This is a genomic window from Sulfuriflexus sp. (assembly GCF_032250955.1).
Classification (GTDB): domain Bacteria; phylum Pseudomonadota; class Gammaproteobacteria; order AKS1; family AKS1; genus Sulfuriflexus.
This window is the reverse complement of the sequence record NZ_JAVVES010000015.1, coordinates 1-49,406: the sequence shown is the minus strand read 5'-3', so window position 1 is coordinate 49,406 and position 49,406 is coordinate 1. Positions and strand designations below refer to the sequence as shown.

Here is a 49,406-nt window from a genome sequence, read left to right as displayed (position 1 = left end):
TTCTTTAACGGTTACCGTCCGCAGTTCTATTTCCGTACTACCGACGTGACAGGGGCTTGTGACCTGCCGGAAGGTATCGAGATGGTGATGCCGGGTGATAACGTCAAGATGACCGTAACCCTGATCGCCCCGATTGCGATGGAAGAAGGTCTTCGTTTTGCAATTCGCGAAGGTGGCCGCACCGTTGGTGCCGGCGTCGTCGCCAAGATTATCGAGTAAAGTTAAATGGCTAAGGCAGCTGTAGAAAACCAACGTATACGTATTCGCCTGAAGGCTTTTGATCATCGTCTGATCGATCAGTCTGCGCGTGAAATCGTAGAAACTGCACGTCGCACAGGCGCACAGGTTCGTGGTCCTATCCCACTGCCTACGCGGAAAGAACGTTTTACTGTGTTGATTTCACCGCATGTCAATAAGGACGCACGTGACCAGTATGAAATTCGTACCCACAAGCGCCTGATGGACATCGTCGATCCGACTGACAAGACTGTAGATGCCTTGATGAAACTGGATCTGGCTGCCGGTGTTGATGTGCAAATCAAGCTGAATTGAGAGCTGTAGGCCCGAGAGAGAAAAAGTAATGACTATCGGTGTAATTGGTCGCAAGGTTGGAATGACACGCATCTTTACAGATGAGGGTGCTTCAATTCCTGTGACAGTAATTGAAGTGGACCCGAACCGCATCACGCAGATGAAGACAGGTGATCGCGATGGTTACCGCGCTGTACAGGTAACTACCGGCGCACGTCGTGCTTCACGCGTCACCAGGGCCCTGGCAGGTCATTTTGCCAAGGCAGGTGTTGAAGCCGGTCGCGGTCTCTGGGAATTCCGTCTGGCAGACGGTGAAGGTGAAGATTTTGCCGCCGGTGGCGAGATCAAGGTCGACATCTTTGCAGAAGGCCAGAAAGTGGATGTTACCGGTACCAGTATCGGTAAGGGTTTCCAGGGTGGTGTGAAGCGTCATAACTTCCACATGCAGGATGCCACGCACGGCAACTCACTGTCGCATCGCTCCAACGGTTCGATTGGTCAAAACCAGACACCTGGCCGTGTGTTCAAGGGCAAGAAGATGTCAGGGCACATGGGTAACGTACGGAAAACGCAACAGACTCTCGAAGTTGTTCGCGTTGATGCTGAAAACAACCTGTTGCTGATTAAGGGTGCCGTCCCAGGCGCCAAGAACGGCAATGTAATGGTTATACCTGCCGTTAAGGCACGTAGTTGAGGACATAGTTGTGGATCTGAAACTGACAACGGCAACCGGCAAGGCTTCATCAAAGAGCATAAGCGTCTCTGATGATGTGTTTGGCCGCGATTTTAACGAAGCACTCGTACACCAGGTCGTCACTGCCTATCAGGCAGGTGGCCGGGCCGGTACCCGTGCACACAAGAACCGCAGTGCAGTCAGCGGCGGCGGTGCCAAGCCTTTCGCGCAGAAAGGTACGGGCCGCGCCCGTGCGGGTACCACGCGTGGTCCGATTTGGCGTACTGGTGGCAAGACATTCGCCGCTGTGCCGAAGGACTGGTCGCAGAAGGTTAACCGCAAGATGTACCGCGGCGCGATCAAGTCAATCCTGTCTGAATTGCTTCGCCAGGAACGCCTCGTGGTTGTCGACAAGTTTGACAGCGAAGCCGCAAAGACCAAGGAAATGGCAGACAAACTGAGCAAGCTGGGTATTGATAATGCCCTGATTGTCACCGAAGCCATGGACGAGAATCTATACCTGTCAGCACGCAATATCCCGAAGATCGATGTCATCGATGTTTCCGGTGTGAACCCGCTCGACCTGGTTCGCTTTGAGAAGGTGCTGGTGACCGTGGATGCACTGAAGAAAATTGAGGAGAATCTGGCATGAATCAGGAACGTCTTCTGAATATAATCTTTGCTCCGCATATTTCTGAAAAGAGCACGCTGGCCGCTGACAAGTCCGGTCAGTTTATTTTCAAGGTAGCGGTTGATGCCACCAAGCGTGAGATCAAGCGTGCAGTTGAACAGCTGTTTGAAGTTGAAGTTGCTGATGTGAAAACGATGAATGTGCGCGGCAAGATGAAGTACACGCGCACCCCTGGTAAGCGTCCGAACTGGAAGAAGGCTATTGTTTGCCTGAAACCGGGTCAAGACATCGATTTCGTATCAGCCTGAGATAAATAAGGGTTACGGCAATGGCAGTAGTAAAGGCAAAACCAACCTCAGCGGGTCGCCGCTTCGTCGTCCAGATTAAGACGCCGGATCTGCACAAGGGTGCTCCTCATGCACCTCTGCTTGAGAAGAAGTCAAAGAATGCGGGCCGCAATAACAATGGCCGTATCACTGTGCGCCACCGTGGTGGTGGTCATAAACAGCACTATCGCATTATCGATTTCCGTCGCAACAAGGATGGTATCGATGCCAAGGTAGAGCGTATTGAATATGACCCGAACCGGACTGCCCACATTGCCCTGTTACTGTATGCGGACGGTGAACGTCGTTACATTATCGCGCCCAAGGGTATAAAAGCAGGTGCGGTACTCGTATCCGGTGCCGATGCGCCAATCAAGGCGGGTAATTGCCTGCCGCTGCGTAACATCCCGGTTGGTAGTACGGTTCACTGCCTTGAGATGAAGCCAGGTAAGGGTGCCCAGATGGCACGTAGTGCCGGCACCTCCGCACAGCTGGTCGCCAGGGAAGGTATCTACGCCACCCTGCGTTTGCGTTCTGGCGAAATGCGCAAGATTCACATTGACTGCCGCGCCACGATAGGTGAAGTCGGTATGTCAGAACATAACCTGCGTAAGCTGGGTAAGGCCGGTGCAACACGCTGGCGTGGTGTTCGTCCAACCGTTCGCGGTGTGGTGATGAACCCGGTAGACCATCCGCATGGTGGTGGTGAAGGCCGTACTTCCGGTGGCCGTCACCCTGTGACACCCTGGGGTGTACCCACCAAGGGTTACAAGACGCGTAGCAACAAGCGCACTGACAAAATGATCGTGCGTCGTCGTAGCGCGAAGTAAAAATAGAGGAATAGAAGCGTGCCACGTTCCATTACTAAAGGGCCATTTGTAGACCTTCATCTCACGAAGAAGGTAAACGAGGCTGTCGAGACCAACAACAAGCGACCAATCAAGACCTGGTCGCGTCGTTCCATGATCGTGCCTGAAATGCTTGGCCTGACAATTGCCGTGCATAACGGTCGTCAACATGTACCGGTGCTTGTCACTGAAAACATGGTTGGTCACAAGCTGGGTGAATTTGCCGCCACACGTACCTTCAAGGGTCACGTGGCTGACAAGAAGTCCAGGTAAGGAGATTACGAGCATGCAGGTCAATGCAAAATTAAGTGGTGCACGTATTTCGGCGCAGAAGTGCCGACTCGTTGCAGACCAGATCCGCGGCAAGTCCGTAGAAGGCGCGATTGATATTCTGGCTTTTAGCCCGAAGAAGGCCGCGCAGATCGTCAAAAAAGTACTGATGTCAGCGATTTCCAATGCTGAACACAATGAAGGTGCTGATATTGACGAGCTGAAGGTGTCAACAATTTTTGTTGATGAAGGTAAGACAATGAAGCGCTGGCGTGCTCGCGCACGTGGTCGTGCGAACCAGATTCTGAAACGTAGCTGTCACATTACTGTGACGGTTTCAGACGAGAAGTGAGGTTGTAATGGGTCAGAAAGTACATCCAATTGGTATCCGCCTCGGCATCGTCAAAGACTGGACGTCGAAGTGGTATGCGGATAGTAAAGATTATGCAAAGTACTTGTACATCGATTTGAAGGTGCGCGAGTTTTTGAAAAAGAAGCTGTCAGCTGCCTCTGTGAGTAATGTCCAGATTGAGCGTCCCGCGAATAACGCGCGCATTACGATCCATACTGCTCGTCCCGGTATTGTTATCGGCAAGAAGGGTGAGGACATCGACGTTCTGCGCAAGACAGTTTCCAGGATGATGGGTGTGCCCGTGCACATCAGCATTGAAGAAATTCGCAAGCCTGAGCTGGATGCGTACCTGGTAGCGGAAAATATTGCCCAGCAGCTTGAGCGCCGTATTATGTTTCGTCGCGCCATGAAGCGCGCGGTAACAAACACCATGCGTCTCGGCGCACAGGGTATTCGTATCAATGTTGCCGGCCGTCTGAACGGTGCTGAAATTGCGCGTACCGAATGGTACCGCGAAGGTCGTGTGCCGTTGCACACCCTGCGCGCAGATATTGACTATGGCTTTGCCGAAGCGAATACGACTTACGGCATCATTGGTGTAAAAGTCTGGATCTTCAAGGGTGAAGTGATTGGTGGTCGTGAAGACACCGTCGTCGCAGCGCCTGAGAAGGCCGCGGCAAGCTAATAGGGGTATTGATAGATGCTGCAGCCAAAACGAACAAAATTCCGTAAGCAGATGAAAGGCCGCAACCGTGGCCTGGCGCAGAGCGGTAACAAGGTCAGCTTTGGTGACTTTGGTCTGCGTGCCGATGATCGCGGTCGCATTACTGCGCGCCAGATTGAGGCGGCTCGTCGTGCTATGACCCGTTACATCAAGCGTGGTGGCAAGATCTGGATCCGCGTTTTCCCGGACAAGCCGATTTCAAAGAAACCGCTTGAAGTACGTATGGGTAAAGGTAAGGGTAATGTTGAGTACTGGGTTGCCCAGATTCAGCCAGGTCGGATGCTTTATGAAATGGAAGGTGTTGCCGAAGATGTGGCGCGTGAAGCGTTCCGCCTTGCTGCCGCCAAGCTTCCACTTAAGACAAGCTTTGTGACGCGGACGGTGATGTGATGAAGGCAAGTGAATTGAAAAACAAGAGCGTAGAAGATCTGAACAAGGATCTGCTTGAACTGGCACGTGAACAGTTCAATCTGCGCATGCAGAAAGGCACTGGTCAGCTGGCCAAACCGCATCTGCTGAAAGACGTGCGTCGCAATATTGCGCGCGTCAAGACTGTGTTGAACCAGAAGGCAGGTACCGCGTAATGAGTGAACAGCAGGAAAACTTGCAACGCATGGTTACCGGCCGTGTGGTTAGCGACAAGATGGACAAAAGCATCACAGTGCTGGTAGAGCGCCGTGTGCCGCATCCGCTTTATAAAAAATATATTCGTCGTTCTACAAAGATGCATGCGCACGATGAGAACAACGAATGCCGTCAGGGTGATCTCGTAACAATCGCTCAATGCCGGCCAATGTCCAAAAGCAAGAACTGGACACTGGTCAAGGTCGTTGAACAAGCGAATCAGGCGTAAAGGCGAAAAGGTAGTAAGACCATGATTCAGATGCAAACAATGCTTGATGTGGCTGATAACAGTGGTGCACGTCGTCTCATGTGCATCAAGGTTCTCGGCGGCTCACATCGTCGTTACGCCCGTGTTGGTGACATTATCAAAGTCACTGTTAAGGAAGCGATTCCGCGCGGCAAGGTTAAGAAGGGTGACGTCTATAATGCCGTTGTCGTTCGTACAAGAAAGGGTGTTCGTCGTCCGGATGGTTCCTTGATCCGTTTTGATGGCAATGCAGCTGTGCTGCTGAATGCTGCTCACCAGCCAATTGGTACTCGTATCTTTGGCCCGGTAACTCGTGAACTGCGTAGTGAGAAATTTATGAAAATTATTTCTCTTGCGCCAGAAGTGCTTTAAGCCTGGGGATTCAGTTATGAATAGAATCAAGAAAGGTGATGAAGTCGTAGTTCTGACTGGTAAGGACAAGGGTCGTCGCGGTAACGTTATCCGCATTATGGACGATAACCGTGTTCTGGTTGAGAACATTAATATGGCCAAACGTCACACAAAAGCAAACCCGCAGATAGGGATTGCTGGTGGCATCATTGAGAAAGAAATGCCTCTGCATGCTTCTAATGTTGGCCTGTACAACCCTGCAACCGGTAAAGCTGATCGTATTGGCTTTAAGGTCCTCGATGACGGTCGCAAGGTACGTTATTTCAAATCCAACAACGAAGTTGTTGACGCGTAAATCAGGTGCAGAGCATGGCAAGACTGCGAGAACAGTATCGTGACACTATCGTTAAGCAGCTGATGGAACAATTCGGCTACAAGAGCGTGATGGAAGTGCCACATATCGAAAAAATTACACTCAATATGGGTGTCGGCGAAGCTATAGATGACAAGAAGGTCATGGAGCACGCTGTTAGTGACATGACCCAGATCTCTGGTCAGAAGCCTGTCGTAACAGTTGCACGCAAGTCTGTTGCCGGCTTCAAGATCCGTGAAGGTTATCCGATTGGCTGCAAGGTTACCTTGCGTAGCCAGCGTATGTACGAATTCCTGGATCGCCTGATTAGTGTTGCGATTCCACGTATTCGAGACTTCCGTGGTCTGAATGGCAAGTCTTTTGACGGCCGTGGTAACTACAGCATGGGTGTTAAGGAACAGATTATGTTCCCTGAAATCGATTACGATAAAATCGATACCATCCGCGGTATGGACATTACAATTACCACCACCGCCAAGAGTGACGAGGAAGGTCGTGCGCTGCTGAAAGCGTTCAACTTCCCGTTCAAGAACTGAGGATAAGACTGGCATGGCAAAGAAATCGATGATTAACCGTGAGCTCAAACGTGCAAAGCTTGCTGCCAGGTATGCAAACAAGCGTGCCGAGCTTAAGGCAAAACTCAAGGATCCGAGCCTGAGTGATGATGAATATGATCTGGCTTACAAGCAGTTTCACTCACTGCCGCGTGATTCCAGTACGGTTCGTAAGCGTAACCGCTGCAACCTGACCGGTCGCCCACACGGTTATTATCGAAAATTTGGTTTGTCACGTAACAAGCTTCGCGAAGCTGCCATGCGTGGTGATGTTCCAGGTCTGGTCAAGGCCAGCTGGTAATCAGGATTTAGGAATAAGCTCATGAGTATGAACGACCCAATCGCTGACATGCTGACCCGTATTCGTAACGGGCAGATGGCAAAAAAGGTTGATGTAAGCATGCCTTCCTCGAAGCAGAAGGTGTCTATTGCCAAAGTGCTGAAAGATGAAGGTTTCATTGCAGACTACGCTGTTGCTGATAATAGTAACAAGCCTGAACTGAGTATTACGCTTAAGTATTATGAAGGTAAGCCGGTCATCGATATGATCAAGCGCGTTAGCCGCCCTGGTCTGCGTTCTTACAAGGCTGCCGACGACCTGCCGAAGGTGGTTAACGGTATGGGTATTGCAATCGTCTCTACATCGAAAGGTGTGATGACAGATCGCGCTGCACGCAAGGAAGGTTGCGGCGGTGAGATTCTTTGTTACGTAGCATAAGTTAGGTCAGTTAAATGTCCAGAATAGCAAACCAACCTGTTGAACTGCCAAGTGGTGTGGAAATCACGCTTGCCGGGCAACAGATCAGTGTAAAAGGCAGTAAGGGTACATTGGCCCATAACATTCATCAGGCTGTAGAAGTTACACAGACTGACAATGTGCTGACCTTTGCTGCACGTAGTCATGACAAGCAGGCCAATGCGCTTGCGGGAACGACCCGTGCACTCGTTAATAACATGGTTACTGGTGTCAGCCAGGGCTTTGAGCGCAAGATGGAACTGGTTGGTGTGGGTTATCGTGCCCAGGCCAAGGGCCAGGTTCTGGACCTGACGCTCGGTCTGTCTCACCCGGTTAACTATGCGATTCCGGAAGGAGTCACAATTGAAACACCCAGCCAGACAGAAATTGTCGTAAAGGGTGTCGACAAGCAGCTCGTCGGCCAGGTATGCGCAGAAATTCGCGCATGGCGTCCGCCGGAGCCGTATAAAGGTAAAGGTATTCGCTTTGCAGGTGAGCATATCATCCGTAAAGAAGCGAAGAAGAAGTAAGGTAGCCGATCAATGGATAAAAAAGCCTCTCGTCTGCGACGTGCACTGCGTGCCCGTAGCAAGATCCGTGAATTGGGCGCACACCGCCTGAGCGTACACCGCACTCCGCGTCATATGTATGTACAGTTGATCGCGCCTAACGGTAGTCAAGTGTTGGCCAGTGCCTCAACACTTGACGCAGAAGTAAAGAAAACCGTAAAGGCAACTGGTAATACTGCTGCAGCTGCAGAGGTCGGTAAGATTATCGCCGAGCGCGCCATAAAGGCCGGTATTACAGAGGTAGCATTTGACCGTTCCGGTTTCAAGTTCCACGGTCGAATCAAAGCACTGGCTGATGCAGCCCGTGAAAATGGTCTGCAGTTTTAACAGGGTTAAGTCATGGCTAAGTTTGATACAGCACAGAAGCAGGACGATTACATTGAAAAACTGGTGCACGTTAACCGTGTCGCCAAGGTGGTCAAGGGTGGTCGTATCTTTAGCTTTACAGCACTGGCAGTGGTCGGTGACGGTAACGGCAAGGTCGGTTTTGGTTACGGCAAGGCACGCGAAGTGCCCGCTGCGATTGCCAAGGCTATGGAAGCCTCTCGTCGTAACATGATTCAGGTTGACCTGAAGGAAAACACACTGCAACACACCATTCTCGGCAAGCACGGCGCAGCAAAGGTACACATGCAGCCAGCTTCAGCCGGTACCGGTATTATTGCCGGTGGTGCCATGCGCGCTGTCTTCGAAGTGGTTGGCGTACACAATGTTCTCGCCAAGTGTATCGGTACAAATAACCCGATTAATGTTGTCCGCGCCACCATGAATGGTCTGAAGAGCATGGTTTCTCCAGATCAGATGGCTGCCAAGCGCGGCAAGACCGTAGAAGAGATCCTGGGGTAAGTCATGGCGAATAAAATGCTCAAGGTAACACTCGTGCGCAGCACCTGTAAGCGACTTCCCAGGCACAAGGCCTGTGTTGCTGGTCTGGGATTGCGTCGTATGCACCATACTGTAGAAGTAATGGACACACCCGAGAATCGCGGCATGATCAACAAAGTTGCATACATGCTGAAGGTAGAGGAAGCATGAACATGCGTCTGAACACATTAAAGCCTGCTGATGGCAGCAAAAAAGACCCCAAGCGCGTTGGCCGTGGTATCGGTTCTGGTCTTGGCAAGACGGGTGGCCGTGGTCACAAGGGACAGCACGCCCGTTCCGGTGGTTACCATAAGGTTGGTTTTGAAGGCGGCCAGATGCCTATCCAGCGCCGTTTGCCCAAGCGTGGCTTTACTTCCCGCGTAGGTATGACGACAGATGAAATTCGCCTGCATGAGCTGGCCTGTTGCGCTGATGGTGTCGTGGATCTGGATAACCTGAAAAAAGCCAACGTAATCGGTAATAACACGAAACGTGTGAAGATTATTGCTTCAGGTGAAATCACTACAGCGGTAACCGTTCGTGGTATCAAGTGCACCAAGGGTGCCCGCGAAGCCATCGAAGCAGCTGGCGGAAAGATCGAAGACTAAATGTCGACTTCGGGTTCAGCAATGGCGGCAGGTCTCGGTGGAGCCGGGAGGCTCACAGAAGTCAGACAACGTCTGTTTTTCGTGCTGGGTGCCCTGCTGATCTTCCGTATTGGCACATTTATTCCTGTTCCGGGTGTTAATCCGGAAGCCATGGCAGCACTGTTTGACCAACAACGCGACGGTATTCTGGGCATGTTCAACATGTTTTCAGGTGGCGCCCTGGAGCGGATGTCGTTGTTTGCACTGGGCATCATGCCGTATATTTCGGCATCGATCATTATGCAACTGCTGACAGTGGTGATGCCGAAGCTGGAACAGTTGAAAAAGGAAGGCGAGGCCGGGCGTCGCAAGATTACACAGTACACACGTCGCGGCACGGTGGTACTGGCTACATTTCAGGCAATCGGGATTGCGGTTGCCCTGCAAAATCAGAGCATCGGCGGTGGCGCGGTGGTTCCGACTCCGGGAACCGGCTTTATCTTTACTGCTGCTGTATCGCTGGTGACTGGAACGATGTTCCTGATGTGGCTGGGTGAACAGATAACTGAACGGGGTATTGGTAACGGTATCTCAATGATTATTTTCGCGGGCATCGTGGCAGGTTTGCCAGCCGCGATCGGCGGAACAATGGAATTGTCGCGCACCGGTCAGTTACCGGCAGCGTTGACCCTGTTCCTGTTTGTCCTGGCCCTGGCTGTGATTGCCTTCGTGGTCTTTGTTGAACGTGGTCAGCGTCGCATCACGGTTAACTATGCAAAGCGCCAGCAGGGTCGAAAAATGTATGGTGGCACGACCTCGCATCTGCCACTGAAGCTGAATATGGCGGGGGTGATTCCACCTATTTTTGCTTCAAGTATTATTTTGTTTCCGGCTACCCTGGGTAGCTGGTTCAGCCAGTCAGAGGGTATGGAATGGATGGCAGATATTGCCGCCAAGCTTGGCCCGGGCCAGCCCCTGTACGTGGCGTTCTATGCAGTAGCGATTATATTTTTCTGCTTCTTCTATACGGCCCTGGTGTTCAATTCCAAGGATACCGCGGATAATTTGAAGAAGTCAGGGGCATTCATTCCGGGGATACGCCCGGGTGAACAGACAGCCAGGTATATTGACGGGGTGCTGTCACGACTGACGATGGTAGGTGCGCTGTACATCACGGCTGTCTGTCTGTTGCCCGAATTTTTGATTTTGACCTGGCAGGTGCCATTTTATTTTGGCGGGACATCACTGCTGATCATTGTGATTGTCGTGATGGACTTCATGGCACAAGTGCAGTCACACCTCATGTCACATCAGTATGAGGGGTTACTGAAGAAAGCCAACCTGAAGGGCGGCGGGCTGCGTTAAACCTTGGTTATACGTGGTAAGTGTTTGAATTAACAGTAAATACTGGAGCAAGACGATGAAGGTGCGTGCCTCCGTTAAAAAGTTGTGCCGTAATTGCCGGGTTATTCGGCGTAAGGGTGTTGTGCGGGTTATCTGTAAAAACGCACGACACAAGCAGCGTCAGGGTTAATGCTGACGTGATTGGTATTTAGGAAGCAAAAACAGTATACTTGCGGGCTTTTCAGCCAGCCATTGTGGCCGGTTGCATCGCCCGTTTAAGCGATTGATTGTTGGAGAGTATTGAGAATGGCCCGAATAGCAGGAATCAACATTCCAGCGCAGAAACACACGGTCATAGCGCTGACTTCGATTTACGGCATTGGTAACACCAGTGCGCGTAACATCTGCAGCCATGCCGGTGTAGCACCTGAAATCAAGGTCAGAGACCTGACCGAAGACCAGGTGGAAGCGCTGCGTGCTGAAGTGAGCAAGACCGTCGTTGAAGGTGATTTGCGCCGCGAAGTATCAATGAATATCAAGCGTCTGATGGACCTTGGTTGCTACCGTGGATTGCGTCACCGCCGTGGTTTGCCGCTGCGTGGTCAGCGTACCAAGACCAACGCCCGCACACGTAAGGGTCCGCGTAAGCCGATCCGTCGATAAGATTATTAGGATAACAGGTTACAGTTATGGCAAAGCCAGCTTCCAAGGCCCCTCGCAAGAAAATCAAGAAGAATGTCGTTGATGGCATTGCGCACATCCACGCGTCCTTCAATAACACCATTATTACGGTCACTGACCGTCAGGGTAATGCCCTGGCATGGGCGACGGCCGGTGGTTCCGGTTTCCGTGGCTCACGTAAGAGCACCCCGTTCGCTGCACAGGTTGCCGCTGAGCGTGTTGGCAAGATGGTGCAGGACATGGGTATGAAAAACATGGAAGTCAATGTGAAGGGTCCCGGTCCTGGTCGCGAATCTGCTGTCCGCGCCTTTAATGGACAGGGCTTCAAGATTACCAACATTACTGATGTGACACCGATTCCACATAACGGTTGTCGCCCACCGAAAAAACGCCGCGTTTAAGGCAGGAGATAGTACCTTGGCTAGATATATTGGTCCTAAATGTCGCTTGTGCCGTCGTGAGGGCGAGAAATTGTTCCTCAAGGGCGAGAAGTGCTACACCAGCAAGTGTGCGATTGAAACTCGTCCCTTCCCTCCGGGGCAGCATGGACAGCGCCGTACACGTTTGTCTGACTATGCTACACAGCTGCGCGAAAAGCAGAAACTGCGTCGCATGTACGGCATCCTCGAAAAGCAGTTCCACATGTACTACAAGGAAGCTGACCGTCGCAAGGGTTCTACCGGTGACAATCTTTTACAGCTGCTGGAGTCACGTCTGGATAATGTTGTGTATCGCATGGGCTTTGGTATTTCACGTAACGAATCACGTCAGCTGATTCGTCATGGTGCTATCTCTGTGAATGAACAACGTGTGACGATTCCGTCATACCAGTTGAAGGCCAGTGATAAGGTTGCTGTTTCCGAGAAGACCAAGGAACAGCTACGTATCAAACACTCTGCCAAGTTTTCTGAACAACGTACCATTCCGGAATGGCTGGATGTTGATCTGAGCAAGCTCAGTGGTGTTTTCAAGACTGTACCTGAGCGCAGTGATCTGTCAGCAGAGATTAACGAACACCTGGTTGTCGAACTCTACTCGAAGTAATTCGGGTACTTTGGCTTAAATACTTAGCTATATTGGAGAGAGGACCTTTTCTATGCAAGGTTCAGTTTCGGAATTCCTGAAACCACGCGTTGTAGACGTACAGGTTAAAAATGAGCGTCATGCCAGGGTTGTCCTTGAGCCACTGGAACGTGGTTTTGGTCATACCCTTGGTAACGCATTGCGTCGTATTCTGTTGTCTTCGATGCCAGGTTGCGCTGTAACAGAAGTTGAAATTGATGGCGTGCTACACGAGTACACATCTATTGAAGGTGTGCAGGAAGATATTATTGATATCCTGCTTAACCTGAAAAATCTTGCCATCGTCATGACGGGCCGGGATGAAGTTACCCTGACCCTGAGCAAGAAAGGCCCGGGTGTTGTAACCGCCGCGGATATTGAGTTGTCCCATGATGTTGAGATATCCAACCCTGATCTGGTTATTGCTAACCTGACCAAGGCGGGTGATCTGAATATGACCATGAAAGTTGAGCGCGGTCGTGGCTACCAGCCAGCAGCCCAGCGAGCCGCTTTCGAAGAAGAAGAACGCCCGATTGGCCGCCTGCTTCTGGATGCCTCTTTCAGCCCTGTGCACCGTGTTAATTACACAGTCGACAGCGCCCGTGTTGAGCAGCGTACGGATCTGGACAAACTGATTATTGATCTCGAGACCAATGGCACCATTGACCCGGAAGAGTCAATTCGCCGTGCCGCGAGTATCTTGCAGGAACAGCTTTCTACCTTCGTCGATCTGAAAGGCAAGGAAGAAGCTGAGCCGGAGGCCAAGGAAGAAGAAATTGATCCTATTCTGCTGCGCCCGGTTGATGATCTCGAGCTGACGGTTCGTTCAGCCAACTGTCTGAAAGCAGAAAGTATTTACTATATTGGTGATCTGATTCAGCGCACCGAGGTTGAGTTGCTCAAGACTCCCAACCTTGGCAAGAAGTCGCTGACTGAGATCAAGGAAGTCCTGGCACAGCGTAGCCTGTCGCTCGGTATGCGTCTGGAGAACTGGCCACCAGCCAGCTTGCAGGACAAAGAAAAGCAGTCTGCTTAAATAGCAGGCACCAGTTTTGTTTTGAGGTAATAAACGTGCGTCATCGTAAATCAGGTCGACAACTAAATCGTAATAGCAGCCATCGCAAGGCCATGTTCCGTAACATGTCTGCATCGCTGTTTGAGCATGAACTGATCAAGACAACACTGCCGAAGGCCAAGGAATTGCGCCGTGTAGCAGAGCCATTGATCACACTCGCCAAAACTGACAGTGTTGCTAACCGTCGCCTGGCCTTTGACCGCCTGCGTAACCGTGAATTGGTGACCAAGCTGTTCAACGAACTGGGACCACGTTACACCGAACGTCCTGGTGGTTACCTGCGTATTCTCAAGTGTGGTCTGCGTACCGGTGACAAGGCGCAGATGGCCTACGTTGAGCTCGTCGATCGGCCAGAGTCGGATGAAGCTGAAGCGGCTGAGACCGCCGAAGCCTGAGCCGTCATGGGCAGTATCTAAAAGCCGGGCATTGCCCGGCTTTTTAGTGGTTCATATAGCGCCGGGCATTGCCCGGCTTTTTTAATGCCTGTAATTGCGAGTATGCTTGGGCCATGATTGTTCTCTGCACAGACTTTGGCCCCGGTCCCTATACCGGCCAGATGCAGGCGGTATTGGCCCGAGAGGCACCGGGAGTGGCGATTATCAACCTGTTTGATGATCTGCCATGCTGGGATATCCAGGCAGCGGCCTACCTGCTACCGGCATACGTGGGCGAATTTCCGGCCGAAAGCATCTTTGTCTGTGTCGTTGACCCAGGCGTGGGCAGTCACAACCGTGAACCGATCATCGCCCGCATCGATGATCGCTGGTATGTCGGCCCGGGTAACGGGCTTTTCCATATCCTCAGCCGCCGCGCCCGTGCCGCGCGCTTTTGGCGTATTGACTGGCAACCTGAACACCTGTCTGCCAGCTTTCACGGCCGTGACCTGTTTGCACCGGCGGCGGCGAGACTGGCCACCGGCATCTTCCCTGCGGGTACGCCATTCACTGAACCTCAGCCCGAGGGTGAGTGGCCGGACGACCTGGCCCGCATTGTTTATATCGACCACTATGGAAATGCCATTTCCGGGATGCGTGCGGGGCTGTTTGAGCCAACACAAAAGCTTAAGGTTGGTAGGCACTTACTTCCGCGCGCGCGGACATTTTCTGACGTCGCAGAGGGGGAGGCCTTCTGGTACGAGAATGCCAATGGCCTGGTTGAAATCGCCGTGAATCGTGGCCGGGCAGATGGCCTCGCCGGCTTACAGCTGGGCTCAGTTGTTCAGCCGCTGTGAACAGGTGGCAACCGGGATCACACGTGGTATCATCAATGCGGTTAGACGGTGACCGTTTTGTGTACGCAGGGCGGTTAAAGCAATCCTGACAGGTATTGAACCATGACGACAATCACGAATAATGAAAAGCAAAAGTTTGCCGCCCGTCTGAACGAGGCCCTCGATGATGCCGGTGTGCCGCTGAAGGGAATGGGGCGTCAGTCGAGCCTGGTGCGAATGCTCGGCGTCAGTCACCGCGTGGCAAAGAAATGGCTGGACGGTGAGGAATTCCCGCCGACCTCGAAAATGGTCAAACTGGCCACAGAACTGCACGTTCGTTCAAACTGGCTGTTTTCCGGCCAGGGCGACAAGGTTGCCGAATCGGCAGGCGACATGCTTGACGCCGAGGCGGAGGTGCACCGGCATGCCGATGCCCTGAGCCAGGAGGCCTTTGAGGTCGCTTCGGAATGGATGAAATTGCCGCAATCCCAGCGTGTGGCCTTGCGTAAGGTCATCCGGGAACTCGGCCTGACACGTTAGTGTGTAACCGCCTCGTCGCCGTCAATTTGCTCGAGGCGATAGCCGTGGTGATAGATCGCACTGATACGCCAGCCGTTTTCAGGGAGCAGGCCAAGCTTGTTACGAATGCGGCTGATATGCGTATCGGCGGTGCGGGTATTGATGTCCTGACTATGGCCCCAGACACTCTCCAGCATATGCCCGCGTGACACAATGCGGCCGAGATTGCGAAACAGGAACAAGACCAGTTCGAACTCTTTTTTGGTCAGCTTGATGGCATCGTCATTGCGGCTGACCGTATTGGTTTTCAGATGAATCGTGTAAGGACCGTATTTGAGTTCAGCACTCGCGCTTTTCTCGGTATCCAGCACATTGGCGCGACGGGCAAGGGCAGTGATCCGGGCCAGCATTTCCTTCTGTCGTATCGGCTTGGTGATGTAATCGTCGGCGCCGAGGCCAAGAATTTTGACAATGTCCTCCTCGTTATCACGCATGGTCAAAAAGACAATGGGAATGCGCCAGTTCAGGTTCTCACGTACCCATAGCAGCACTCCCTCACCATCGATTTCCGGCACCATCCAGTCAAGCAAGAGGAGGTCAAAAGACCCGGCTTTGAGCGCGTTCAGCATTTTTCGCCCGTCAGGGAAAATAGTGCAATGATGGCCTTCCTCTTCTATCCACAGCGAGATGAGGTTGGCGATGTGTTCATCGTCTTCAAGAAGGGCAATACGCAAGTCCACTCCCCCCGATTCTTAAACGCTTGATATCGTCTGGTACATCGGCGATGTGCATTAGTCGATATAAAAAACACACTCGTCTGGCTTAAAAGCCTAACAGAATCCCGGCCTATTTTAGCAAAGCCCCTAAAAACTGTCCGGTATAGGAGGGTTTATACCTTGCAATGTCCTCCGGCGTACCGCTGATCAGGATTTCCCCGCCGTTGTCGCCACCTTCCGGTCCCAGGTCAATGACCCAGTCGGCGGTCTTGATGACATCCAGATTGTGCTCGATGATAACCACCGTATTGCCATGGTCACGGAGACGGTGCAGGACCGCAAGCAACTGGCGGATATCATGGAAATGCAGGCCGGTGGTCGGCTCGTCGAGGATATACAGCGTGCGCCCGGTATCACGCTTGGAGAGTTCACGGGACAGCTTTATGCGCTGTGCCTCCCCTCCGGAGAGCGTGGTGGCATTCTGGCCGAGGCGGATGTATGTCAGGCCGACATCAAGCAGGGTTTGCAGCTTGCGGGCCACCACCGGCACGTTGCTGAAAAAGGCCAGCGCATCCTCGACCGTCATATCCAGCACCTCATGGATATTTTTGCCCTTGTAGCGGACATCCAGCGTCTCGCGGTTGTAGCGCTGGCCCTTGCAGACGTCGCAGGGCACGTAGATATCCGGCAGGAAGTGCATTTCCACCTTGATGACGCCATCGCCCTGACAGGCCTCGCAGCGGCCGCCCTTGACGTTGAAACTGAAGCGCCCGGGCGTATAGCCGCGGGAGCGCGCCTCGGGGGTCTGCGCAAACAGGTCACGGATCGGGGTAAACAGCCCGGTGTAGGTGGCCGGGTTGGAGCGCGGCGTGCGCCCGATCGGACTCTGATCGATATCGACGACCTTGTCGAACTGTTCCAGGCCCTCGATAGTCCCGTGCGCTGCCGGGTCATCACCACTGCGGTTGATCGCCAGGTGGGCGGCACGGTACAGGGTGTCGTTGATCAGGGTTGACTTGCCCGAGCCGGAGACCCCGGTGACACAGGTCATCAGACCGACCGGGATATCGACATCGACATCCTTGAGGTTATTGCCTGCCGCACCACGGATACCGATCACCCGCTGTTTGTCGATCGGGGTGCGCTGTGCAGGCACAGCGATCACCTCGGCCCCGGAGAGGAATTGCCCGGTCAGGGATTCCGGGCAGGCGAGGATGTCATCAACCTTGCCGGTGGCGACAACGTGCCCGCCATGGATACCGGCCCCCGGGCCGATATCGACCACGTAATCGGCACTGCGAATAGCATCCTCATCGTGCTCGACAACGATCACGGTATTGCCGAGATCGCGCAGGTAGGTCAGGGTATCGAGCAGGCGCTGGTTGTCGCGTTGATGCAGGCCAATCGAGGGTTCATCCAGGACGTACATCACCCCTACCAGGCCGGCGCCGATCTGGCTGGCCAGGCGGATACGCTGCATCTCGCCTCCGGAGAGGGTCTCGGCCTTGCGTTGCAGGCTCAGGTAATCCAGGCCGACATTGACGAGAAAGGTCAGGCGCTCGTTAATCTCTTTGAGGATCTTGCCGGCAATCTCGCCGCGGCGTCCCGGCAGATCCAGCGCGGTGAAGAAATCCCGCGCGCGGCCGACCGGCAGGGCCGTGATCTCGGGCAGGGTGCGGGCATCGATAAATACGTGTCGGGCCGCAGTGGTCAGACGCGTGCCATGACAACTCGTGCAGGGCTGGTGACTGATGTATTTGGCCAGTTCCTCGCGAACCACATTCGACTCGGTCTCGCGATAACGACGCTTCATGTTCGGGATAATGCCCTCGAAGCGATGCTTGCGTTTTGTGCCCCGGCCCTTGTCACCGAAATAGGTAAAGGTGATCTCTTCTTCGCCACTACCGTAGAGGAGCACGTTCTGAATTGTCTCGGGCAGTTCGTTAAATGGCTGCTCGATATCGAAGCCGTAATGTGCCGAGAGGCTCTGCAATAACTGGAAATAATAGGCGTTACGGCGATCCCAGCCGCGCACGGCACCGGCGGCCAGGCTCAGTTCCGGGTGCAGGACTACGCGCTCGGTATCAAAAAACTGCTGCACACCGATGCCATCACATTCAGGGCAGGCCCCGGCCGGGTTATTGAAGGAAAACATGCGCGGTTCCATCTCGCTAATGCTGTAGCCGCATACCGGGCAGGCAAATTTGGACGAGAAGTCGATGTCAGCGTGGCCGCCCTCCATCCAGGCGATGCGGGCAATACCGTCGGTCAGGCTGATGGCGGTTTCAAAGGACTCGGCGAGGCGTTGCTGCAGGCCATCGCGGACCTTGAAGCGGTCGACGACGACTTCAATCGTATGCTTGCGGCGCAGGTCGAGTTTTGGCGGCTCATCAAGTTCATAGACCTCGCCATCAATGCGGGCGCGGATAAAGCCCTGGCTGTGCATCTCCTGCAAGAGTTGCACATGCTCCCCCTTGCGATTCTCGACAATGGGCGCGAGCAGCATGAGTTTGGCGCCTTCCTCCAGTGCCAGGGTGTGGTCGACCATCTGGCTGATGGTCTGCGCATCAAGCCTGATGTCATGTTCCGGGCAGCGGGGCTCACCGACGCGGGCGAACAGCAGACGCAGGTAATCGTAGATCTCGGTGACCGTGCCGACCGTCGAGCGGGGGTTGTGTGAGGTCGATTTTTGCTCAATCGAGATGGCCGGTGACAGGCCCTCGATGTGGTCGACGTCCGGTTTTTCCATGATCGACAGGAACTGGCGGGCATAGGCCGACAACGATTCGACGTAACGGCGCTGACCCTCGGCATAGATCGTGTCAAAGGCCAGGGAGGACTTACCCGAGCCGGACAGGCCGGTGATCACGATCAGTTTGTCGCGGGGCAGGTCGAGATTAATATTTTTCAGGTTGTGGGTGCGGGCACCGCGAATGTGTATAGTGTCCATTGAATTTCCAGCGCTAAATCAACCTGCTAATATACGCTGATTTTTAGCCAAGGCGCAAAGTAGAATCTCTATGCAACAATCCACAGGCATGAGCCCCACAGAGCGACGCGCTGCGCTATCGCTGGCCTCTATCATGGCGACACGTATGCTGGGGTTATTCATGATCCTGCCCGTTTTCAGCCTCTATGCCGACGGCCTGCCTGACGCCACGCCGTTCCTGATTGGCCTGGCGATCGGCATTTACGGCCTGACCCAGGCCTTGCTGCAGGTCCCTTTTGGCATGGCCTCCGACCGGTTTGGCCGTAAGCGGGTCATCACTATCGGCCTGTTGCTGTTTGCCGCAGGCAGCGTCGTGGCGGCGACGGCTGACTCGCTGTTCGTGATTATTCTCGGTCGCGCGCTGCAGGGTTGCGGGGCGGTGGCGGCTGCCGTGATGGCCCTGACCGCGGATCTGACCCGCGAAGATCAACGTACCAAGGCCATGGCTGTCATCGGCATGAGCATCGGCTCGGCCTTTGCCCTCGCCCTGGTAGCCGGCCCGTTGCTGAATGAAACAGTGGGTGTAAAGGGTATATTCTGGTTGACCGCCGTATTGGCGGTGGGCGCTATCGCGATACTCTGGTTCAGTGTTCCGCAGCCGGGGCACACTTCCCTGCACCGCGATGCCGGGCTGGTGCCTGAACAGGCCAGCAGTGTCTTGCATGATGGCCAGTTGTTGCGACTCGATGCCGGGATCCTGATCCTGCATACGATCCTGACCGCCACCTTTGTGGCCCTGCCCCTGGTGATGCGTGACGAGCTGGGTATCGCCGCCGTGCATCACAGCTGGGTCTATCTGCCGATCCTGTTCTTCTCGGCCGTGACAATGGTGCCCTTTATCATTGTTGCCGAGCGCAAGCAGCGCATGAAGCCCGTTTTCATCGGTGCGGTCAGCATCCTTGGTTTGAGTCTACTGGCATTGTCGCAGTGGTATGCGAACATGGTCGCCTTCGTGGTCATCCTGTGGCTGTTCTTTAGTGCCTTTAATTTTCTCGAGGCCAGTTTGCCCTCGCTGGTCAGCAAGGTCGCGCCGGCCGAGAAAAAGGGCACCGCGATGGGGATTTATTCGAGTTCGCAGTTTTTCGGCGCCTTCCTCGGTGGGGGTGTTGGCGGCTGGGCCTATGGTGAATATGGTACGAGTGGCGTGTTTATCTTTTGTGCCGCCATGGTGGCGTTGTGGTGGCTGCTGGCGGTGAGCATGCGTTCGCCACGCTATCTCGCTAACCTGATGGTGCACCTTGAGGACGCCGATAGCCGCTCGAATGAGGAGCTGATGGAGGTCTTGAGAGCCGTGACCGGCGTGGTCGAGGTCGCCGTGGTGCGGGACGAGCAGGTTGCTTACCTGAAAGTGGATAATCGTCAGCTTGACCGCGAGGCCCTGGATAGCCTGTTCTCCAGGTGATAAATATATAAAATACAAATAGTTACTGTTTTTCAAGGCCGGCCGTGAGCGATTTCCCCCGGTTTTTATCGTTTCCTGTCTATTTAAGCATCTTCGGCTATGGACGCTATACTATGTAGTAACGCTATCTTTATGATCATGTGAACGGACTTTCATGGTTATTCTGGCACGGTCGCCTCTTTCACTGACTGATCTGTTATCAAATGCCTGCAAATTCAAATGAATCGTTGCGCCTGTGCAGTCTCCGGCGTCGCTACCTGAGCATCGCTACTTTTCTGGCGGTGCTGTTGCTGGCTGGGGCGCTTTTGGCCAACTGGTATACCGATAAGGTGACGCAAAGCAATACCCAGGCCCTGACCATGCAGAATCAGGTCGAGGAACTCATGGCCGAGATCCGTAACAGTATCTGGACCGCAGACAGTGCCCTGAATGCAATGCTCCTGAACCCGGATGCCGAGCACGAATTGACGATTGTCGAAAATTTGCACAGTGCGGGACAGACACTCATTACTCTCAACGAGGTTTACGTCGCTGCTAACGCCCACCTGACCCCCGAACTGAAGACGCTGGAAGTGACCTTCAGCTCATTGCGGGACAAGGTTGACTACCTGATTGAGAAGCGCCGCGATGCCAATTGGGTCTACCCGTTGTTGCCGTATATCGGGGAAAAGCTGTTTGATCCGAATATCGAGTTTGACACCGCTGCGGGCCAGGCAATGAACGAAATCGCTGAAACAGATGGCCGCTCTTATGCCTCCCCCCTGTATGGCAAGTTTGACGAGGTGAGAGACCTGTGGCGCTACATGGTGCTGGATTTTCGTGCGGTGGTTATTCGCTTTGCCGGTCTGAATGCCACAAGAAAGATCGCGCAGGAAGCCAATATTGAAAATTTCATTACAGAGATAGAGACCCGGCTGACTGAACTGGAAAGCCTGCGGGATGCCGGCAAGCTGGGTTTTGAATCTGAACTGGCCGTGGACACGATGCGGCAGGCGGCCGCTGAGTGGGTGACAAACTGGGAGACCGCCAAGCAATTGCGCGCCTCCAAATTATGGCGCGCCGATCTTGAGTACATGACCAATGTCATACGCCCCAACCAGGAAAAGGTGTACGCCGCGCTGAATTCGCTGCAAAGCGGTCTGCACGTATGGATGGGCAAGAACGTGGAACAGGTGCGGAGCGCGGCAATCAGGATCAGTTACGAACTCTGGGGGCTCGCCAGCCTGGCACTGGCATTTTTAATCCTGGTTTATTTCATGATTGAACGCTCGGTGCTCAAGCCTATCGAGGCCATTGCGAAGGCAATTACCGAGGATGGTGAGAAAGGCAAGTACGAGCTGGAAGACAGGAGCAGCCAGGAAGTCAACCAACTGGTTACTGCGTTCAATAATATGCGATTGCAGATTCATCAGCGCCAAATGGCCCTCGAGGATCAGGCCCTGCATGATGCGTTAACCGGTCTGCCGAACCGGGCGTTGATGAGTGACCGTATTGAACAGGCGATCCATATTATGAGTCGCAACACACAACCGATGACCGTACTGTTACTCGACCTCGACCGGTTCAAGGAAGTAAACGATGCCCTCGGTCATGCGGTTGGTGATCAATTGTTACAGCATGTCGGTCAGCGGCTCAAGAGTGTCTTGCGAGACTCCGATACGGTGGCGCGACTGGGTGGAGACGAGTTTGCGATCGTCGCCCCGAATGCCGATATGGCCCACGGCGCTGAGTTTGCCGGCAAGATTATCGACATACTCAACGAAGCCTTCTCGATTGAATCACAGGATTTATATGTCGGCGTGAGTATCGGGATCGCGGTTTACCCACAACACGGTGACGATGCCGATACCCTGTTGCGCCATGCGGATGTTGCCATGTATAACGCGAAGCGCAACAAACAGGGTTACAGCGTTTATAAACAGTCGCAGGACGAGGGCAGTCTCGATAAGCTGACGCTGGTCAGTGACCTGCACAATGAACTAGAACAGACACGTCACCTGCAGCTGTATTACCAGCCACAGGTGAATATCTTTACGCGAGAGATCGTTGCGATGGAAGCCTTGCTGAGGTGGGAGCATCCGCAGTTTGGTTATATCTCGCCGGAACATATCGTCTACATGGCTGAACATACCGGACAGATTGATGTATTAACACACTGGGTGGTGAATACCGCCTTGCGCGAATGTGCAGAGAGTATCCGCACCCAGGGAATACGCCTGTCGATAAACCTGTCGGCCCGAAACATGCAGGACAGCCGTTTTCCTGGCAGCATTGCCCAGGCCCTGCATGAACATGATGTGCCGGCATCCTCCGTCATACTCGAGATTACCGAAAGTGCGATGATGAATGATCCGGTCATGGCGAGAAGGATTATGTCTGAACTGGCGGTCATGGGTATTGACTTGTCAGTGGACGATTTCGGTACCGGCTTCTCCTCCCTGGGTTACCTGAAAATGTTGCCGGTGAGCGAGCTGAAAATAGACAAATCATTTGTTATCAATATGCTCGAAGATGAGAACGATGCGATCATCGTGCACTCGACGATTGAACTGGCGCATAACCTCGGCCTCAAGGTGGTTGCCGAAGGGGTGGAAAACCAGACGACCTTGCTGCAGTTACGTAATCTCAAGTGTGATGTTGCCCAGGGCTATTACCTGTCCCGTCCATTACCGAAGATCGAGCTGGCCAAGTGGATACGCGACTATGCATCCAGGGCCGTATCGTAGTCCGTTTTTATCTCACTGTTTTTCATGGTTTTATTTTTCCCCTCGCCAGGCTGGTTAGACACTATAATGGTACGGACGTGATCGGGCCGGTTTGCCGCCGATCACTATTTATTGAACATAGCTGAATATCATACGACGAACGATACGGAGAGACGGAAATGGCTCGAGGAGTAAACAAGGTAATCCTGGTGGGCAATCTGGGCGCAGACCCGGAAGTACGCTACATGCCGAACGGCGGTGCTGTAGCCAATATTACCGTGGCCACCACGGAATCATGGAAAGATAAACAAAGTGGTGAGAATCAGGAAAAGACCGAGTGGCATCGCGTGGTCTTTTTTGCTCGACTGGCGGAGATCGTGGGCGAATACCTTAAAAAGGGCTCACAGATTTATGTCGAAGGCCGCCTGCAAACCCGCAAGTGGCAAGACAAGAGCGGTCAGGATCGTTACACAACCGAGATCGTTGCCAATGAAATGCAAATGCTCGGCAGCCGTGGTGGCACGGGTGGTGGTAACGCCGGCGGCGGTAACTTCGGCGGCGGCGGACAGTCCGCTGGCGGTGCGCCAGCAGGCGGCAATGCACCGTCCGGTGGCTCGGCTCCTTCCGGGGGGAGTTCAGGCGGCGGCAGCTTCGACGACTTCGATGATGACATACCGTTCTGATTGATGATTTCGGATTGATGATTGATGATTGATGATTGGGTAAGCAATAAGCATCAATTTGGATTCATCGATAGTCGTCATTGACGTGAATAAAAAACGCCCGGTTAATACCGGGCGTTTTTTATTGAGATTTTGACTGAGAAGCACAGGAAAGTCTGTGAAGCGAGAGATAGTTACAGATGTTTGATGAAATCATCAATCATCAATCCTAGATCATCAATGTCTTTTAAACTGGTCGGCGTGAGAGGATTCGAACCTCCGACCCCTTCGTCCCGAACGAAGTGCGCTACCAGGCTGCGCTACACGCCGTAAAGTCTAATAACTGCGATTCACCGAGAACTCGGCGAGTGTCTGCAGGGCATCACGGTATTCCGAGCCGGGCAGAACCTGCAAGGCGGCAATAGCCTTGTCGGCTGCCCGCTGCGCAGAATCGGCAGTGTATTGGATGGCGCCGGTAGATTCAACGGCTTCGAGCACCGCGTCGATCTGTTCCAGGCCTCCCGTCTCAATGGCATGGCGGACCAGCGCGGCCTGTTCAGGGCTGCCCTCACGCATGGCATAAATCAGGGGCAGGGTCGGCTTGCCTTCGGCCAGGTCATCGCCGATGTTCTTGCCGATATCCTCGCTGCTGGCACTGTAGTCGAGCACATCATCAATGAGCTGGAAGGCCGAGCCGAGGTACATACCGTATTCCGACAGGGCCTTTTCCATCTCCGCGGAGGCCCCCTGGATCACCGCGCCAAGCTGGCCGGCGGCCTCGAACAGCTTGGCAGTCTTGCAGTGAATGACATTGAGATAGTTGGCCTCGCTGGTATCCGCATCATGCACATTCATCAGCTGCATGACCTCTCCCTCGGCGATCGTATTCGTAGCGTGCGAGAGGATGTCCATGACCCGCATTTCACCAATGTCGACCATCATTTCGAAGGCCCGGGAATAGAGAAAATCGCCCACCAGCACGCTGGCCTCGTTGCCAAACAGGGCATTGGCGGTATCCTGGCCACGACGCAGCATGGAGCCGTCTACGACGTCATCGTGGAGCAGGGTGGCAGTATGGATAAACTCGATGATCGCCGCCAGGGCATGATGCTGCTCGCCCTCATAGCCGGCCGCACGGGCACAGAGCAGGTGCAGCATGGGGCGCAGTCGCTTGCCGCCACTATTGACGATATAATGACCAAGCTGGTTGATCAGCACGACCTCGGAGTCGAGTCGGGCCTTGATGAGCGTGTCGACCGCCCGCATATCGTCGGCGATCAGGCGCTGTACGGCGTTCAAATCCATTATATTTCTCGTTACAAAGCAGGCTGCATGCTAGGGATATGGCCCGAATCGGTCAAGTTCTGATTGATTTATATATTAATCAATCAGTTACGATAGCTCAAGCATAATTAGGGAAATGCAATTGCGAATTGACCTAAGGCCTCGATATGTATAAAATTTCCGGCCTTTCAGGTTATGTGTGGTTCGCATCGGCGAGCCCTTTTGGAGAACAAGTATGTACGCGGTAATTGCGACCGGTGGTAAACAGTATCGAGTAACGGAAGGCCAGACCCTCAAGGTCGAGAAGCTGACTGCTGATGTGGGCGCCTCTCTTGATATTGATAAAGTACTCATGGTTGCGAATGGCGACGATGTAAAGATTGGCAAACCATACATTGATGGCGGCAAGGTAACGGCAACCGTGAAGTCTCACGGTCGCGGCGAAAAGATTCGCATTATCAAGTTCCGTCGTCGTAAACATTCGCGCAAGACACAGGGCCATCGCCAGTCCTATACAGAACTCGAAATCACCGGCATTGCCGGCTGAAGCAGAACAGATTGAGGAGCAATACCCATGGCACATAAGAAAGCAGGCGGTAGTACACGTAACGGTCGCGATTCAGAGTCAAAACGGCTTGGCGTGAAACGTTACGGTGGTGAAGACGTCCTCGCCGGTAACATCCTGGTTCGCCAGCGTGGCACCAGGTTTAATCCTGGCAGCAATGTCGGTTGTGGTCGCGACCATACCCTGTTTGCCAAGGCCAGCGGCAAGGTGCTTTTTGAAGTCAAGGGCCCGAAAAAGCGGACCTTTGTCAGCATCGTAGCAGCATAAGCTTTCCTGGTTCATACCAGCACAAGAGCCCCGTCTGCTGACGGGGCTTTTTTTGTTTTTACCCGAGACGTGAACAATGAAATTCGTCGATGAAGCAAACATCAAGGTAGAAGCCGGCGACGGCGGCAATGGCTGCGTCGGTTTTCGCCGCGAGAAGTACATTCCCAGGGGTGGCCCGGATGGTGGCGACGGCGGCGATGGCGGCAGCGTTTACTTTGTCGGTGAACAGGGCCTGAATACCCTGGCCGATTTTCGCTTTACCAAGTCCTTCAGGGCGGAGCGTGGCCAGAACGGCATGGGCCGGCAATGTACCGGCAAGGGCGGCGAGGATATTTATATCCAGGTTCCACTTGGCACCATGGTCTGGGACAGGGACACCGAGGAAATGCTCGGTGACGTTACCACCCAGGGACAGATGCTCAAGGTGGCGCAAGGCGGCCATCACGGTCTCGGTAATATCCACTTCAAGAGCAGCACGAACCGTGCGCCGCGGCAGGCGACAACGGGTACGCCGGGTGAGCGTCGCCGCCTGCACCTCGAGTTGAAGGTGCTGGCGGATGTCGGTTTGCTGGGTCTGCCCAATGCCGGCAAATCGACGCTGTTAAGCAGGGTCTCGGCGGCGCGTCCGAAGGTAGCGGATTATCCGTTTACGACCCTGCATCCGAACCTGGGCGTCGTCAGTATCGAGACTCATCGCAGCTTCGTCATCGCGGATATCCCCGGTCTTATCGAAGGGGCCGCGGAAGGCGCGGGCCTGGGGATTCGCTTCCTCAAGCACCTGGCACGCACACGTCTGCTGCTGCACCTGGTTGATATCGCCCCGCCGGGCGGACTCAATGACCCGGTTAAGGACGTCAGGGTGCTGGCCGCCGAACTGGAGAAATTCAGTGCGGAACTGGCGACATTGCCGCGTTGGCTGGTGCTGAACAAACTTGACGTTCTGCCGGCAGACGAGCGTGAAGCTCATTGCCAGGATATCATTGATCGCCTGGAGTGGACGGGACCGGTTTTTAAAATCTCCGCCGTCAGTGGCGAGGGTACAAGAGAACTTATGGGTGCGATCATGGATTACATCGAACAACGCGCCCGGGAAGAAAAAGAGCGTCTCGAGCAAGCCGAGCGTGAGACCCAAAAGGCCAGGGCTGAATCAAGGGACGCGTCAGATCAGACATAACCGTGGCTGGCCTCGGCCACGAGCCTCGATTAGAATCAATACCAATGAAAAACAGGGCGGACATCTCCAAGACAAAAAACTGGGTCGTCAAGATCGGCAGCGCCCTGTTGACCGATGACGGCCGTGGTCTGGATGCCATAGCCATTCACACCTGGGTCGAGCAGATCGTGGCCCTGCGCAACAGTGGTGTGCAGGTGACACTGGTCTCTTCCGGGGCGGTCGCCGCCGGCATGCAGCGACTCGGTTGGCAAAAACGCCCCCATGAAGTCTACAAGCTGCAGGCTGCCGCCGCCGTCGGCCAGATGGGGCTGGTGCAGTGTTACGAGTCAGCCTTTCAGAAGCACGGCATTCATACCGCGCAGATATTATTAACCCACGAAGACCTCTCGAATCGCGAGCGCTATATCAATGCGCGCAGTACCCTGCGCGCCCTGCACGGCGTGAACGTCATTCCGATCGTGAATGAAAATGACACTGTGGTGACCGATGAGATCCGTTTCGGTGATAACGATACCCTGGCCGCGCTTGTCGCCAACCTGGTTGAGTCCGACATGCTTGTGATCCTGACCGATCAACAAGGCCTCTTCGACAGCGACCCGCGCAGTAATACCGACGCGAAATTAATCCGCCAGGCCGAGGCCAAGGACGATTCACTCATCAGCATGGCCGGTGAGGGTTCCGCACTTGGTCGCGGCGGCATGCTTACAAAGGTTCGCGCCGCGCGGCTGGCTTCACGTTCCGGTACGGCGACCGTGATCGCCTCCGGGCGAAATGAAAATGTGCTGGCGACGATCCACGCAGGTGAAGAGGTAGGCACTTTCCTGACAGCGGAAAGTGAAGTGCTGGCCGCGCGCAAGCAGTGGCTGGCCGGCCAGTTAAAAATGCGTGGCACCCTGCAACTCGATACCGGCGCAGTTGCAAAACTGAGCGAGGCAGGCAGCAGTTTACTGGCCGTTGGCGTCACCGCCATAGAGGGCGAGTTTGCCCGTGGCGAGGTGGTGCGTTGTGTGGATGCCTCGGGACGTGAGATCGCCCGCGGCCTGATTAACTACAATGCCGAAGAAACACGCCGCATCATGGGGCAGGCCAGTGACCGTATCGAGGCCTTGCTCGGCTATGTCGGCGAGCCTGAGCTGATCCACCGTGATAACCTCGTCCTTTCATAAACGTCGTTTTCTATGCTAGCCCGGCTAGCGTCAAAACCTTTCAGTTTGCACAAGCCTGCTTTTGCCTGAAGCAGGCTTCCCGGAGGTAGATGACGGCGTCAAGCTCTGTTAGTGTTTAATCCAGTCATTTTACAAGACTGGCTCATCGATGTGCTGACACAAATTTCATTAAGGAGAGGAAAATGACTATTCTCGGAAGATTGTTTGCGGTGATCGGCTTCATTGTTGTGATTGGTGGCGTGGGCAGTGCGGTCTACTTTAAGGATGAGATCCGTGCAGCACAAAACCTGGACCCAAAAGCAGGTAGCGTCTATCTGGATATGATGAAGACGGTGCTGAAAACCGGCAACGCGGCAGAGGCGACTGTCTGGCGGGTTCCGCTTGCTGATGGCGTGAGTGCGGCTGATGCCGAAACAGCAATGCGCTCGGTTGCCAATGAGTACAATATAAAAAATGTTGGTGAATTGCCGCTAAGCTCGGAGGTTGAGGCCATAACCGGCAAGCCCCACCGTCTGTTGAAGATTTATATGTTCTGTGACCCGTTAACAGCGGTCAGGATGCTCGATTTCAGTGATGCCTTTTCTGCTTACCTGCCCTGTCGTGTGGCCATGGTGGAAGACAAGCAGGGCAAGGCCTGGCTTTATACCCTGAATATGGACATGATGATCCACGGTGGTACAACCTTGCCACCGGAATTGAAGGCAGAGGCTGAAAAGGTCAGAGACACGATTCTGGCTATTATGCGTCGCGGTGCTGCGGGAGAGTTTTAAAGCGATTGATGATTGATGATTGATGAATGTGTCAGATTAGCAGGAGGTGTTTCGTCTGTTGACTAAACCTGGCGATGAGTGAATCGACTTGCAGATAGTGCCCGACGATCATCGATCATCAATCCGCATTCATCAATGTAAAAAAAAGCCGCTCAATGAGCGGCTTTTTTTTTTCGAACACGTAATATGCTGTTAAGCCATAGCGCGAACGTGTCCATTCATACGACTCTTGTGGCGAGCAGCCTTGTTCTTGTGAATAAGACCCTTGCCGGCCATGCTGTCGATAACCGGACCGGCGGCCTTGTAGGCAGCTTCGGCATTGGTCTTATCGCCTTCAGCGATGGCTTTATAGACGTTCTTGATGTAAGTACGCAACATAGAACGCTGGCTTGCGTTATGACGGCGGTTTTTTTCCGCCTGGCGAGCACGCTTTTTTGCTTGTGCGGAGTTGGCCACGGTTAAAGCTCCTGCTAAAAATCTGTCTGGAAAAGCGCGTAACTATGCTGATTTTCACCGCATTTGTCAAATCTGTCGCCATGGCCAGGCAGTTTGGGCGCAGGCGGCTGTCGTGCTATGCTATGCGCCGTGAAAAAAGAAAGAAAAACAGTTAGTTATAGCCTATTTGCCCGGTCACCAGTCGAATGAGCCAGCGCCTGCTCAAATCGACCGCGGTGGTGGGTGGAAATACGCTGCTTTCGCGCGTGCTTGGCCTGGTGCGTGATATCGTCATCGCCCGGGTTTTCGGTGCAGAGGCCGGTACCGATGCCTTTTTCGTCGCCTTCAAGATCCCGAATTTCTTTCGCCGCCTGTTTGCCGAGGGCGCCTTTTCCCAGGCCTTTGTGCCGGTATTGGCCGAATACAAGGCGAAACAGGACAGGCGCGCCCTGCAGGAGCTGATTGCGAATACCGCCGGTACGCTGGGCGGTATTTTGTTAGTACTGACTATCCTTGCCGAGCTTGCTGCACCATGGCTGGTGATCGTCTTCGGTCCGGGCTTCTACCTCGAGGGCGGCGACAAGTATGTCCTGACCGTGGACATGCTACGCATCACCTTTCCCTACCTGATGCTGATCTCGCTAACGGCTCTCGCCGGTGGCGTACTCAACAGTTTTGGGCGTTTTGCCGTGCCTGCCTTCACGCCGATCCTGCTCAATCTGAGCATGATCGGCGCAGCGGTGTGGCTGGCGCCTCAGATGGCCGAACCCGTGACCGGCCTGGCCTGGGGTGTCTTCATTGCCGGGTTGGTGCAACTGGCCTTCCAGCTACCGTTTCTGGCCCGCCTCGGCCTGCTACGCTGGCCGCGCTGGGGGCGCAGACACGTCGGGGTGCGTAAGATCATGCGCTTGATGTTGCCGGCGATTGTCGGCACATCCGTGGTGCAGATTAATTTGCTCATCGACACGATCATCGCCTCGTTCCTGATCACCGGTAGCGTGACCTGGCTGTATTACGCGGATCGCATGGTGGAGTTTCCACTCGGTGTGTTTGGCATTGCGCTGGCCACTGTGATTCTGCCCAGGCTCTCCCAGGAGCATGCCGGGACCGACCCGCGGGCCTTTTCACGCACGCTGGACTGGGCCCTGCGGCTGGTGCTGGTCATAGGGCTGCCTGCCACCATGGGGTTATTCATGCTCGCGGCACCGATCATTTCAACACTCTTTGAATATGATGCCTTTGCCGCGACTGATGTGCAGATGGCGGCCCTGGCCCTGATGGCCTATGCGATCGGCCTGCCGGCCTTTATCCTCATCAAAATCCTCGCGCCGGCCTTCTATGCGCGGCAGGACATGAAAACACCTGTCGGCATCGCGATCCGGGCCATGTTCGCCAATATCGGCCTGAACCTGTTATTTGTCGTGCCCATGGTGATTTATGGCATAGCCGGGCCGCATGCCGGCCTTGCCCTGGCCACGGGGCTGGCTGCCTGGCTGAACGCTGGTTTGCTCTGGCGCGGTCTACGCCGGCAGGCGATTTATCAGCCACAGCCAGGCTGGTGGCGCCTGGGCCTGCAGGTAGGGGTGGCGCTAGTGGGCATGCTCGCGGTGCTCTGGCTGGGCACAGCCGACGAGAGCCGCTGGACGGGCTGGAGCTGGTCTGAGCGGGGCACGCAGCTGCTGCTCTGGATTGCCGGCGGTGGCGTCAGTTATCTGCTGATACTCTGGATTATGGGCCTGCGCCCGGCCGCTTTGCGCCGAACCACGTAAAATCAACGCTGACGCAGATTGACTATGCCTTATAATATATCCTTTCATCAGGCCTGAGCACGTATGGAACTCATTCGCGGTTATCATAATCTGCGCCCACGGCACCGGGGCTGTGTTGCGACCATCGGCAATTTTGACGGTGTGCACCTGGGCCATCAGACCGTGCTGGGCCAGTTGTCGGAAAAGGCCGCGGAACTGGGCGTGCCCTCCGTGGTGATCAGCTTTGAGCCTTATCCGATGGAATTTTTTGCGCCGGATAAGGCCCCGGCGCGTCTGACGCGGTTGCGCGAGAAGATCCGGGCCCTGGCGCGCTATGCGGTGGATCGCCTGCTCTGCCTGCGATTTGATGCCGAGTTTGCCGCGCAGCCAGCGGAAGAATTTATTGAGCACGTTTTGCTCAAGGGGCTGGATGTCCGCTACCTTGTGGTTGGGGATGACTTCCGCTTTGGCAAAGACCGGCGCGGTGACTTTGCGCTGTTGCGCAAGGCCGGAGAGCAGCACGGTTTTCAGGTCGTCAACCTGCATACCTTTGCTATTGATGGTGAGCGGGTCAGCAGCACAAGAGTCCGCGAGGCCCTCGCCGCAGGCGAGATAGGTCAGGCAGAACAATTGCTGGGGCGCCCCTACCGTATGTGTGGGCGGGTCGCGCACGGTGACAAGCGCGGGCGGACCATCGGGTTTCCCACCGCCAATATACACCTGCACCGTACTAACACGCCGATAAAGGGCGTGTTTGCGGTGGAAATGTTTGGCATCGAAGGCGAGCCGGTGCAGGGTGTGGCGAATATCGGCACACGCCCGACGGTGGATGGCACGCGCAGCCTGCTCGAGGTGCACCTGTTTGATTTTGACGCCGACATTTATGGCAGGAACGTGAGTGTTGAATTTGTGCACAAGCTGCGCGATGAGCAGCAGTTTGCTTCCTTTGAAGAACTGCGCAAACAGATTGATAAAGATGCAAATGCTGCGCGGGCGTTTTTTGCGCAACGAGAGTAAGTGTTTTTAGTTGTACCAGAGCAAAGGCCATGGAACGGCTTTAACGATACGTCCCCTCGCCCCCAGGGAGAGGGACAGGGAGAGGGGATGGAAAATATGAAATCGTTGACAAGGGTTCTTCGTCGACAAGCGACTGATGCTGAGATGTTGTTATGGAAACATTTGCGAGATTGTAGATTAGCCGGATATAAATTTCGGCGCCAGGTAGTAATTGAGCCTTACATCGTGGATTTCGTATTTTTCGAGGCCAGGCTGATAGTGGAAGCCGATGGTGGACAACATATAGAACAGGTGAAATACGATTCGAGGCGAACAGATATTTTACGATCTATGGGATATGAGGTTATGCGTTTTTGGAGTCATGAGATACTGGAGGACACTAATGCTGTGCTCAAGCAGATATACTTTCGCCTGATTACAGCTCCCTCACCCCAACCCTCTCCCGGAGGGAGAGGGAGTTAACCAGTTAACTCCTCTGATGAGGATACTTTTTCTAAAAATACCAAGCTGAAAGAAAACAATATGGCTGAATACAAACACACACTCAATCTGCCAAACACGGCCTTTCCGATGAAGGGCAACCTGGCACAGCGCGAACCGCACCTGCTCGAGCATTGGGCAAAGCTGGATATCTACAGCAAGCTGCGCGCGCACTGTGCCGGCCGGGACAAGTTCATCCTGCATGACGGCCCGCCGTATGCGAATGGTGAGATCCACATTGGCCATGCGGTCAACAAGATCCTCAAGGACATCATTATCAAGTCCCGCACCCTGTCAGGCTTTGATGCCCCTTACGTGCCGGGCTGGGACTGTCATGGCCTGCCTATCGAACTGAACGTGGAGAAGAAGGTCGGCAAGGCCGGGCAAAAGGTCGATGCCCGCACGTTCCGTAATGCCTGCCGCGAATATGCCGGCAAGCAGGTCGACAAGCAGCGCGAAGACTTCAAGCGCCTGGGGGTGATCGGTGACTGGGACAATCCCTACCTGACCATGGATTATGCTTTCGAGGCCGACATCGTCCGCAGCCTCGGCAAGATTATCGATAACGGTCACCTGCACAAGGGTGTGAAGCCGGTGCACTGGTGTACAGACTGTGGCTCGGCGCTGGCCGAGGCCGAGGTTGAATACGAAGACAAGACCTCGCCGGCGATTGATGTCCGTTTCAATGTCCTCGAGGAAGAAGCGCTGATGACGCGCTGCCGACATACCGAACATCATGGTGAGGGACCGATATCCGTGGTTATCTGGACCACAACACCCTGGACCCTGCCCGCCAACCGGGCCGTCGCGGTTCACCCTGAACTCGAGTATGCAGTAGTGCAATGTCATGGCCCGCAAGGTCCAGAGCGTATCCTGCTGGCCGAGGCATTGATGAAGGATGCGATGGGTCGTTACGAAATCGATGACTACCGCGTGATCGCCTATTGCCAGGGCAGCGACCTTGAGGGCCTGATGCTGGGTCACCCGTTTTACGCGCGCGAGGTGCCGGTGATCCTCGGTGAGCATGTGACCACCGAGGCCGGTACCGGCTGTGTACACACGGCTCCTGGCCATGGCCAGGATGACTACGTGGTGGGTATGCGTTACAAGCTCAAGGTTGATAACCCGGTTGGCAGCAATGGTTGCTTCCTGCCGGATACACCGTTGTTTGCCGGCGAGCATGTCTTCAAGGCGAATGATGGTGTAGTAGAAACCCTGAAAACCAATGGCAAGCTTGTGCACCATGCCGCGTTGCGACACAGCTACCCGCATTGCTGGCGCCACAAGACCCCCATTATCTTCCGCGCCACACCGCAGTGGTTCATCAGCATGTCGCAGAATGGCTTGCGGCAGCAGACCATGGCAGAGATCCAGCAGGTCAGCTGGATGCCGGACTGGGGTCAGGCGCGTATCGAGGGCATGGTCGAGGGCCGTCCGGACTGGTGTATCTCGCGTCAGCGCACCTGGGGCGTGCCGATTCCATTGTTTGTGCACAAGAGCACGGGTGCCCTGCATCCGGATACACAAGCCTTGATCGAACAAGTCGCGGGGCGTATTGAAGAACAGGGCATCGATGCCTGGTTCGAGATGCAAGCGGCAGAATTGCTTGGTGATGCCGCTGCCGATTATGACAAGGTAACGGATACGCTGGATGTCTGGTTTGACTCCGGCGTGACGCACCGCGCAGTTCTGGAGCGGCGTGATGAGCTGGCCTGCCCGGCCGATTTATACCTGGAAGGTTCCGATCAGCACCGCGGCTGGTTCCAGTCGTCCTTGTTGTCTGCCGTGGCTATGCGCGGTCAGGCACCTTACAAGGCGGTTTTGACGCATGGTTTTACTGTCGACGCCAGGGGCCACAAAATGTCCAAGTCGAAGGGCAACACGGTTGCCCCGCAGAAGGTTATCAAGACACTCGGTGCCGACATCCTGCGCCTGTGGGTCGCGGCGACCGATTACAGCAAGGAGATGAGTGTCTCCGATGAGATCCTGAAGCGTTCGGCGGACACGTACCGGCGGCTGCGCAATACCTCGCGCTTCCTGCTCTCGAACCTGCACGGTTTTGAACCGGCCGAGCATATACTCGAGCCAGCCGACATGCTTGCCCTTGACCAGTGGGCGGTCATGCGTGCCGCACAAGTGCAGACACAAGTGCTGGCTGCTTACGAGAGTTACGAATTCCACCGCATTTACCAGCTGGTGCATAACTTCTGTGCCGTGGACATGGGTGGTTTCTATCTCGATATTATCAAGGATCGCCAGTACACGACCCAGGCGGATAGCATTGCCCGCCGTTCCGCGCAGACGGCGATGTACCATATCATCGAGGCACTGGCGCGCTGGTTTGCGCCGGTCCTGACCTTTACCGCCGAGGAGATCTGGCAACATATCCCGGGTGAGCGTAGTGAATCGATTTACTTCGAGACCTGGTACGATCTGTCGCCGATGCCATTAAGTGCCGGAATGGGACTGGCATACTGGGAACAGATCAGTGAAGTCCGGGATTGTGTGAACAAGGAACTGGAAGCCGCGCGTAAGGCCGGGGTAATCGGTTCCGGCCTGGATGCCGAGGTCGGCCTGTATTGTGGTAGCGAAATACTGGATAAACTGAATGCCCTCGAAGACGAGCTGCGTTTTGTCCTGATTACCTCCGCGGCACGCACCTACCTCGCAGGAAATCCACCGGCCGAGGCCCGGCACTATACGCTGAGCAGTGGTGATGAGTTGTGGGTTTCCGTGTCGGCATCAGCACATGAGAAATGCGCGCGTTGCTGGCACCATCGTGAGGATGTGGGCAGTCATGATGAACACCCGGAGCTGTGTGGTCGTTGCGTGGAGAATGTCGAAGGTGATGGTGAGAGTCGTCGCTTTGCGTAAAAGCCCAACGCAGAGACGCAAAGACGCAAAGAACGCAGAGGAACTGATAGATTGTGTATATCGCCTTTTTTTGAGCACAAGGGAATTCAGAATTCTCTTTGCGAACTCTGCGCTAAATTATGGTGATAAATAATGCTTAAGTGGTTATGGCTCTCGGGAATCGTGATCGTCCTCGACCAGGTTACAAAGTACCTGGCCAGTACGCAGTTACAGTTTCATGTGCCGGTGTCGGTGATGCCTTCATTCAACTGGTACCTCGCCCATAACACGGGCGCGGCGTTCAGCTTCCTGAGCGACGCCGGTGGCTGGCAGCGCTGGTTCTTCATCAGCCTCGCTGCGGTAGTCGCGGTGATTATTGTCTCATGGCTGAAAAGACTCGATGCGCGGCAGACCTGGCTGGCAGCGGCATTGTCACTGATTCTTGGCGGGGCCATTGGCAACGTGATTGACCGCATCTACCATGGCTACGTGATCGATTTTATCCAGTGGTATTACAAAAGCTATTATTGGCCAGCGTTCAACATTGCCGATGCCGCCATCACGGTGGGTGCCGTGATTCTGATTATCGACGGGTTATCTGGTTTGAAGAAAGAACCGGGACAGGGTTAACAAGGGTCTAAATAGTAATTTTGTATTGGTTCAGGAGTAAAGGCGAGGTAATCAGGCGGTTACCCCGACGTATTTTTTGAAAAAATGAATAGATAGGATTGACAGGATTAACATGATGTTGCTTATGCCACAGGTTCATCTCTTAAGCATCCTGTTAATCCTGTCAAAAGTTTTAACATGTAGGTCGGATTAGCGCGAAGGCGCGTAATCCGACGCATAAGATAGCCTGGCTATGTCGGCTTACGTCATCTTCGATTCCTAAGCCGACCTACCGAAAGCCATTAAGGTTAGTCCTGTCAAAAGGTTTTGTATTTATGACTGACAATAAAGAAAAAATAGCAGCGGGCAGCAATGTATTGATCGATTACACGCTGGCGCTTGAAGATGGCACCGTGATTGAGTCGACCGAGGGTACTGACCCACTGCGCTTCACCATGGGTGATGGTTCACTGATCGAGGGCCTGGAGGCTGCGCTCATCGGCCTGCGTGCCGGTGATCGCCAGTGCGTGCAGCTCGACCCGCGAGAGGCGTTTGGCTTTGCTGACGAGACCAATGTACACCTGATGAGCCGTGACAAGTTTCCTGCCGAAATGGAACTGGAGCCGAACCTGATTATCGGCTTCACGACGCCATCCGGTGAAGAGATACCCGGCAAGATCCTGGAGTTACCGGATGAAAACCTCGTGGTGGTCGATTTTAACCATCCACTGGCCGGGCACAGCATCACCTTTGATGTCGAGGTGCTGGCTGTCGGTGAACAGGCCGGGGGCAAGTAATGACGATGCAGGTAATGCTGGCCAATCCACGCGGTTTCTGCGCCGGGGTCGATCGGGCCATCGAGATCGTCGAGCGTGCCATCGAGCTGTTTGGCGCGCCTATTTATGTGCGGCATGAGGTTGTGCATAATCGTTTTGTCGTCTCCGACCTGCGTGACAAAGGTGCCGTTTTCGTGGATGAACTTGACGAGGTGCCGGATGGGGCCACGGTGATCTTCAGTGCTCACGGTGTTGCCAAAGCCGTGCGCGCCGAGGCCGACCGGCGTCGCCTGAGCGTGTTCGATGCCACCTGTCCTCTGGTCACAAAGGTGCACATGGAAGTCGTGCGCCATGTACAGGCCGAACGTGACTGTATCCTCATTGGCCATGCCGGTCACCCGGAGGTCGAGGGCACCATGGGCCAGATCGAAAAACAGAATGGCACCATGCACCTGGTCGAGACGCCGGAAGATGTCGCCGGCCTGGTAGTGCATGATGAAGACAGGCTCGCCTTCGTGACCCAGACCACCCTGTCCATGGATGATACGCAGCGCGTCATTGAGGCCTTGCGTGAACGCTTCCCGAATATCGTCGGGCCGAAGAAAGATGATATCTGTTACGCCACGCAGAACCGCCAGGACGCCGTCAAGCGACTGGCCAGGGAATGCCAGGCCATGCTCGTGGTCGGTTCGCCGAACAGTTCAAACTCGAATCGTCTGCGCGAGATTGCGGAAAAGAATAATGTGCGTGCCTACTTGATTGATGGGCCAGATGATATCCAAACTGGCTGGTTTGAAAATGTCAGTAATATCGGTGTCACTGCAGGTGCCTCGGCACCAGAAATCCTTGTGCAACAGGTGATTGAGAAATTAAAAAGCCTCGGTGCAGAGACTGCCACCGAGGCTGAAGGTGAGGCAGAGAATGTGACCTTTACCCTGCCGAAGGTATTACAAAAATAATTTCTCTCTTACCAGCACTCAGCAACCGTTCCGGTGCCACTTTTACCCTTAAGCCCAGTCTCTGTCAGTGTCAGGTTTTTACATTTGGTATCTTTGGTCGCCTGTGCGCCCTGCGGTGTGGCAGTTAAGGTATAAGTGCTTGCTGTTGTGGCGATACCTATTTTGTACCAGCTCTCCTCGGAGTCTATCGAGGTCCCATTGCCATGGCCTGTACAGGTGGTGTATTTACCATTCTGACTAAAGCAGCGTTCAAGTGCCTGGGCTGCATTGGTTAATCCGGCCTTACCATCTGTACGACGTGTCTTGACTACCTGATCCTGATAAGCAGGGATGGCAATGGCCGCCAGAATAGAGACGATGGCTACGGTGATCATGAGCTCGATAAGGGTGAAGCCAATTTGTTTTTTCATAATTTTTTAACCTTTCCTAAATATTAGCCACCTTGGTATTCAGTGTTTGGTATCACCCAGATTTCAGTTATTATACGCTTACCATTTAGGTCTTCCTTATAACTAAAACCTATTATTTGCCCTTCTTTTAAGCTATAGACGGTTCCATATTTTTGTGTTGGACTATGAACCTGAAGATCTACCTGATAATGATAGCTTAGCCCATCAATAATTAGCTGTTTCTGGCCAGCATTGATAGTTCGAACTATACCTTTTTTCTGAAAATCAGATGGGTAATAGCTCGGAGCAGAGTTCCCCTGTTCGTCAGCAAGCACATAACTACCGTTCATACCCGGCAGCATCGCAATAGCCAATAGCTGGACGATAAATAATTTTGTAGTGCGCATATTCATATTCCTCTGGTGTTTAGAGATCAAGCTCACGCCATGAGTTACGTCCGACAGCATTGTCATTGCCGGTATTGGTGCCGACACTACGGATAGACTTATCACTGGTCTGGGTAACCTTACGGTTACCGATGAATGATGAGTCAGTAGGAGTGGATTCATCAAATCGTATACCCGTAACAATATTGGCATCCCCGTCAGCGCCACTGACATTATCGCTTTCATTGAAATTGCCGTCATTATTTAAGTCAAAGACAATATCGGACCCGGAACCACCATTTATAGGATTAAAGCCAAGTTCAAATCCCCCCGGGCCTACGGTGCAGGCAGAACTGCTCTTGGGTATAACGGTATTAACAAACAATAACCCTCCTCGTAGAATGAAGTTTCGCACGGCACGTTCTCCAGGGAATTCAACTCCAGTACCGCCTGCAGGTGGTACATCAAGATTAATGACCCAGCCTTCTTTTTTCACTGTGCCACCGGTGTGGCCCCATTGTGAGATTGTATTATTGGTCAGGGTGCGTACGGTAAAGCCACTGATTGTCGTAGCCTGATTGGTGAAGCTTTGTTCCACCAAGCGATCGTGGCTGACGACTTTGTTGGTGCTGATGCTGTCTGATGCTGCACTGAAGTCATCCCATAGGCCGTAGATGGATTGAATTGATGTATCCGATATATCATCGGTGGTAAAGTAGCTCCCCGTTCCGACGATGACCAGGTAACCGGCTTCCGTTGGATGCTTGACAACAATTGGCCGGTTCGTGATGGGTTGAACAGGACCGGAGTCACTGCCATATTTGGCTGTAAATAAAGTCTGCATATTCCAGCTGGAGGTTGTAGTAGCGCTCAGGTCGAAGCGGTAGACATTGCCCTGCAGGTCACCGGCATAAACGACATCCACACTGCCATCTTGATCGGTGTCGATACTGCGCACGCCACCGAGGCTGTTGGGTGTCGTGGTATCGGCGCTTTGCGCCTTACCGTTGCCAGTACTGATCTTTATGTAGTCACCCGTATCGGTCCAATCGCCATCTACACCACCATCCAGAAAGACGATAAAGAGTTCGGCATTGCCGTCAGTGCTGGCGCTGTTATAGCCATTACCAAAGATCGCTGCCCAGCGACGTTGCCCACCACTGCTAATATTGGTCATGACGATGGATGGTTCTGTGATCGGAGTACCAAGATTTGAATCATCGGCCTGGGTGAATTCCCACAGAACCTTGTCAGCAGCTTCTGCTTCGGTATCAAGTTCGGTCGGGTCAGTGATATCAAGGGCAAAAAAGCCCGGCCCCCCCGCACCGCGGCCACCTACCAACACAGTATTCCATTTGGCACCTCCACCGAGATTTGCATAAACATCATTAACGGCAGGTGACAGGTCGACAAAATAACGGTGGTTATAGTTGGGGTCTGTCAGCTTGGATAACTGGTCAAAGCCGATATTTGGCACATAGGCAAAGACCTCTTCACCGTCATTGGCATCAAAGCCGTGCAGCATGCCGTCATTGGCACCGATATAGACCATTTCGCGTCTGTTTCTATAGCTGTCCTCAAAAGCGCTGTATAGATCCGCTGTTGTGATAGGGAAGGGGGCCTGATCCCGATTACTAAAGGGGGGCTCACCGACAAAGACCGGCGTGGAATGGACAATGTCACCGAGTTTTCCTCCAACAAGCGGGCGGTCACGGAAATTTTCATTAGTGGCTGGTTTCTTGCCGGCTTCTTTCTCACTCTGGCCACGCAGGTATTCAAGACGCTCCTCGCCCAATGGGTCAGGAGGAGTGCTACCGGCAACAGGTGTATTGAGCTGGCCTTGCTGGGTGGCATTCAGATCTGACCATTGGAACGGGATGCCGGCAGGTGTAGTTGCCAGGTCATCGTAGGTGATGATTTCGCGGCTATCCGAACTGGCACTCGTTTTACTATCAAGTTCCTCTGCAGCATTCCAGCGTACCGAAGATGATATTTGGCCGGTGATACTCACATCCTGCGCAATCAGGCTGCCGGTATTCGTGTTGGTATCAAAGAAGGCACGGAACACCAGTGCACCACTCTCCAGGTTCTGGGTATTGAAGGCCACGGAAGAAGCCGCGCCGGTACCTGCTGTAATCTCACTAAAAATATCCTCGAGGGAGGAGGTCAGTGTGCCCGGGTCACTGGCGCTTAAAAATTGCCCGCGTCCATTCCAGGCGGCATGGCGCAGGTCATCGATCTTTTCTGCCGCACCATCAGTGGGATCCGGCCAGCTAAAGGCTGTGTTGGCATCGGTCGGGTTGGCAGTCAGTGTGCCGTTAACGCCGAAACCTATTGTGTAGGTGGCCATGTGTTGGTGCATGCTCTCGAACGGGTCGGTGCTGCCACGGTAGAGGTTCCGGTCGCGGGCAGTGGTCGGTACGTTATTGTCCAGACTGCCAGTACCGCTATGCAGGTCGCGTTCATAATAATGCATGGCGACGTCGGCGAGGGTGTCACTGCTGGTATCGGCAAAGGAGCCACCATCAAAGTCACTGTTGGATGTGCCTCCGTCGGTATTGTTGACAGAAGGGGAACTCCCGTTCCAGTCACCATCAGTCATCAGGACCGTGTAGTTTTGCTGGCAGCTACCGGCTGGGGCCTTGAATATCGGGCAGTTATTGGCTGTTGATGGGTCCTCGGGATCTTCGGCGGGTGATTCGGCCGACAGGCCAAAGATGTTGCCGGTAACACACTCGAAATAGCGGCCGACATCGCGGAGGTTCTGGCGTAATGGTGTACTACCATTGGGAATGGTAGAAAAGATCTCGTCAATCAGGGCCAGCTTGTTGCCACTGTTGATGGATACATTCATCGATTCAGCTTTAATGCGGTTAGTGGCATTGTTGTTGATGGTGGCAAAGCCAATGCGTGCGCTGGTGGTGGGTTCGATGACCTTGCTGAAGGCGCTCTTTGCGGTTAGGTCACGTTTCCGGAAATAACTGAACCAGTTGGCGAAGTTTTGTATTTCATTGGCATAGCTACAGGATGTTGTGGAAGCGGCATCACCATTTCCGCCGCAATCCGTACGCGTGCCCGCGCGGTTCTTTGGAAAATTGCTAGACCTGATTTCAATAAGCGTGTGAGCGTCATCAGCATCGACTACGCTATCGGCATCGGTATCTGTCCAGGTATAGTAGCGGGCAGGGTAAAAACCGGTGACGGTAATGGTACCGTCGAGGTCATCATCGTTTAAGCAGTCGGTAAGTTTACAATCCGTGTCATAGCTGATGCTAGCGGTGAGGTCGAGGCCGCCATCACTGGGGCGATACGGGTTATAGGGGGCATTGTTAACATTAACGTCGGTATATTTAGCGCCATTAACATCTTGGCCTTCCCACGGAGTGTATTCGACATCCGGGTTATAATAAATCTTGTTGTAATTATGATTCCAGGCACGCCAGACTCCACCTTGCGGTGCTGCAATACCTTCGGCGGCAAGAAACTCCTGAGTTGGCACGACATTGTCGCGGCCGAAAGAACCACGGTTGGGCGCGGGGTAATCGCCGGTCGCACCGGGAGCGGGGTGTGTATATTTATAGGCATTACTCGTGGAGCTACTGCCTTCGGGTAGATGTAACTCTCCGCGTGCTTCCGTGGTCACGAGGCCGAGGTCCATACTGCCGGAGTCATCGGCAAGCAGCATAATATTTGGTTCAACACCGGTGGAAATTTCCAAGGCATTATTTGCAATATCCAGGTTGCCCGCGGCTAGTTGCGTGCTAGATATGACTAGCAGAGCGGCCGTTGTACCAGAAAATAGTTTATGAGGTCTTTGCATGTGGAGGAAACTCATCATTGTGCTCCCGTCTTTCTTAAAGTTGCGTATATTCTGTTTCATTACAGGTTATTACTACCGGTTACACCGCTAACACCGTAGACGGTTTGCAGAAAGACCACACTGTTATCTGAACCTCCAGTGCCACGTACTGTTATGCGGAACAGGGCAACACCCCCGCCGGCTGAAGTGCCACCATAGTTATCCAGATTGGTCTTTGATTCAGACGTGGAACTCGGCTCGGAAATATATTCAATAATGTACTTTGGTGCGGTGCTTACCCCGTGGCTGGTCGTAATATTGGCGGCGCTACGGTATTTAGTTGCATCTGCCCAATCAACGGTTTTCCACAGGTCAAGGTAGGTGCCATCATAAAGTCCGGCCGTATTGTCGCGGAAGGCGCTGGTGACAGCGATGGTGTCGAGGAAGGCCTCGGCCTCGGCGAGGGTGGCCTCGGCCGACTCGAAGGCGACATGGCGGTCTCGCATATTACCGGCCATACGCTCTTCCAGATTCGTGCCCTGCATGCTGGTTACACCCAGTATGGTGAGCAGCAGGAGGATGATCATGCTGATGATCAATACCGCGCCTTGCTGTTGTCGGGCTGGGGCTGTAGGCATCATAGACATTTATAAAGTCCCCCGGTTACGCAGCTTTACCGTGGAAGTAAAGATGTAACGTTGACGGCGATCAGAGCTATAGGTTAGACCAGAGCCGCTGCTGGCGATATCAGTCCCGACGACATTGTAAGTGCTGGTGTCATCCTTGGCGCTGATTTCGTCCGGCGTGACCATGAGCAGGCCAATGCGTACGCTGACCACATTCTGCCAATTGGCCTCGGTCTCCGCTGTAGTGGCGCCGGTTAGTTGGTCGGCGGTGACATAACGCTGCGCGGGGCTGACGGGGTCTGGTGCTACACCGTAGACGATTTGCAGACTCTCGATGCCTTCAACCAGTTCCTCGGCATTGCCGAGGGTGGGTGTGCCAGCACTATTAATTAGCCGCTTGCGATAGAGAGAATTAGCATTGCCGGAGGCGCTGATGCCGAGGTAATAGATGAAGGACTCGATGCTGACGATCTGTGAACCGGGGCCGTATGTTTTCGCGGTGCCGTTTGCGGTGCAAGGGCTGGGGACAGGAAAACCCAGGCCCTTGGTGCAGTTACCCGGGGTACCGGTACCGTTATTATGGACGATGGTGACATTGGTCTGGTTGGCGTTGGTGATTTGCAGGATCGAGGAATTTTCACTGTCACAGACCAGTACGATATCACCGTCTACGAAATTATGTGTGCCACCGACCAGCTTGAACTGTGCAGAGGTGGCGTTGTGGATGTCTACACTGAAGCCGGTGCCTCCACCGCGGATGATGCGAACGGCATCGGCACCGGCAACCCGCGCTCCGGCCGTCGTGCCGACGGCAGGGAAGTCGCTATCAAAGGTGCCATTACTACCATCATAGCCTACCAGCGGTGCGCCGAAGAAATTAAGACTGGATGGGGCACCGTTGACCACATTGGCCAGCAGGCCGGTTTTCTTGCAGGGTTGAAAGCCGGCCGAACGCAGGTCTCTGGATAAGGCATCTATGGCGTAACGGGAATTTTCCTGCGTGCGTGACAGGCTTTCTGCCGTGCGATAGCTTTGTTTGCTGCTGAGGAATATCTGGATCACACCGGTGAGCAGAAGCAGGCTGAGGGTAACAGCTATCATGAGCTCAATAAGCGTAAAACCCTGTTGTTTATTGGACATACTCATAGCGCTGTACTCACGGTAAATGATGTTTTACGGGCGTTGTCCGTGCTTTCCTTTGTGCGGTCATCTGCCCATTTAACCGTTACGGTGACAACACCGGCGTTGGTTACAACGCTGCCAACACCTTCGAGGAGCGCGCCTTTAATACCAAAAGTAGTACAGGCGGTATTTGCATCGTAAGTGCCGAGTGCGCATTTCCACTGGCTAAGGTCAAAACTGGCCATGGTGCTGGCACCACAGGTTGCAGAGTTGGTCTGACAGTTGGTGCTACTCGGTGGTCCTGCAGTGTCGGTGATGTCGTAATTGCCAGCTTGTGCTTCACCGAGGTTGGCCCGCATGCGGTCGATGATGTCGTAGGCAAGGATGGTGGCCTGTGAACGCTGGTAAGCGCTGTAGTTAAATTGCAGGCTCTTTGCCTGCAAACCGGCGAGGCCAAGCAGGCCAATGGCCAGCACGAAAACAGCGACCAGCACTTCGACCAGGGTAAAACCACGCGAGTAAGGTTTTGAGGGCATCATAATCATGGGCATGTGGTAATGGTTTTAATTGTAGGACGGCCGGTAAATAGTATCTTGATCTCCCGACCGGTAGTCGTGCCGCTGTTACAGAGTGTGAGGGTTCTTTCATCGCTGGCACTGGCATCCTGGTTCAGGTTCGAGGCCCTGCCGAGCGAGTCAAATGTGAAGGTGGAGGCTGCACCAGAGGCGGTCAGGGTATTTCCCCCTGGCAGGGCAGCGGTCTGGCGTAGTGTGCTGCCATTAGAGGTCATAGACCATCCACCCTCCCAGGCATTGGTGCCGCTGGTAGAACTGATCGTTATGGATGTGCCGCGGCGAATGGCCTCGCTACGCGCCAGGTTGACGGTGGTAATAAACTCATTGGCCTGGGTTGTAATACGGTTATTTCTGAACATGGCAGTGAAACTGGGCACGGCGATGGATAACAGGATCGCCGCGATGGCTATCGTGATCATCAATTCAATAAGGGTGAATCCGCGTAAGTTTTTCATAAGCATATATTTAGCAAGTGATGGGCGGCTTGTCTGCCTGATTCCGACCAAGCGGTCAGATGCCCGGATAAGCGGTCAAGTCGCTCGGAGTCAGGTATAATTATGTTTTTAATATAGACCAGCCAACGGAAATCACCCACTCAAGAGGCCATTTTTCGGTTCCCTAATTATTATGTCCAGAACCCCGGATTGCATCATTATCGGCGGTGGCCTTATCGGCATGCTCACGGCGCGTGAGTTGTTGCGGGGCGGCCTGTCGGTGCAACTCCTCGAGCGAGGTGAGACCGGCCGCGAGTCGTCCTGGGCCGGCGGCGGGATCCTGTCACCGCTCTACCCGTGGCGTTATCCGGATGCCGTGTCTGTTCTGGCCCGTGCCAGCCAGCGAGTCTACCCGGCGCTTGTTGACGCGTTGTGCGAAGAGGGCGGCGGGGATGCCGAGTGGACACAAAGTGGCTTGCTCATGGCGGCTTGCGAGGATATTGACGCGGCGCGGGCGTGGGCGGCACGCTTCGAGGTAAATCTGCAGGTGCTGGCGGCGGACGAGGTGACAGGCTGTGCCCCGGAACTGGGCGAGCAGGTAAGCGGAAGCGGGGAGGCGGTATTTTTGCCCGAGGTGGCCCAGGTCAGGAACCCGCGCCTGGTGCAGGCTCTGCGTGCCAGTCTGCTGGCGCTCGGCGCAGATATCCGCCAGGACTGCGAGGTGGTGGCTATTCTCAATGAAGCTGGCCGGGCAACGGCCGTGCAGACAAAACAGGGCGAACGCTTCGCCGCCGGGCATATCGTGATCGCAGGCGGGGCATGGAGCGCGAACCTGCTGGCGCCGCTGGGCCTGACATTGCCGGTTAGCCCGGTGCGTGGCCAGATGCTGTTGTTCCGGACCGAGCCGGGCACGGTGAAGCGGATCCTGCTCTATAAGGATCGCTATGTCATCCCGCGTCGTGACGGGCGGGTCCTGGTCGGAAGCACCCTTGAGCATGTCGGTTTTGACAAGCAGATTACCGCCATTGCACGTGAGGAGCTGGTGGCCTCGGCCCTGGAGATAGTCCCGGCGCTGGCCCATTTCCCGGTAGAAAAGCATTGGGCGGGCCTGCGCCCGGGGTCGCCGGATGGCACCCCGTTTATTGGTAGACATCCAGAAATATCAAACCTTTACGTCAATGCCGGGCATTATCGCAATGGTGTCGTGCTTGGTCCCGCTTCAGCCGCCTTACTGGCGGCAACCTTGCTGGGGCTGCCGCCCGAGGTAGCCCCGGCTGCCTATCTCCCTGCCAGGTGTGTGAATTCAGGGTGAAAATGGAGAAAATTCGCGGTGAATCCCTTGGATCTGCCCCCGGCCAGGACATATACTCTAATTTATGCTGAAAACACCTGACCATGAACAAATCGTCGAACGCCTGCAGGCACACGGAATTTATCCGACCCGCCAGCGTATCGAGGTCGCGCAGATCATGCTGTCGCAAGACCAGCACTTGTCTGCCGATCAGGTCATGCAGCAGGTGAACCGTGGCGCGACCAGTGTTTCCAAGGCGACCATCTATAACACCCTGGGCCTGTTTGCGAGCAAGGGCTTGTTACGTGAAGTGATTGTTGATCCGTCTCGCGCCTTCTATGACTCGAACACCTGTCATCACCATCACTTCTTCAATGTGGATAGCGGCACACTGAGTGACATCCAGCCGGATCAACTGCTGCTGGGTGAATTGCCGGCCTTGCCGGAAGGCACCGAGGTGGACGGCGTCGATATTATTGTGCGCATCCGTAACCGGCATAATCCGTCTGCCTGATCCCCCGCCTGCCGCTATATAGTTCAGTCGCCAGAAGTTTTATGTATAATGCCCGGCACGTTTCCATTGCCGGAATAGCTCAGTCGGTAGAGCACTTCACTCGTAATGAAGGGGTCGGAGGTTCGATTCCTCTTTCCGGCACCAGTTCGGGCTGGTCTGTCACGGGCGGGCCAGCTTTTTTTATGCGGCTGTTGCAGCGCGCGTCGCGACCTGTCTAAAAGCCCAGTTCCAGGGATAAATACACCCTGCTCTCAAATGGCTGTTCGCGTTCATAATCGAAAAACTCATCTAGCATATTCTGGAACGTCATCGCGACCTTTGCTTTTGTATCGCCGGAACGAAATGATTTTGCCAGGCGCCAGTTGAGGATTTTAAAGTCACCGGTTCCATTGCCACCAGCAAAGCGGTAGCGGCTGTAACGGTGAAAGGCGACACTGCCGCGCAGGTCATGATCAATATCCTGAATCAGCTGGAGTGTGCCGATGGTACGCGGTGCCTCGAATTCGTAATCCCTGTAGCTTGAATTGCCAATGATCCCTTCATCATTGATGTCACTCTGGCGGCGGCCTTCAACATCGAGCAGGGTGTAACCCAGGTGAATGCGGGTGCCCCGTCCCAGGTCATAGCGCAGCTGGGCCTCGAGTCCCTTCAGGTTGGTATAGCCTTCATTCTGAAAAATAAATACACGGTTGGAGACGTTGGCACCGACCAGGTCGTTAAGGGGATCATTGTAGGCCTCATCTTCCAGCTCATTCAGGGTATTGCGAATGCGGTCGTAGAAGAGCTTGACGTCAACATCAATACCGAACTGCGGATAATGGCCGATGTAGGCCAGTTCCAGTGAGGTGATTTTCTCAGGCTGCAGGCCGTTGCTGTTGGTATACAATTGATCCAGTTCGCGACCGTCGCTCAGTTTAATAACCGCATCGGCATATTCTTCGAAGATGGTCGGCGTGCGCAGGGCCTTCGAGTAGCTGGCCCGCAGGGTATGCTGGTCGGTGAAATGATGATTGACTGACAGGCGCGGGGACAGGTCCGTGCCGGTAAGGTCATTGTTCTCCACCATCACCCCGGCATTGATGGTCCATGCTTTTGACGGGCGCCATTCACTGTGTGCAAATAAACGGTAAGTGCGATTGTTAAAATAATCCCGGTCGCTGGCACGATCGAAATAGCCCTTTGATCCGACCTGGTCCAGACGGGCGCCGGCGCCCCAGACGAGTCTCAGGTTACGGTAAGGCTCGAGTGTATGCTGGAATTCCAGGTCATAACGATGGGTCAGAAACCCGTAATGCAGCGCCAGTTGTTCATTGGCAGTGGGTACGCCGGTATTCGCGGTAATGGCGCCAGCCAGGTCAAAGCCAACGATCTCGTTCATCGGGGCGGTGAAAGAATTGTCCTTGACGTGCTGGTAGTTATGCGAAAACTGCAGGCTGAAGGCTTCGTTGACGTCTAGCTGGCGTTGCCATTTGAATAACTGGAAACTGGTCTGCGTATTAACGTCACGTAGTGGCTCATCGAGGGTGTCTTCCGGGTCAGTACTGCCTTCCTGGTATTCCGATTCACTAATGCCAAATTGAAACTGAAAGCTGTCATCGAGATCGGCCTGGTAGTCACCTCGAAAACTGAGACTGCTGATGCGCTTATCGTCGGGGAATTCATCACTGTCAAAGCCCCCGTCGCCACGATGGCTCAGGCTGAAGCGATAATCGAGATTGTCGGTGCGCTCACCGAAGCGCGCCATATAGCGTTGCGTGTCGCGTGCGCCATTCACCACCTTGAAAAAACTGCCCTGTGTATCCACGGGGTGACGGGTAATGATGTTCACAATAGCATTAAAGGCATTAGCCCCGTAGCTGGCCGCGTTCGGGCCACGAATCACCTCGATGCGCTCAATATCCTCAACCTCGAGTGGTAAATCCATCCATTGCACATTCCCGAACATAGGCGAATAGACCGAGCGGCCGTCAACCAGTATCTGCATGCGTTGCGAATATTCAGCGCCGAGCCCGTGGTAGGTCGTGCTGACGCGGTGACTACTGGGGTGCACGACCTGAAAGCCGGGCACGAGCCGCAGGACATCGATAAATTCCTGCGCGTCATAGGCCTCGAGCATTTCCCGGTCAATGACGGTAATCGATACCGGGCTGTCTTTGGCCGTCTGGGAAAGTCGGGTGGCTGTCAGCGTGAAGGGGAGTTCGCTATACAGGTCGTCTTCGGTGATGAGCGGTTTGTCAGTGGCTGCCTGTAATCCCGACCAGGCCAGACCCAGCAAGGTAAAGACATGGCAGGCGCGCCATGTTCGACGTGATAGCGATAGCATGAAAACGTATATCCGTTATGGTTTTTTTTGATGTATTTCAGGTCAGAGCCGTTTTGTCCGTGCAACTAGAATATTTCGCCCTTGTTTAACGACCCTGATTAGGCCAAATTTTCACGTCATTATCCAGACTTTCTTTGTGGTGGGTATTTTGTTAAAGGGGCTGAGGATAGGGGGTCGGAGTCGCGTGGGCGTGGTGATTTGGTGGAACAACGGGCCGCG

59 protein-coding genes, 2 tRNA genes and 1 pseudogene are annotated in these 49,406 nt (G+C 54.2%); 49 read left to right on the top strand and 13 right to left on the bottom strand.

All coding sequences use genetic code 11. From position 1 onward, the window contains the following. The 31 genes and pseudogenes from tuf to RQ738_RS04285 all read left to right on the top strand — a co-directional run. Positions 1-219: pseudogene (tuf, locus tag RQ738_RS04435) on the top strand (elongation factor Tu); the annotation flags it as partial. 6 nt (positions 220-225) lie between these two features. Then, entirely contained in the window at positions 226-552 is a 327-nt protein-coding gene (gene rpsJ, locus RQ738_RS04430) for a 30S ribosomal protein S10 (protein ID WP_314162363.1), read from the top strand. 28 nt (positions 553-580) lie between these two features. Further along, positions 581-1,225, top strand: coding sequence for a 50S ribosomal protein L3 (gene rplC / locus RQ738_RS04425; protein ID WP_314162362.1), 645 nt, complete (start codon positions 581-583; stop codon positions 1,223-1,225). A 10-nt stretch (positions 1,226-1,235) separates the two neighbouring features. Further along, the gene (rplD, locus tag RQ738_RS04420) at positions 1,236-1,856 is read left to right on the top strand and encodes a 50S ribosomal protein L4 (protein ID WP_409929522.1); all 621 of its coding nucleotides are present in this window, start codon (positions 1,236-1,238) and stop codon (positions 1,854-1,856) included. Next, a complete protein-coding gene (gene rplW, locus RQ738_RS04415) occupies positions 1,853-2,143 on the top strand; it encodes a 50S ribosomal protein L23 (RefSeq protein WP_314162359.1) in 291 nt (96 codons plus the stop codon). Before rplD ends, rplW begins: the two co-directional genes overlap by 4 nt. Before the next feature lie 20 nt (positions 2,144-2,163). Continuing rightward, the gene (gene rplB, locus RQ738_RS04410) at positions 2,164-2,991 is read left to right on the top strand and encodes a 50S ribosomal protein L2 (protein WP_314162358.1); all 828 of its coding nucleotides are present in this window, start codon (positions 2,164-2,166) and stop codon (positions 2,989-2,991) included. An 18-nt stretch (positions 2,992-3,009) separates the two neighbouring features. Next, a complete protein-coding gene (gene rpsS / locus RQ738_RS04405; protein ID WP_314162356.1) occupies positions 3,010-3,282 on the top strand; it encodes a 30S ribosomal protein S19 in 273 nt (90 codons plus the stop codon). A 13-nt stretch (positions 3,283-3,295) separates the two neighbouring features. Continuing rightward, the gene (gene rplV / locus RQ738_RS04400) at positions 3,296-3,631 is read left to right on the top strand and encodes a 50S ribosomal protein L22 (protein WP_314162354.1); all 336 of its coding nucleotides are present in this window, start codon (positions 3,296-3,298) and stop codon (positions 3,629-3,631) included. Positions 3,632-3,638: 7 nt separating this feature from the next. Continuing rightward, positions 3,639-4,316 carry a 30S ribosomal protein S3 gene (gene rpsC, locus RQ738_RS04395; RefSeq protein WP_314162353.1) on the top strand — a complete coding sequence of 226 codons (678 nt, stop codon included), beginning with the start codon at positions 3,639-3,641 and terminating at the stop codon, positions 4,314-4,316. A 15-nt stretch (positions 4,317-4,331) separates the two neighbouring features. Further along, the gene (rplP, locus tag RQ738_RS04390; protein ID WP_314162352.1) at positions 4,332-4,745 is read left to right on the top strand and encodes a 50S ribosomal protein L16; all 414 of its coding nucleotides are present in this window, start codon (positions 4,332-4,334) and stop codon (positions 4,743-4,745) included. After that, positions 4,745-4,939 (top strand): 50S ribosomal protein L29, encoded by a 195-nt coding sequence (rpmC, locus tag RQ738_RS04385; protein ID WP_314162365.1) that lies wholly within the window; start codon positions 4,745-4,747, stop codon positions 4,937-4,939. The genes rplP and rpmC overlap by 1 nt, the downstream gene beginning before the upstream one ends. After that, on the top strand, positions 4,939-5,208 hold the full coding sequence (gene rpsQ, locus RQ738_RS04380) for a 30S ribosomal protein S17 (RefSeq protein ID WP_314162348.1): 270 nt from the start codon (positions 4,939-4,941) through the stop codon (positions 5,206-5,208). The genes rpmC and rpsQ overlap by 1 nt, the downstream gene beginning before the upstream one ends. Positions 5,209-5,229: 21 nt before the next feature. Continuing rightward, a complete protein-coding gene (rplN, locus tag RQ738_RS04375) occupies positions 5,230-5,598 on the top strand; it encodes a 50S ribosomal protein L14 (RefSeq protein WP_314162347.1) in 369 nt (122 codons plus the stop codon). Positions 5,599-5,614: 16 nt separating this feature from the next. Beyond that, positions 5,615-5,932, top strand: coding sequence for a 50S ribosomal protein L24 (rplX, locus tag RQ738_RS04370; RefSeq protein WP_314162346.1), 318 nt, complete (start codon positions 5,615-5,617; stop codon positions 5,930-5,932). Between the two features lie 14 nt (positions 5,933-5,946). Further along, on the top strand, positions 5,947-6,486 hold the full coding sequence (gene rplE, locus RQ738_RS04365; protein WP_314162343.1) for a 50S ribosomal protein L5: 540 nt from the start codon (positions 5,947-5,949) through the stop codon (positions 6,484-6,486). 13 nt (positions 6,487-6,499) lie between these two features. Then, positions 6,500-6,805: a 30S ribosomal protein S14 gene (gene rpsN / locus RQ738_RS04360; RefSeq protein WP_314162342.1), complete on the top strand. Its 306-nt coding sequence runs from the start codon at positions 6,500-6,502 to the stop codon at positions 6,803-6,805. Positions 6,806-6,826: 21 nt separating this feature from the next. Continuing rightward, entirely contained in the window at positions 6,827-7,222 is a 396-nt protein-coding gene (gene rpsH, locus RQ738_RS04355; RefSeq protein ID WP_314162339.1) for a 30S ribosomal protein S8, read from the top strand. Positions 7,223-7,236: 14 nt separating this feature from the next. Continuing rightward, positions 7,237-7,770 carry a 50S ribosomal protein L6 gene (gene rplF, locus RQ738_RS04350; RefSeq protein ID WP_314162337.1) on the top strand — a complete coding sequence of 178 codons (534 nt, stop codon included), beginning with the start codon at positions 7,237-7,239 and terminating at the stop codon, positions 7,768-7,770. A gap of 12 nt (positions 7,771-7,782) precedes the next feature. Beyond that, on the top strand, positions 7,783-8,136 hold the full coding sequence (gene rplR, locus RQ738_RS04345; RefSeq protein ID WP_314162336.1) for a 50S ribosomal protein L18: 354 nt from the start codon (positions 7,783-7,785) through the stop codon (positions 8,134-8,136). A gap of 12 nt (positions 8,137-8,148) precedes the next feature. Continuing rightward, entirely contained in the window at positions 8,149-8,655 is a 507-nt protein-coding gene (gene rpsE, locus RQ738_RS04340; protein WP_314162335.1) for a 30S ribosomal protein S5, read from the top strand. A gap of 3 nt (positions 8,656-8,658) precedes the next feature. Next, a complete protein-coding gene (gene rpmD / locus RQ738_RS04335; protein WP_314162331.1) occupies positions 8,659-8,844 on the top strand; it encodes a 50S ribosomal protein L30 in 186 nt (61 codons plus the stop codon). Between the two features lie 2 nt (positions 8,845-8,846). Further along, positions 8,847-9,281 carry a 50S ribosomal protein L15 gene (gene rplO, locus RQ738_RS04330; protein ID WP_314162330.1) on the top strand — a complete coding sequence of 145 codons (435 nt, stop codon included), beginning with the start codon at positions 8,847-8,849 and terminating at the stop codon, positions 9,279-9,281. After that, complete coding sequence (secY, locus tag RQ738_RS04325; RefSeq protein WP_314162328.1) at positions 9,282-10,625, top strand: preprotein translocase subunit SecY; 1,344 nt, start codon at positions 9,282-9,284, stop codon at positions 10,623-10,625. Positions 10,626-10,680: 55 nt separating this feature from the next. After that, positions 10,681-10,794: a 50S ribosomal protein L36 gene (rpmJ, locus tag RQ738_RS04320; RefSeq protein WP_126456430.1), complete on the top strand. Its 114-nt coding sequence runs from the start codon at positions 10,681-10,683 to the stop codon at positions 10,792-10,794. A gap of 116 nt (positions 10,795-10,910) precedes the next feature. Then, positions 10,911-11,267, top strand: coding sequence for a 30S ribosomal protein S13 (gene rpsM, locus RQ738_RS04315; RefSeq protein ID WP_314162326.1), 357 nt, complete (start codon positions 10,911-10,913; stop codon positions 11,265-11,267). A gap of 26 nt (positions 11,268-11,293) precedes the next feature. Continuing rightward, positions 11,294-11,686 carry a 30S ribosomal protein S11 gene (gene rpsK, locus RQ738_RS04310; RefSeq protein WP_126456426.1) on the top strand — a complete coding sequence of 131 codons (393 nt, stop codon included), beginning with the start codon at positions 11,294-11,296 and terminating at the stop codon, positions 11,684-11,686. Positions 11,687-11,702: 16 nt separating this feature from the next. Next, a complete protein-coding gene (gene rpsD / locus RQ738_RS04305) occupies positions 11,703-12,329 on the top strand; it encodes a 30S ribosomal protein S4 (RefSeq protein ID WP_314162322.1) in 627 nt (208 codons plus the stop codon). 52 nt (positions 12,330-12,381) lie between these two features. Continuing rightward, positions 12,382-13,383 carry a DNA-directed RNA polymerase subunit alpha gene (locus RQ738_RS04300; protein ID WP_314162319.1) on the top strand — a complete coding sequence of 334 codons (1,002 nt, stop codon included), beginning with the start codon at positions 12,382-12,384 and terminating at the stop codon, positions 13,381-13,383. Between the two features lie 35 nt (positions 13,384-13,418). Next, positions 13,419-13,817, top strand: coding sequence for a 50S ribosomal protein L17 (rplQ, locus tag RQ738_RS04295; RefSeq protein ID WP_314162317.1), 399 nt, complete (start codon positions 13,419-13,421; stop codon positions 13,815-13,817). 113 nt (positions 13,818-13,930) lie between these two features. Next, the gene (locus RQ738_RS04290) at positions 13,931-14,653 is read left to right on the top strand and encodes an SAM-dependent chlorinase/fluorinase (RefSeq protein ID WP_314162315.1); all 723 of its coding nucleotides are present in this window, start codon (positions 13,931-13,933) and stop codon (positions 14,651-14,653) included. Positions 14,654-14,755: 102 nt separating this feature from the next. Continuing rightward, positions 14,756-15,172: a hypothetical protein gene (locus RQ738_RS04285; RefSeq protein ID WP_314162312.1), complete on the top strand. Its 417-nt coding sequence runs from the start codon at positions 14,756-14,758 to the stop codon at positions 15,170-15,172. Here the strand turns inward: RQ738_RS04285 and RQ738_RS04280 are convergent. Both RQ738_RS04280 and uvrA read right to left on the bottom strand, forming a co-directional pair. Then, positions 15,169-15,885 carry a response regulator transcription factor gene (locus RQ738_RS04280; protein WP_314162310.1) on the bottom strand — a complete coding sequence of 239 codons (717 nt, stop codon included), beginning with the start codon at positions 15,883-15,885 and terminating at the stop codon, positions 15,169-15,171. The genes RQ738_RS04285 and RQ738_RS04280 overlap by 4 nt on opposite strands. Before the next feature lie 112 nt (positions 15,886-15,997). Further along, the gene (uvrA, locus tag RQ738_RS04275; protein WP_314162309.1) at positions 15,998-18,817 is read right to left on the bottom strand and encodes an excinuclease ABC subunit UvrA; all 2,820 of its coding nucleotides are present in this window, start codon (positions 18,815-18,817) and stop codon (positions 15,998-16,000) included. A 70-nt stretch (positions 18,818-18,887) separates the two neighbouring features. Between uvrA and RQ738_RS04270 the strand changes: the two genes are divergently transcribed. From RQ738_RS04270 to ssb, 3 genes are all read left to right on the top strand, one after another. Then, positions 18,888-20,258 (top strand): MFS transporter, encoded by a 1,371-nt coding sequence (locus RQ738_RS04270; protein ID WP_314162307.1) that lies wholly within the window; start codon positions 18,888-18,890, stop codon positions 20,256-20,258. Between the two features lie 203 nt (positions 20,259-20,461). Further along, a complete protein-coding gene (locus tag RQ738_RS04265) occupies positions 20,462-22,984 on the top strand; it encodes a putative bifunctional diguanylate cyclase/phosphodiesterase (RefSeq protein WP_314162305.1) in 2,523 nt (840 codons plus the stop codon). 158 nt (positions 22,985-23,142) lie between these two features. Continuing rightward, positions 23,143-23,646, top strand: coding sequence for a single-stranded DNA-binding protein (gene ssb / locus RQ738_RS04260; protein ID WP_314162302.1), 504 nt, complete (start codon positions 23,143-23,145; stop codon positions 23,644-23,646). Positions 23,647-23,878: 232 nt separating this feature from the next. On the opposite strand, the gene RQ738_RS04255 is transcribed toward ssb, so the two are convergent. Both RQ738_RS04255 and ispB read right to left on the bottom strand, forming a co-directional pair. Further along, positions 23,879-23,955 (bottom strand) — tRNA-Pro (locus tag RQ738_RS04255). Positions 23,956-23,961: 6 nt separating this feature from the next. Further along, the gene (gene ispB, locus RQ738_RS04250; RefSeq protein ID WP_314162300.1) at positions 23,962-24,930 is read right to left on the bottom strand and encodes an octaprenyl diphosphate synthase; all 969 of its coding nucleotides are present in this window, start codon (positions 24,928-24,930) and stop codon (positions 23,962-23,964) included. A gap of 214 nt (positions 24,931-25,144) precedes the next feature. Between ispB and rplU the strand changes: the two genes are divergently transcribed. The 5 genes from rplU (at position 25,145) to RQ738_RS04225 (ending at position 28,851) form a co-directional block, all read left to right on the top strand. Beyond that, positions 25,145-25,456, top strand: a complete 312-nt coding sequence (gene rplU, locus RQ738_RS04245; RefSeq protein ID WP_314162296.1) for a 50S ribosomal protein L21 — start codon at positions 25,145-25,147, stop codon at positions 25,454-25,456. A 27-nt stretch (positions 25,457-25,483) separates the two neighbouring features. Then, the gene (rpmA, locus tag RQ738_RS04240) at positions 25,484-25,741 is read left to right on the top strand and encodes a 50S ribosomal protein L27 (protein ID WP_314162291.1); all 258 of its coding nucleotides are present in this window, start codon (positions 25,484-25,486) and stop codon (positions 25,739-25,741) included. A gap of 76 nt (positions 25,742-25,817) precedes the next feature. Continuing rightward, positions 25,818-26,915 carry an Obg family GTPase CgtA gene (cgtA, locus tag RQ738_RS04235; RefSeq protein WP_314162285.1) on the top strand — a complete coding sequence of 366 codons (1,098 nt, stop codon included), beginning with the start codon at positions 25,818-25,820 and terminating at the stop codon, positions 26,913-26,915. A 44-nt stretch (positions 26,916-26,959) separates the two neighbouring features. Continuing rightward, a complete protein-coding gene (proB, locus tag RQ738_RS04230; RefSeq protein WP_314162284.1) occupies positions 26,960-28,081 on the top strand; it encodes a glutamate 5-kinase in 1,122 nt (373 codons plus the stop codon). 182 nt (positions 28,082-28,263) lie between these two features. Then, entirely contained in the window at positions 28,264-28,851 is a 588-nt protein-coding gene (locus tag RQ738_RS04225) for a DUF302 domain-containing protein (RefSeq protein WP_314162279.1), read from the top strand. A 192-nt stretch (positions 28,852-29,043) separates the two neighbouring features. Here RQ738_RS04225 and rpsT read toward each other — a convergent pair whose 3' ends face one another. Continuing rightward, positions 29,044-29,307, bottom strand: coding sequence for a 30S ribosomal protein S20 (gene rpsT / locus RQ738_RS04220; RefSeq protein ID WP_314162276.1), 264 nt, complete (start codon positions 29,305-29,307; stop codon positions 29,044-29,046). Between the two features lie 185 nt (positions 29,308-29,492). On the opposite strand from rpsT, the gene murJ reads away from it, so the two are divergent. From murJ to ispH, 7 genes are all read left to right on the top strand, one after another. Then, complete coding sequence (gene murJ, locus RQ738_RS04215; protein ID WP_314162275.1) at positions 29,493-31,055, top strand: murein biosynthesis integral membrane protein MurJ; 1,563 nt, start codon at positions 29,493-29,495, stop codon at positions 31,053-31,055. A 63-nt stretch (positions 31,056-31,118) separates the two neighbouring features. After that, positions 31,119-32,051, top strand: coding sequence for a bifunctional riboflavin kinase/FAD synthetase (gene ribF / locus RQ738_RS04210; RefSeq protein WP_314162272.1), 933 nt, complete (start codon positions 31,119-31,121; stop codon positions 32,049-32,051). Between the two features lie 87 nt (positions 32,052-32,138). Continuing rightward, on the top strand, positions 32,139-32,513 hold the full coding sequence (locus RQ738_RS04205; RefSeq protein WP_314162270.1) for an endonuclease domain-containing protein: 375 nt from the start codon (positions 32,139-32,141) through the stop codon (positions 32,511-32,513). Positions 32,514-32,573: 60 nt separating this feature from the next. Beyond that, the gene (ileS, locus tag RQ738_RS04200) at positions 32,574-35,405 is read left to right on the top strand and encodes an isoleucine--tRNA ligase (protein WP_314162267.1); all 2,832 of its coding nucleotides are present in this window, start codon (positions 32,574-32,576) and stop codon (positions 35,403-35,405) included. Between the two features lie 132 nt (positions 35,406-35,537). Beyond that, a complete protein-coding gene (gene lspA, locus RQ738_RS04195; RefSeq protein ID WP_314162260.1) occupies positions 35,538-36,014 on the top strand; it encodes a signal peptidase II in 477 nt (158 codons plus the stop codon). Positions 36,015-36,328: 314 nt separating this feature from the next. Further along, positions 36,329-36,790: a peptidylprolyl isomerase gene (locus RQ738_RS04190; protein ID WP_314162251.1), complete on the top strand. Its 462-nt coding sequence runs from the start codon at positions 36,329-36,331 to the stop codon at positions 36,788-36,790. Between the two features lie 5 nt (positions 36,791-36,795). Further along, complete coding sequence (gene ispH / locus RQ738_RS04185) at positions 36,796-37,728, top strand: 4-hydroxy-3-methylbut-2-enyl diphosphate reductase (protein ID WP_314162364.1); 933 nt, start codon at positions 36,796-36,798, stop codon at positions 37,726-37,728. Between the two features lie 8 nt (positions 37,729-37,736). Here ispH and RQ738_RS04180 read toward each other — a convergent pair whose 3' ends face one another. The 7 genes from RQ738_RS04180 to RQ738_RS04150 all read right to left on the bottom strand — a co-directional run bounded on the left by RQ738_RS04180 (position 37,737) and on the right by RQ738_RS04150 (position 45,080). Further along, positions 37,737-38,138 (bottom strand): type IV pilin protein, encoded by a 402-nt coding sequence (locus RQ738_RS04180; RefSeq protein ID WP_314162250.1) that lies wholly within the window; start codon positions 38,136-38,138, stop codon positions 37,737-37,739. A gap of 23 nt (positions 38,139-38,161) precedes the next feature. Further along, positions 38,162-38,524 carry a hypothetical protein gene (locus RQ738_RS04175; RefSeq protein ID WP_314162249.1) on the bottom strand — a complete coding sequence of 121 codons (363 nt, stop codon included), beginning with the start codon at positions 38,522-38,524 and terminating at the stop codon, positions 38,162-38,164. Positions 38,525-38,543: 19 nt separating this feature from the next. Beyond that, complete coding sequence (locus RQ738_RS04170) at positions 38,544-42,188, bottom strand: pilus assembly protein (protein WP_314162248.1); 3,645 nt, start codon at positions 42,186-42,188, stop codon at positions 38,544-38,546. A gap of 194 nt (positions 42,189-42,382) precedes the next feature. After that, positions 42,383-42,949 carry a pilus assembly protein gene (locus RQ738_RS04165; protein ID WP_314162247.1) on the bottom strand — a complete coding sequence of 189 codons (567 nt, stop codon included), beginning with the start codon at positions 42,947-42,949 and terminating at the stop codon, positions 42,383-42,385. After that, a complete protein-coding gene (locus RQ738_RS04160) occupies positions 42,950-44,074 on the bottom strand; it encodes a PilW family protein (protein WP_314162246.1) in 1,125 nt (374 codons plus the stop codon). Continuing rightward, on the bottom strand, positions 44,071-44,589 hold the full coding sequence (gene pilV, locus RQ738_RS04155; protein WP_314162244.1) for a type IV pilus modification protein PilV: 519 nt from the start codon (positions 44,587-44,589) through the stop codon (positions 44,071-44,073). The genes RQ738_RS04160 and pilV overlap by 4 nt, the downstream gene beginning before the upstream one ends. Positions 44,590-44,591: 2 nt before the next feature. Continuing rightward, the gene (locus tag RQ738_RS04150; RefSeq protein WP_314162242.1) at positions 44,592-45,080 is read right to left on the bottom strand and encodes a GspH/FimT family pseudopilin; all 489 of its coding nucleotides are present in this window, start codon (positions 45,078-45,080) and stop codon (positions 44,592-44,594) included. A gap of 172 nt (positions 45,081-45,252) precedes the next feature. Between RQ738_RS04150 and thiO the strand changes: the two genes are divergently transcribed. The 3 genes from thiO (at position 45,253) to RQ738_RS04135 (ending at position 47,008) form a co-directional block, all read left to right on the top strand. Next, entirely contained in the window at positions 45,253-46,371 is a 1,119-nt protein-coding gene (gene thiO, locus RQ738_RS04145) for a glycine oxidase ThiO (protein ID WP_314162240.1), read from the top strand. Positions 46,372-46,435: 64 nt separating this feature from the next. Then, complete coding sequence (locus tag RQ738_RS04140) at positions 46,436-46,864, top strand: Fur family transcriptional regulator (RefSeq protein WP_314162238.1); 429 nt, start codon at positions 46,436-46,438, stop codon at positions 46,862-46,864. Positions 46,865-46,932: 68 nt separating this feature from the next. Then, positions 46,933-47,008 (top strand) — tRNA-Thr (locus RQ738_RS04135). Between the two features lie 70 nt (positions 47,009-47,078). Here RQ738_RS04135 and RQ738_RS04130 read toward each other — a convergent pair. Continuing rightward, positions 47,079-49,187 carry a TonB-dependent receptor plug domain-containing protein gene (locus RQ738_RS04130; protein ID WP_314162236.1) on the bottom strand — a complete coding sequence of 703 codons (2,109 nt, stop codon included), beginning with the start codon at positions 49,185-49,187 and terminating at the stop codon, positions 47,079-47,081. Positions 49,188-49,406: the final 219 nt, after the last annotated feature.

What these genes read in the sequence shown, in the direction of transcription:
- rpsJ (WP_314162363.1), top strand. Translation starts at nt 226, where the DNA reads ATGGCTAAGGCAGCTGTAGAAAACCAACGTATACGTATTCGCCTGAAG.
- rplC (WP_314162362.1), top strand. Translation starts at nt 581, where the DNA reads ATGACTATCGGTGTAATTGGTCGCAAGGTTGGAATGACACGCATCTTT.
- rplW (WP_314162359.1), top strand. Translation starts at nt 1,853, where the DNA reads ATGAATCAGGAACGTCTTCTGAATATAATCTTTGCTCCGCATATTTCT.
- rplB (WP_314162358.1), top strand. Translation starts at nt 2,164, where the DNA reads ATGGCAGTAGTAAAGGCAAAACCAACCTCAGCGGGTCGCCGCTTCGTC.
- rplV (WP_314162354.1), top strand. Translation starts at nt 3,296, where the DNA reads ATGCAGGTCAATGCAAAATTAAGTGGTGCACGTATTTCGGCGCAGAAG.
- rpsC (WP_314162353.1), top strand. Translation starts at nt 3,639, where the DNA reads ATGGGTCAGAAAGTACATCCAATTGGTATCCGCCTCGGCATCGTCAAA.
- rplP (WP_314162352.1), top strand. Translation starts at nt 4,332, where the DNA reads ATGCTGCAGCCAAAACGAACAAAATTCCGTAAGCAGATGAAAGGCCGC.
- rpmC (WP_314162365.1), top strand. Translation starts at nt 4,745, where the DNA reads ATGAAGGCAAGTGAATTGAAAAACAAGAGCGTAGAAGATCTGAACAAG.
- rpsQ (WP_314162348.1), top strand. Translation starts at nt 4,939, where the DNA reads ATGAGTGAACAGCAGGAAAACTTGCAACGCATGGTTACCGGCCGTGTG.
- rplN (WP_314162347.1), top strand. Translation starts at nt 5,230, where the DNA reads ATGATTCAGATGCAAACAATGCTTGATGTGGCTGATAACAGTGGTGCA.
- rplX (WP_314162346.1), top strand. Translation starts at nt 5,615, where the DNA reads ATGAATAGAATCAAGAAAGGTGATGAAGTCGTAGTTCTGACTGGTAAG.
- rplE (WP_314162343.1), top strand. Translation starts at nt 5,947, where the DNA reads ATGGCAAGACTGCGAGAACAGTATCGTGACACTATCGTTAAGCAGCTG.
- rpsN (WP_314162342.1), top strand. Translation starts at nt 6,500, where the DNA reads ATGGCAAAGAAATCGATGATTAACCGTGAGCTCAAACGTGCAAAGCTT.
- rpsH (WP_314162339.1), top strand. Translation starts at nt 6,827, where the DNA reads ATGAGTATGAACGACCCAATCGCTGACATGCTGACCCGTATTCGTAAC.
- rplF (WP_314162337.1), top strand. Translation starts at nt 7,237, where the DNA reads ATGTCCAGAATAGCAAACCAACCTGTTGAACTGCCAAGTGGTGTGGAA.
- rplR (WP_314162336.1), top strand. Translation starts at nt 7,783, where the DNA reads ATGGATAAAAAAGCCTCTCGTCTGCGACGTGCACTGCGTGCCCGTAGC.
- rpsE (WP_314162335.1), top strand. Translation starts at nt 8,149, where the DNA reads ATGGCTAAGTTTGATACAGCACAGAAGCAGGACGATTACATTGAAAAA.
- rpmD (WP_314162331.1), top strand. Translation starts at nt 8,659, where the DNA reads ATGGCGAATAAAATGCTCAAGGTAACACTCGTGCGCAGCACCTGTAAG.
- rplO (WP_314162330.1), top strand. Translation starts at nt 8,847, where the DNA reads ATGCGTCTGAACACATTAAAGCCTGCTGATGGCAGCAAAAAAGACCCC.
- secY (WP_314162328.1), top strand. Translation starts at nt 9,282, where the DNA reads ATGTCGACTTCGGGTTCAGCAATGGCGGCAGGTCTCGGTGGAGCCGGG.
- rpmJ (WP_126456430.1), top strand. Translation starts at nt 10,681, where the DNA reads ATGAAGGTGCGTGCCTCCGTTAAAAAGTTGTGCCGTAATTGCCGGGTT.
- rpsM (WP_314162326.1), top strand. Translation starts at nt 10,911, where the DNA reads ATGGCCCGAATAGCAGGAATCAACATTCCAGCGCAGAAACACACGGTC.
- rpsK (WP_126456426.1), top strand. Translation starts at nt 11,294, where the DNA reads ATGGCAAAGCCAGCTTCCAAGGCCCCTCGCAAGAAAATCAAGAAGAAT.
- RQ738_RS04300 (WP_314162319.1), top strand. Translation starts at nt 12,382, where the DNA reads ATGCAAGGTTCAGTTTCGGAATTCCTGAAACCACGCGTTGTAGACGTA.
- RQ738_RS04290 (WP_314162315.1), top strand. Translation starts at nt 13,931, where the DNA reads ATGATTGTTCTCTGCACAGACTTTGGCCCCGGTCCCTATACCGGCCAG.
- RQ738_RS04285 (WP_314162312.1), top strand. Translation starts at nt 14,756, where the DNA reads ATGACGACAATCACGAATAATGAAAAGCAAAAGTTTGCCGCCCGTCTG.
- uvrA (WP_314162309.1), bottom strand. Translation starts at nt 18,817, where the DNA reads ATGGACACTATACACATTCGCGGTGCCCGCACCCACAACCTGAAAAAT.
- RQ738_RS04270 (WP_314162307.1), top strand. Translation starts at nt 18,888, where the DNA reads ATGCAACAATCCACAGGCATGAGCCCCACAGAGCGACGCGCTGCGCTA.
- RQ738_RS04265 (WP_314162305.1), top strand. Translation starts at nt 20,462, where the DNA reads ATGCCTGCAAATTCAAATGAATCGTTGCGCCTGTGCAGTCTCCGGCGT.
- ssb (WP_314162302.1), top strand. Translation starts at nt 23,143, where the DNA reads ATGGCTCGAGGAGTAAACAAGGTAATCCTGGTGGGCAATCTGGGCGCA.
- ispB (WP_314162300.1), bottom strand. Translation starts at nt 24,930, where the DNA reads ATGGATTTGAACGCCGTACAGCGCCTGATCGCCGACGATATGCGGGCG.
- rplU (WP_314162296.1), top strand. Translation starts at nt 25,145, where the DNA reads ATGTACGCGGTAATTGCGACCGGTGGTAAACAGTATCGAGTAACGGAA.
- rpmA (WP_314162291.1), top strand. Translation starts at nt 25,484, where the DNA reads ATGGCACATAAGAAAGCAGGCGGTAGTACACGTAACGGTCGCGATTCA.
- cgtA (WP_314162285.1), top strand. Translation starts at nt 25,818, where the DNA reads ATGAAATTCGTCGATGAAGCAAACATCAAGGTAGAAGCCGGCGACGGC.
- proB (WP_314162284.1), top strand. Translation starts at nt 26,960, where the DNA reads ATGAAAAACAGGGCGGACATCTCCAAGACAAAAAACTGGGTCGTCAAG.
- RQ738_RS04225 (WP_314162279.1), top strand. Translation starts at nt 28,264, where the DNA reads ATGACTATTCTCGGAAGATTGTTTGCGGTGATCGGCTTCATTGTTGTG.
- murJ (WP_314162275.1), top strand. Translation starts at nt 29,493, where the DNA reads ATGAGCCAGCGCCTGCTCAAATCGACCGCGGTGGTGGGTGGAAATACG.
- ribF (WP_314162272.1), top strand. Translation starts at nt 31,119, where the DNA reads ATGGAACTCATTCGCGGTTATCATAATCTGCGCCCACGGCACCGGGGC.
- RQ738_RS04205 (WP_314162270.1), top strand. Translation starts at nt 32,139, where the DNA reads ATGGAAAATATGAAATCGTTGACAAGGGTTCTTCGTCGACAAGCGACT.
- ileS (WP_314162267.1), top strand. Translation starts at nt 32,574, where the DNA reads ATGGCTGAATACAAACACACACTCAATCTGCCAAACACGGCCTTTCCG.
- lspA (WP_314162260.1), top strand. Translation starts at nt 35,538, where the DNA reads ATGCTTAAGTGGTTATGGCTCTCGGGAATCGTGATCGTCCTCGACCAG.
- RQ738_RS04190 (WP_314162251.1), top strand. Translation starts at nt 36,329, where the DNA reads ATGACTGACAATAAAGAAAAAATAGCAGCGGGCAGCAATGTATTGATC.
- ispH (WP_314162364.1), top strand. Translation starts at nt 36,796, where the DNA reads ATGCAGGTAATGCTGGCCAATCCACGCGGTTTCTGCGCCGGGGTCGAT.
- RQ738_RS04180 (WP_314162250.1), bottom strand. Translation starts at nt 38,138, where the DNA reads ATGAAAAAACAAATTGGCTTCACCCTTATCGAGCTCATGATCACCGTA.
- RQ738_RS04175 (WP_314162249.1), bottom strand. Translation starts at nt 38,524, where the DNA reads ATGCGCACTACAAAATTATTTATCGTCCAGCTATTGGCTATTGCGATG.
- RQ738_RS04170 (WP_314162248.1), bottom strand. Translation starts at nt 42,188, where the DNA reads ATGCTGCTTGCCGATGACTCCGGCAGTATGGACCTCGGCCTCGTGACC.
- RQ738_RS04165 (WP_314162247.1), bottom strand. Translation starts at nt 42,949, where the DNA reads ATGTCTATGATGCCTACAGCCCCAGCCCGACAACAGCAAGGCGCGGTA.
- RQ738_RS04160 (WP_314162246.1), bottom strand. Translation starts at nt 44,074, where the DNA reads ATGAGTATGTCCAATAAACAACAGGGTTTTACGCTTATTGAGCTCATG.
- pilV (WP_314162244.1), bottom strand. Translation starts at nt 44,589, where the DNA reads ATGATGCCCTCAAAACCTTACTCGCGTGGTTTTACCCTGGTCGAAGTG.
- RQ738_RS04150 (WP_314162242.1), bottom strand. Translation starts at nt 45,080, where the DNA reads ATGAAAAACTTACGCGGATTCACCCTTATTGAATTGATGATCACGATA.
- thiO (WP_314162240.1), top strand. Translation starts at nt 45,253, where the DNA reads ATGTCCAGAACCCCGGATTGCATCATTATCGGCGGTGGCCTTATCGGC.
- RQ738_RS04140 (WP_314162238.1), top strand. Translation starts at nt 46,436, where the DNA reads ATGCTGAAAACACCTGACCATGAACAAATCGTCGAACGCCTGCAGGCA.
- RQ738_RS04130 (WP_314162236.1), bottom strand. Translation starts at nt 49,187, where the DNA reads ATGCTATCGCTATCACGTCGAACATGGCGCGCCTGCCATGTCTTTACC.